Source organism: Arthrobacter sp. UYNi723, assembly GCF_054057635.1.
This window is the reverse complement of sequence record NZ_JBSRZM010000024.1, coordinates 1-56,319: the sequence shown is the minus strand read 5'-3', so window position 1 is coordinate 56,319 and position 56,319 is coordinate 1. Positions and strand designations below refer to the sequence as shown.

54 protein-coding genes and 2 pseudogenes (1 of these 56 only partly in view) are annotated in these 56,319 nt (G+C 66.0%); 16 read left to right on the top strand and 40 right to left on the bottom strand.

The genetic code is table 11. The features are described from left to right. The 3 genes from ACVWY0_RS17145 to ACVWY0_RS17135 all read left to right on the top strand — a co-directional run. Positions 1-471, top strand: the 3' portion of a protein-coding gene (locus ACVWY0_RS17145; RefSeq protein ID WP_485837738.1) for a quinone oxidoreductase family protein. It extends 492 nt beyond the left edge of the window; only the last 471 of its 963 coding nucleotides appear in the window; its start codon lies beyond the left edge, outside the window; its stop codon occupies positions 469-471. Between the two features lie 186 nt (positions 472-657). Continuing rightward, a complete protein-coding gene (locus ACVWY0_RS17140) occupies positions 658-4,518 on the top strand; it encodes a Pls/PosA family non-ribosomal peptide synthetase (protein WP_485837751.1) in 3,861 nt (1,286 codons plus the stop codon). A gap of 52 nt (positions 4,519-4,570) precedes the next feature. Then, entirely contained in the window at positions 4,571-5,950 is a 1,380-nt protein-coding gene (locus ACVWY0_RS17135; protein ID WP_485837737.1) for a M1 family metallopeptidase, read from the top strand. Positions 5,951-5,977: 27 nt separating this feature from the next. On the opposite strand, the gene ACVWY0_RS17130 is transcribed toward ACVWY0_RS17135, so the two are convergent. Genes ACVWY0_RS17130 through pheS form a run of 3 tightly spaced genes read right to left on the bottom strand, consistent with a single transcriptional unit; the run spans position 5,978 to position 10,299 of the window. Beyond that, the gene (locus tag ACVWY0_RS17130; RefSeq protein WP_485837736.1) at positions 5,978-6,679 is read right to left on the bottom strand and encodes a 4'-phosphopantetheinyl transferase family protein; all 702 of its coding nucleotides are present in this window, start codon (positions 6,677-6,679) and stop codon (positions 5,978-5,980) included. Between the two features lie 12 nt (positions 6,680-6,691). Beyond that, the gene (gene pheT / locus ACVWY0_RS17125; protein ID WP_485837735.1) at positions 6,692-9,235 is read right to left on the bottom strand and encodes a phenylalanine--tRNA ligase subunit beta; all 2,544 of its coding nucleotides are present in this window, start codon (positions 9,233-9,235) and stop codon (positions 6,692-6,694) included. 2 nt (positions 9,236-9,237) lie between these two features. Further along, positions 9,238-10,299 carry a phenylalanine--tRNA ligase subunit alpha gene (pheS, locus tag ACVWY0_RS17120; RefSeq protein ID WP_104063385.1) on the bottom strand — a complete coding sequence of 354 codons (1,062 nt, stop codon included), beginning with the start codon at positions 10,297-10,299 and terminating at the stop codon, positions 9,238-9,240. A 200-nt stretch (positions 10,300-10,499) separates the two neighbouring features. Between pheS and ACVWY0_RS17115 the strand changes: the two genes are divergently transcribed. The 3 genes from ACVWY0_RS17115 to ACVWY0_RS17105 all read left to right on the top strand — a co-directional run bounded on the left by ACVWY0_RS17115 (position 10,500) and on the right by ACVWY0_RS17105 (position 12,903). Continuing rightward, positions 10,500-10,982 carry a hypothetical protein gene (locus tag ACVWY0_RS17115; protein WP_485837734.1) on the top strand — a complete coding sequence of 161 codons (483 nt, stop codon included), beginning with the start codon at positions 10,500-10,502 and terminating at the stop codon, positions 10,980-10,982. A gap of 2 nt (positions 10,983-10,984) precedes the next feature. Beyond that, complete coding sequence (locus tag ACVWY0_RS17110; RefSeq protein WP_485837733.1) at positions 10,985-11,641, top strand: SIMPL domain-containing protein; 657 nt, start codon at positions 10,985-10,987, stop codon at positions 11,639-11,641. Between the two features lie 146 nt (positions 11,642-11,787). Continuing rightward, positions 11,788-12,903 (top strand): Rv2578c family radical SAM protein, encoded by a 1,116-nt coding sequence (locus ACVWY0_RS17105; RefSeq protein ID WP_485837732.1) that lies wholly within the window; start codon positions 11,788-11,790, stop codon positions 12,901-12,903. A gap of 10 nt (positions 12,904-12,913) precedes the next feature. Here ACVWY0_RS17105 and ACVWY0_RS17100 read toward each other — a convergent pair whose 3' ends face one another. Then, positions 12,914-13,366 (bottom strand): (deoxy)nucleoside triphosphate pyrophosphohydrolase, encoded by a 453-nt coding sequence (locus ACVWY0_RS17100; protein WP_485837731.1) that lies wholly within the window; start codon positions 13,364-13,366, stop codon positions 12,914-12,916. A gap of 68 nt (positions 13,367-13,434) precedes the next feature. Between ACVWY0_RS17100 and ACVWY0_RS17095 the strand changes: the two genes are divergently transcribed. Continuing rightward, positions 13,435-14,643, top strand: coding sequence for an MFS transporter (locus tag ACVWY0_RS17095; RefSeq protein ID WP_485837730.1), 1,209 nt, complete (start codon positions 13,435-13,437; stop codon positions 14,641-14,643). A gap of 59 nt (positions 14,644-14,702) precedes the next feature. Here the strand turns inward: ACVWY0_RS17095 and ACVWY0_RS17090 are convergent, their stop codons facing one another. After that, complete coding sequence (locus ACVWY0_RS17090; protein WP_485837729.1) at positions 14,703-15,707, bottom strand: cation diffusion facilitator family transporter; 1,005 nt, start codon at positions 15,705-15,707, stop codon at positions 14,703-14,705. 203 nt (positions 15,708-15,910) lie between these two features. On the opposite strand from ACVWY0_RS17090, the gene ACVWY0_RS17085 reads away from it, so the two are divergent. Beyond that, a complete protein-coding gene (locus ACVWY0_RS17085; protein WP_056342958.1) occupies positions 15,911-16,186 on the top strand; it encodes a GlsB/YeaQ/YmgE family stress response membrane protein in 276 nt (91 codons plus the stop codon). Between the two features lie 78 nt (positions 16,187-16,264). Here the strand turns inward: ACVWY0_RS17085 and ACVWY0_RS17080 are convergent, their stop codons facing one another. From ACVWY0_RS17080 to rpmI, 3 genes are all read right to left on the bottom strand, one after another. Then, the gene (locus ACVWY0_RS17080) at positions 16,265-17,158 is read right to left on the bottom strand and encodes a TrmH family RNA methyltransferase (RefSeq protein WP_058929456.1); all 894 of its coding nucleotides are present in this window, start codon (positions 17,156-17,158) and stop codon (positions 16,265-16,267) included. 49 nt (positions 17,159-17,207) lie between these two features. Beyond that, positions 17,208-17,663 (bottom strand): 50S ribosomal protein L20, encoded by a 456-nt coding sequence (gene rplT, locus ACVWY0_RS17075; RefSeq protein ID WP_056342954.1) that lies wholly within the window; start codon positions 17,661-17,663, stop codon positions 17,208-17,210. 119 nt (positions 17,664-17,782) lie between these two features. After that, entirely contained in the window at positions 17,783-17,977 is a 195-nt protein-coding gene (gene rpmI / locus ACVWY0_RS17070) for a 50S ribosomal protein L35 (RefSeq protein WP_009358635.1), read from the bottom strand. A 129-nt stretch (positions 17,978-18,106) separates the two neighbouring features. Between rpmI and ACVWY0_RS17065 the strand changes: the two are divergent. Beyond that, positions 18,107-18,391 (top strand): annotated as a pseudogene (locus tag ACVWY0_RS17065) (hypothetical protein); the annotation flags it as partial. A 332-nt stretch (positions 18,392-18,723) separates the two neighbouring features. Here ACVWY0_RS17065 and infC read toward each other — a convergent pair. Continuing rightward, positions 18,724-19,416: pseudogene (infC, locus tag ACVWY0_RS17060) on the bottom strand (translation initiation factor IF-3); the annotation flags it as partial. 96 nt (positions 19,417-19,512) lie between these two features. Between infC and ACVWY0_RS17055 the strand changes: the two are divergent. After that, a complete protein-coding gene (locus ACVWY0_RS17055) occupies positions 19,513-19,899 on the top strand; it encodes a DUF1844 domain-containing protein (protein WP_485837728.1) in 387 nt (128 codons plus the stop codon). A gap of 156 nt (positions 19,900-20,055) precedes the next feature. Here ACVWY0_RS17055 and ACVWY0_RS17050 read toward each other — a convergent pair whose 3' ends face one another. From ACVWY0_RS17050 to ACVWY0_RS17015, 8 genes are all read right to left on the bottom strand, one after another. Next, entirely contained in the window at positions 20,056-21,381 is a 1,326-nt protein-coding gene (locus ACVWY0_RS17050; RefSeq protein ID WP_485837727.1) for an MFS transporter, read from the bottom strand. 55 nt (positions 21,382-21,436) lie between these two features. Then, positions 21,437-22,330 carry an SseB family protein gene (locus tag ACVWY0_RS17045; RefSeq protein ID WP_485837726.1) on the bottom strand — a complete coding sequence of 298 codons (894 nt, stop codon included), beginning with the start codon at positions 22,328-22,330 and terminating at the stop codon, positions 21,437-21,439. A gap of 9 nt (positions 22,331-22,339) precedes the next feature. Next, complete coding sequence (gene priA, locus ACVWY0_RS17040; RefSeq protein ID WP_485837725.1) at positions 22,340-23,086, bottom strand: bifunctional 1-(5-phosphoribosyl)-5-((5-phosphoribosylamino)methylideneamino)imidazole-4-carboxamide isomerase/phosphoribosylanthranilate isomerase PriA; 747 nt, start codon at positions 23,084-23,086, stop codon at positions 22,340-22,342. Between the two features lie 57 nt (positions 23,087-23,143). Continuing rightward, on the bottom strand, positions 23,144-23,302 hold the full coding sequence (locus tag ACVWY0_RS17035; protein ID WP_167349814.1) for a hypothetical protein: 159 nt from the start codon (positions 23,300-23,302) through the stop codon (positions 23,144-23,146). Beyond that, positions 23,303-24,034, bottom strand: a complete 732-nt coding sequence (gene hisH / locus ACVWY0_RS17030) for an imidazole glycerol phosphate synthase subunit HisH (protein ID WP_485837724.1) — start codon at positions 24,032-24,034, stop codon at positions 23,303-23,305. Continuing rightward, entirely contained in the window at positions 24,031-24,657 is a 627-nt protein-coding gene (gene hisB / locus ACVWY0_RS17025; protein WP_058932709.1) for an imidazoleglycerol-phosphate dehydratase HisB, read from the bottom strand. Before hisB ends, hisH begins: the two co-directional genes overlap by 4 nt. A gap of 81 nt (positions 24,658-24,738) precedes the next feature. Further along, positions 24,739-25,857, bottom strand: coding sequence for a histidinol-phosphate transaminase (locus tag ACVWY0_RS17020; RefSeq protein WP_485837723.1), 1,119 nt, complete (start codon positions 25,855-25,857; stop codon positions 24,739-24,741). Positions 25,858-25,935: 78 nt separating this feature from the next. Continuing rightward, positions 25,936-26,376 (bottom strand): LysM peptidoglycan-binding domain-containing protein, encoded by a 441-nt coding sequence (locus ACVWY0_RS17015; protein ID WP_485837722.1) that lies wholly within the window; start codon positions 26,374-26,376, stop codon positions 25,936-25,938. A gap of 349 nt (positions 26,377-26,725) precedes the next feature. On the opposite strand from ACVWY0_RS17015, the gene lexA reads away from it, so the two are divergent. Then, the gene (lexA, locus tag ACVWY0_RS17010; protein WP_248761748.1) at positions 26,726-27,472 is read left to right on the top strand and encodes a transcriptional repressor LexA; all 747 of its coding nucleotides are present in this window, start codon (positions 26,726-26,728) and stop codon (positions 27,470-27,472) included. A gap of 90 nt (positions 27,473-27,562) precedes the next feature. Here the strand turns inward: lexA and ACVWY0_RS17005 are convergent, their stop codons facing one another. Together ACVWY0_RS17005 and hflX are read right to left on the bottom strand one after the other, a co-directional pair. Continuing rightward, positions 27,563-29,620, bottom strand: coding sequence for an ATP-dependent DNA helicase (locus ACVWY0_RS17005; RefSeq protein WP_485837721.1), 2,058 nt, complete (start codon positions 29,618-29,620; stop codon positions 27,563-27,565). Then, a complete protein-coding gene (gene hflX, locus ACVWY0_RS17000) occupies positions 29,613-31,178 on the bottom strand; it encodes a GTPase HflX (protein ID WP_141140032.1) in 1,566 nt (521 codons plus the stop codon). The genes ACVWY0_RS17005 and hflX overlap by 8 nt, the downstream gene beginning before the upstream one ends. Before the next feature lie 440 nt (positions 31,179-31,618). On the opposite strand from hflX, the gene ACVWY0_RS16995 reads away from it, so the two are divergent. After that, complete coding sequence (locus tag ACVWY0_RS16995; RefSeq protein WP_485837720.1) at positions 31,619-32,233, top strand: class I SAM-dependent methyltransferase; 615 nt, start codon at positions 31,619-31,621, stop codon at positions 32,231-32,233. On the opposite strand, the gene dapF is transcribed toward ACVWY0_RS16995, so the two are convergent. The 6 genes from dapF to ACVWY0_RS16965 form a co-directional block, all read right to left on the bottom strand. After that, complete coding sequence (gene dapF, locus ACVWY0_RS16990) at positions 32,214-33,158, bottom strand: diaminopimelate epimerase (RefSeq protein ID WP_485837719.1); 945 nt, start codon at positions 33,156-33,158, stop codon at positions 32,214-32,216. The genes ACVWY0_RS16995 and dapF overlap by 20 nt on opposite strands. A gap of 9 nt (positions 33,159-33,167) precedes the next feature. Beyond that, on the bottom strand, positions 33,168-34,064 hold the full coding sequence (miaA, locus tag ACVWY0_RS16985) for a tRNA (adenosine(37)-N6)-dimethylallyltransferase MiaA (RefSeq protein ID WP_485837718.1): 897 nt from the start codon (positions 34,062-34,064) through the stop codon (positions 33,168-33,170). Between the two features lie 3 nt (positions 34,065-34,067). Then, complete coding sequence (gene miaB, locus ACVWY0_RS16980; RefSeq protein ID WP_485837717.1) at positions 34,068-35,615, bottom strand: tRNA (N6-isopentenyl adenosine(37)-C2)-methylthiotransferase MiaB; 1,548 nt, start codon at positions 35,613-35,615, stop codon at positions 34,068-34,070. Between the two features lie 61 nt (positions 35,616-35,676). After that, on the bottom strand, positions 35,677-36,180 hold the full coding sequence (locus ACVWY0_RS16975; protein ID WP_485837750.1) for a regulatory protein RecX: 504 nt from the start codon (positions 36,178-36,180) through the stop codon (positions 35,677-35,679). A 187-nt stretch (positions 36,181-36,367) separates the two neighbouring features. Further along, a complete protein-coding gene (gene recA / locus ACVWY0_RS16970) occupies positions 36,368-37,426 on the bottom strand; it encodes a recombinase RecA (RefSeq protein ID WP_485837716.1) in 1,059 nt (352 codons plus the stop codon). A 233-nt stretch (positions 37,427-37,659) separates the two neighbouring features. Next, entirely contained in the window at positions 37,660-37,884 is a 225-nt protein-coding gene (locus ACVWY0_RS16965) for a DUF3046 domain-containing protein (RefSeq protein ID WP_485837715.1), read from the bottom strand. 41 nt (positions 37,885-37,925) lie between these two features. On the opposite strand from ACVWY0_RS16965, the gene ACVWY0_RS16960 reads away from it, so the two are divergent. Beyond that, positions 37,926-38,495: a MarR family winged helix-turn-helix transcriptional regulator gene (locus tag ACVWY0_RS16960; protein ID WP_056342907.1), complete on the top strand. Its 570-nt coding sequence runs from the start codon at positions 37,926-37,928 to the stop codon at positions 38,493-38,495. A gap of 75 nt (positions 38,496-38,570) precedes the next feature. On the opposite strand, the gene ACVWY0_RS16955 is transcribed toward ACVWY0_RS16960, so the two are convergent. The 8 genes from ACVWY0_RS16955 to ACVWY0_RS16920 form a co-directional block, all read right to left on the bottom strand. Beyond that, positions 38,571-39,023 (bottom strand): helix-turn-helix domain-containing protein, encoded by a 453-nt coding sequence (locus ACVWY0_RS16955; protein WP_111906474.1) that lies wholly within the window; start codon positions 39,021-39,023, stop codon positions 38,571-38,573. Between the two features lie 152 nt (positions 39,024-39,175). Beyond that, positions 39,176-39,655: a CinA family protein gene (locus ACVWY0_RS16950; RefSeq protein WP_485837714.1), complete on the bottom strand. Its 480-nt coding sequence runs from the start codon at positions 39,653-39,655 to the stop codon at positions 39,176-39,178. A 9-nt stretch (positions 39,656-39,664) separates the two neighbouring features. After that, positions 39,665-40,300 (bottom strand): CDP-diacylglycerol--glycerol-3-phosphate 3-phosphatidyltransferase, encoded by a 636-nt coding sequence (pgsA, locus tag ACVWY0_RS16945; RefSeq protein ID WP_485837713.1) that lies wholly within the window; start codon positions 40,298-40,300, stop codon positions 39,665-39,667. A 9-nt stretch (positions 40,301-40,309) separates the two neighbouring features. Beyond that, positions 40,310-43,231 (bottom strand): FtsK/SpoIIIE family DNA translocase, encoded by a 2,922-nt coding sequence (locus ACVWY0_RS16940; protein WP_485837712.1) that lies wholly within the window; start codon positions 43,229-43,231, stop codon positions 40,310-40,312. A gap of 130 nt (positions 43,232-43,361) precedes the next feature. After that, positions 43,362-45,053, bottom strand: coding sequence for a ribonuclease J (locus ACVWY0_RS16935; RefSeq protein ID WP_058929474.1), 1,692 nt, complete (start codon positions 45,051-45,053; stop codon positions 43,362-43,364). Between the two features lie 41 nt (positions 45,054-45,094). Then, positions 45,095-46,003 (bottom strand): 4-hydroxy-tetrahydrodipicolinate synthase, encoded by a 909-nt coding sequence (gene dapA / locus ACVWY0_RS16930; protein ID WP_058929475.1) that lies wholly within the window; start codon positions 46,001-46,003, stop codon positions 45,095-45,097. Between the two features lie 126 nt (positions 46,004-46,129). Then, positions 46,130-46,876: a carbon-nitrogen hydrolase family protein gene (locus ACVWY0_RS16925; RefSeq protein ID WP_485837711.1), complete on the bottom strand. Its 747-nt coding sequence runs from the start codon at positions 46,874-46,876 to the stop codon at positions 46,130-46,132. A 4-nt stretch (positions 46,877-46,880) separates the two neighbouring features. Next, positions 46,881-47,189 carry a hypothetical protein gene (locus tag ACVWY0_RS16920; RefSeq protein ID WP_374209890.1) on the bottom strand — a complete coding sequence of 103 codons (309 nt, stop codon included), beginning with the start codon at positions 47,187-47,189 and terminating at the stop codon, positions 46,881-46,883. A 226-nt stretch (positions 47,190-47,415) separates the two neighbouring features. Here ACVWY0_RS16920 and ACVWY0_RS16915 point away from each other — a divergent pair, with 226 nt between their 5' ends. Next, positions 47,416-48,651: a heparan-alpha-glucosaminide N-acetyltransferase domain-containing protein gene (locus tag ACVWY0_RS16915; protein WP_485837710.1), complete on the top strand. Its 1,236-nt coding sequence runs from the start codon at positions 47,416-47,418 to the stop codon at positions 48,649-48,651. Positions 48,652-48,702: 51 nt separating this feature from the next. Here the strand turns inward: ACVWY0_RS16915 and ACVWY0_RS16910 are convergent, their stop codons facing one another. The 7 genes from ACVWY0_RS16910 to ACVWY0_RS16880 form a co-directional block, all read right to left on the bottom strand. Continuing rightward, the gene (locus tag ACVWY0_RS16910) at positions 48,703-49,182 is read right to left on the bottom strand and encodes a hypothetical protein (RefSeq protein WP_485837709.1); all 480 of its coding nucleotides are present in this window, start codon (positions 49,180-49,182) and stop codon (positions 48,703-48,705) included. Between the two features lie 3 nt (positions 49,183-49,185). Continuing rightward, on the bottom strand, positions 49,186-49,956 hold the full coding sequence (gene dapB, locus ACVWY0_RS16905; protein WP_485837708.1) for a 4-hydroxy-tetrahydrodipicolinate reductase: 771 nt from the start codon (positions 49,954-49,956) through the stop codon (positions 49,186-49,188). A gap of 94 nt (positions 49,957-50,050) precedes the next feature. Then, positions 50,051-50,512 carry a molybdenum cofactor biosynthesis protein MoaE gene (locus ACVWY0_RS16900; protein WP_485837707.1) on the bottom strand — a complete coding sequence of 154 codons (462 nt, stop codon included), beginning with the start codon at positions 50,510-50,512 and terminating at the stop codon, positions 50,051-50,053. Then, on the bottom strand, positions 50,502-51,071 hold the full coding sequence (locus tag ACVWY0_RS16895; protein ID WP_485837706.1) for a MogA/MoaB family molybdenum cofactor biosynthesis protein: 570 nt from the start codon (positions 51,069-51,071) through the stop codon (positions 50,502-50,504). Before ACVWY0_RS16895 ends, ACVWY0_RS16900 begins: the two co-directional genes overlap by 11 nt. Beyond that, positions 51,068-51,562, bottom strand: a complete 495-nt coding sequence (gene moaC / locus ACVWY0_RS16890; RefSeq protein WP_058929482.1) for a cyclic pyranopterin monophosphate synthase MoaC — start codon at positions 51,560-51,562, stop codon at positions 51,068-51,070. Before moaC ends, ACVWY0_RS16895 begins: the two co-directional genes overlap by 4 nt. Further along, complete coding sequence (locus ACVWY0_RS16885) at positions 51,550-52,878, bottom strand: molybdopterin molybdotransferase MoeA (protein WP_485837705.1); 1,329 nt, start codon at positions 52,876-52,878, stop codon at positions 51,550-51,552. The genes moaC and ACVWY0_RS16885 overlap by 13 nt, the downstream gene beginning before the upstream one ends. Continuing rightward, a complete protein-coding gene (locus ACVWY0_RS16880) occupies positions 52,875-54,533 on the bottom strand; it encodes a molybdopterin-dependent oxidoreductase (protein WP_485837704.1) in 1,659 nt (552 codons plus the stop codon). Before ACVWY0_RS16880 ends, ACVWY0_RS16885 begins: the two co-directional genes overlap by 4 nt. Positions 54,534-54,665: 132 nt before the next feature. On the opposite strand from ACVWY0_RS16880, the gene moaA reads away from it, so the two are divergent. After that, complete coding sequence (moaA, locus tag ACVWY0_RS16875) at positions 54,666-55,868, top strand: GTP 3',8-cyclase MoaA (RefSeq protein WP_485837703.1); 1,203 nt, start codon at positions 54,666-54,668, stop codon at positions 55,866-55,868. Between the two features lie 4 nt (positions 55,869-55,872). Continuing rightward, positions 55,873-56,139 (top strand): MoaD/ThiS family protein, encoded by a 267-nt coding sequence (locus ACVWY0_RS16870; protein ID WP_485837702.1) that lies wholly within the window; start codon positions 55,873-55,875, stop codon positions 56,137-56,139. Positions 56,140-56,319 lie beyond the last annotated feature (180 nt).

The following is a 56,319-nucleotide window of genomic DNA, read 5'->3' as shown; positions in this document are numbered from 1 at the left end:
GTCATCACCACGGTTTCCTCGGAGGCCAAGGGAGAACTTGCCCGCGACGCCGGGGCCGACCATGTGCTGCGGTACGAGGGCTTCCCCCACCATGTCCGCGAACTCACCAACGGGAAGGGCGTGGACGTGGTGTACGACGGCGTCGGCCGGAACACCTTTGACGGGTCCCTCTCCTGCCTCCGCACGCGAGGCATGCTGGTCCTGTTCGGGGCAGCCTCCGGGGCCGTTCCCCCGGTGGATCCGCAGCGTCTCAATGCGGGCGGGTCGCTGACGTTGACCCGCCCGTCCCTGGCCCACTTCCTTCTCAATGAGCAGGAGCGCCGCTGGCGGTCGGCGGAGATCTTCGCCGCCGCAGACAACGGTCACCTGAAGGTCCGGATCGGTGCCACCTACCCCCTGGCCGAGGCGCGACGCGCCCACGAGGACCTCGAAGGCCGGCGTACCACGGGCAAGGTCCTGCTGGTTCCCTGATGCTATCCGGGGCCTGCGTGAACAGAACATGAACCTTCAACGAACCAGCGACACCTTCCGTTCACTTTACTCAGGCAGAATCCGTCCGTGAGTGAGCATCAGTCAACGGTCGCCGCATCCCTGCCGGAGGATCCCTACCGCCCCCAGCTGGCCGGTTTGCCCCTGGCCCCGCCCGAGCGGACCCTCATGGCCATCCTGGCGGACTCGGCCGCACGTTTCCCGGAGGCCTCAGCGCTCGACGACGGCCGGCGTTCCCTGAGCTACGCCGACCTGATGGCCGCTGTCTTGGCCAAAGGACGGGAGCTCCAGGCCACCGGGCTGGGCGCCGGCGACAGGATCGGTGTGCGGATTCCGTCCGGGACCAGCGAGCTCTATATCTCGATTCTCGCTGTCCTGCACATCGGTGCCGCCTACGTTCCCGTGGACGCCGACGACCCCGAAGAACGTGCTCGGCTCGTCTTCGGCGAGGCTGGCGTAGCCGCAGTGCTCACCGGCGGGGCCGCGGTCTCCGTGCCTGACTCCCCGGAACCCGCTGAACGCACTCAGGCCGAGCGCTGTGCTGCCGAGCCCGGCGATGACGCGTGGGTGATCTTTACGTCCGGTTCCACCGGCACGCCCAAGGGCGTAGCGGTACAGCACCGCTCCGCCGCCGCCTTTGTTGACGCCGAAGCCCGGATCTTCCTGCAGGCGGAGCCCCTCGGCCCGCAGGACAGGGTACTGGCAGGGCTTTCCGTCGCCTTTGATGCCTCGTGTGAGGAAATGTGGCTTGCCTGGCGTCATGGCGCCTGCCTGGTGCCCGCACCGCGGGCCCTGGTCAGGACCGGAACGGACCTCGGCCCGTGGCTCATCAGCCACGGCATCACCGCAGTGTCCACCGTTCCTACGCTGGCTGCCCTCTGGCCGGCCGAGTCCCTGGAGAGCGTCCGGCTCCTGATTTTCGGCGGCGAGGCCTGCCCGCCTGAGTTGGCCGAGCGGCTTGCCGTCCCGGGCCGTGAAGTCTGGAACACCTACGGCCCCACGGAGGCCACTGTTGTGGCCTGCGCGGCTCCCCTGGGTGGTCCCGGTCCGGTCCGGATCGGACTGCCACTGGACGGCTGGGACCTGGCCGTGGTGAATGCTGAAGGACTGCCCGTCGGCGAAGGGGAGATCGGCGAACTGATTATCGGCGGCGTCGGACTGGCCCGTTACCTTGACCCGGACAAGGACCGGGAGAAGTACGCGCCCATGCCGTCCTTCGGCTGGGATCGCGCCTACCGTTCGGGCGACCTGGTCCGCTACGAAGCCGCCGGACTGATCTTTATGGGCCGCGCCGACGAACAGGTCAAGCTTGGTGGACGCCGGATCGAACTGGGCGAAATTGACGCCGCCCTACAGGCCCTCCCGCACGTTGCCGGAGCTGCTGCGGCAGTACGAACAACCGCTGCTGGCAACCAGATCCTGGTGGGCTACCTGGCCGCCGCCGACCCTGACCTGGATCTGGCGGCCGCCCGCGAACTCCTGGCGGCGAGCCTCCCCGCGCCCCTTATTCCGTTGCTGACCGTCGTCGACTCCCTGCCTACCAAGACCAGCGGCAAGGTGGACCGCCATGCCCTGCCTTGGCCGCTGACCGGGGCCGGTGCGGCGGAGGCCGACGCTGCCCCCTTGAACCTGCCCGAAGATGCCTCCTGGGTGGCCGAACAGTGGACTGCAGTCCTTGGCAGCCGTGTAACAAGTCTCGACGCCGACTTCTTCGCCTATGGCGGCGGCTCCCTGTCCGCTGCCCAGCTGGTCTCCGCCCTCAGGGTCCGGTACCCGACTATCACGGTCGCCGACATTTATGCCACGCCCAGGATCGGGGCCCTGATTGATGCGGCCCGCCAGACCCTTCCCGACGGAGTGGCCACCGGACCTGCGCCGTCCCGGACTGTACGCCCCACCGCGTTTAAGTCCCAGGTCTTCCAGACGCTGATGGGCATTCCCTTGCACATCCTGGTGGGGATGCGCTGGCTGACCTACCTCATGGCGGCTAACAACGTGCTGGCCGCGTTGGCCGGCTTCAGCGCTTCCCCCACTGTTTCCTGGTGGTGGGTGGCCGCCTCATGGCTCGTCTTCGTCTCCCCAGCCGGCCGGATGCTAATTTCCGTGGCCGCGGCCCGGATGCTGCTCCGGAAGGTGGGACCGGGAACGTACCCGCGCTCCGGACAGGTGCACCTGCGCCTCTGGCTGGCCGAACAGATCCAGGACCTCGCCGGGGCCATCAGCCTCGCCAGCGCACCATGGGTGCCTTACTACGCCCGTGCGTTGGGCGCCAAGATCGGCAACAACGTCCAACTGCACTCGCTGCCGCCTGTCACCGGGATGCTTTCCCTCGGCAGTGGCTCCAACATCGAGCCTGAGGTGGATCTTTCCGGTTGGTGGATCGACGGGGACATCGTCCACATCGGGGCCGTCCGTATCGGGGCAGCAGCCAGCGTCGGGGCACGCAGCACGCTGATGCCCGGCGCTTCCATCGGCGCCGGAGCCCAGGTGGAGCCCGGCTCGGCCGTCCTCGGCAAGGTGAAGGCCGGCCACCACGTGGCCGGGTCCCCGGCTGAGCGCCGGGGCAAGGCCAAGCACTCGCTGCCGGACACTCCTGCAGAACATCGGCTGATTGGCCGGCTCTGGTTCGCCGGATTCGCCGTGGCTTCAGCCGTGCTGGCCCTGATCCCTTACGTCTCCGCCGCCGCCGCGGCCCTGGTGGTCTTTGCCTTCATCCAAGGCAGTGAATCGCTCTCCGCAGCCGTCCCGCAACTCCTGCTGGCCCTCGCACCCGCGGCCCTCGTGTGGTTCGTCGTCAACCTCCTGCTGATTTTGGTCACCACCCGGTTGCTCGGCATCGGCCTGGCGGAGGGCTACTACCGCGTCCGCAGCCGGATCGGCTGGCAGGTCTGGGCCACGGAACGTGTGCTGGACCTGGCCCGCGACCTGCTCTTCCCCGTTTATGCCAGTCTCTTCACGCCGGTCTGGCTGCGCCTGCTGGGCGCCAAGATCGGCAAGAACGTCGAAGCCTCCACGGTCCTGCTCATCCCCAAGATGACCACCGTGGGCGAGGGCGCCTTCCTGGCCGACGACACCATGGTGGCCTCCTACGAGCTCGACGGCGGGTGGCTGCGGATTGCGCCCGCGAAGATCGGCAAGCGCTCCTTCCTGGGCAACTCGGGCATGACCGCTGCCGGCCGGAATGTCCCCAAGAACTCACTCGTCGCCGTCCTGTCGGCCACACCGGCCAAGGCCAAGTCCGGGACGTCCTGGCTGGGCAGCCCGCCTGTGCGGCTCCGGCGCACCGCCATCGCCTCGGACGACACCCGCACCTATCAGCCGCCGCTGCGGCTCAAGTTTGCCCGCTGCCTCTGGGAACTGGGCCGCTTCATCCCCGTGGTGGTAACGGTGGCGATCGCCGCCGGCGTGATGCTTGCTTTTGACTGGCTGGCTGCCGCCTACAACTACGGGATTGCCGCAGCCCTGGGCGGCGTCGTGATGCTGCTGGCGGGCGCGGTGGCCGCGGGCAGCGCCGTCGTCGCCAAATGGGTCCTCGTGGGCCGGATCCGGGCGGGCGAGCACCCGCTCTGGAGCTCCTTCATTTGGCGCAACGAGGTGGTCGATACGTTTATCGAAATGGTCAGCGCCCCCTGGTTCGCGCGGGCAGCCACCGGGACCCCGGCCCTGGTCTGGTGGCTCCGGGCGCTCGGCGCCCGGATCGGCCGCGGCACGTGGTGCGAAAGCTACTGGCTTCCCGAAGCGGACCTGGTCACCCTCGGGCGGAACTCCACCGTCAACCGTGGCTGTGTGGTCCAGACCCACCTGTTCCATGACCGGGTCATGAGCCTGGACACTGTTACCCTCGAAGACGGAGCAACTATGGGCCCCCACGGCGTCATCCTGCCGCAGGCGAGCATTGGCAGCGGTGGAACTGTAGGACCGGCCTCGCTGGTGATGCGGGGCGAATCGGTTCCCGCCGCGACCTATTGGATGGGCAACCCGGTGAGCCCCTGGAGCGGTCCCGCAGCGTCCGCTCCCAAACCACGCTAGCCCCGCAGTACCAGCTGTCCTGCCGCCCTACGCTGATCGGAAAGACCGTCTTATGAGTTCCCCCGCACCGAGCCCCACGGCCGCCAGTAACGGCCCTGCACGCACCTCGGAGCACGGCGCATCTTCGCCCGACCCCTATATGCCCGGCCATGGCACGAACGCGTACAAGGTCAGCCGCTACGAACTGGACCTTGACTACAAGCTCAGCAGTAACCGCCTGAACGGGCGCGCGGTCCTGAACGCCGTCACCCAGTACGCGACGGCGGCCCTTGTGCTGGACCTGACCGGGCTCCGGGCCACGAAGATCCAGCTCAGCGGGCGTCGGGTAAAAAAGTTCAGCCAGCGCGCCGGGCAGTTGGTCATTGTGCCCGAGGCCGCGCTGCCGGCGGGCGAGGAATTTACCCTCGACATCCGCTACGATGGCAACCCTGGTCCCCGGCGCGGGTTCTGGGGCGAGGTGGGCTGGGAGGAACTCACCGACGGCGTCCTTGTGGCCGGCCAGCCGAACGGCGCCGCCTCCTGGTTCCCGTGCAACGACCACCCCGGTGACAAGGCCAGCTACCAGATCAGTGTGACCACCGACGCCAATTACCGGGCCGTGTGTAACGGCACCCTGATCTCCCACACCAGCAGGGCCAGCCGCGAGACCTGGGTCTACGAACAGGCCGAGCCCATGGCCACCTACCTGGCCACGGTCCAGATCGGCCGCTATGAGTTCCTCGCCCTGACTCCCTTCCCCGTGGACGGGCAGGTTCCGCAGTTCGCCGCCGTCCCGGCACTGTTGGTCGACACGGCCCGCGAAGGCCTGGCGAGGCAGCCTGAGATGATGCGCACCTTTGCCAGCTGTTTCGGGCCCTACCCTTTCCCGGAATACTCCGTGGTGGTGACCGAAGACGAGCTGGAAATACCGCTTGAAGCGCAGACGCTCTCCATTCTGGGCCGGAACCACCTGACGCAGGAGTGGGAATCCCAGCGGCTCATCGCCCACGAGCTCGCGCACCAGTGGTTCGGGAACTCCCTCACTGCCGCATCATGGTCGGACATCTGGCTCCACGAGGGCTTCGCCTGCTATGCGGAGTGGATCTGGTCGGAGGAGGCGGGCGTCCTGCCTGTCGCGAACCGGGCCGCCGCAGCCTGGCGGAAACTGGCCGCCGGCAGCCAGGACATTATCGTGGGCGACCCCGGGCCGGAGCTTATGTTTGATGACCGCGTCTACAAGCGGGGAGCCTTGGCCCTGCATGCCCTGCGGGTCCGGTGCGGCGACCTGGCATTCTTTGCGTTGCTGCACGACTGGACGGATGCCCACCGTCATGGTTCAGTGTCCACGGCGGCCTTTATTCTCGCCGCGGACCGGGCCACCGGCCTGGACACCGAGGCGCTGCTGCACCCGTGGCTGCTTGAGGCCGCCCTTCCGCCGCTGCCCGTGCGCTGACGAGCAAGTGCGCTGACAACAACGTCGCTAGCTGCCGGTGTGCGAAACCGCGACGGCGGCGCGAAAGTTGAGCGGGAGGCCCGCCTCGCCGGCGGCCAGGTCCCGGATTTCCGGGCGCGACAAAACGTCGAGGGTGTCGGGCGCCGTGGCGAGACCGTCGCCCGTCATCTTGAGCCAGGCTTCCTTGCGTGCCCAGAGCCTTGCCCGCTCCTGCAGCAGCAGAGGCCCGGCCAGCCCGGTTAGGGCCGCGCGCTCCGCGGTGGTGAGGGCCACGCCGTCGAACCCCTCAAAGGCCATGCCGGACGGGTCCGCCAGGTCCAGGCCCATCGTGACTCCGGCCGGTGGATCCACCACGGCGCCCAACAGGATCCACCCGGAACTCCGGGACAGGCTCAGCGCGAGCGGCACCGGCTCTCCCCTGAGCGTATAGCCCGGCCTGCCGTGCGATAGCTCGGGGCCGGAGCCGCACCGGGGGCAGCTGAAGTGAGTGGTGAGGTCCGACGCCGGGACGTCCAGCAGTTCTGCTGCGAACCTTCGCAGGGCACGCCGGCCAGCGACAAAAACGGCCCGCGGGCCGGGTGCCAGGGCAGCTGCGCGGGCCAGCTCGGCGGGCCCCAGCACTATTAACTGGTGGCCCGCCGTCGGGTCCTGCCCTTCGGATACGCCGGGAGGGCAGGAACGCAGGACCGGCACTGGCGCCACCGGCCCCGCCCCCACCAGCCCTGCCATCCGGATCCGCGTTTAGCGCTGGACGGCGCCGAAGCGCTCTGCAGCCAGGGCAACCGCGCTTTCGCGCGCAGCCGAGGCCTCATCGGCCGTCAGCGTCCGGTCCCTTGCCCGGAATCGCAAGCCGAAGGCGAGCGATTTCTTCCCTTCTTCAATACCCTTGCCGGCGTAGACGTCGAACAGCGCCACGTCCTCCAGCAGCTCGCCGGCGCCTTCGCGGAGCGCTTCGAGGACCTGGTCCGCGGGAATCTCCTGCGGCACCACCAGGGCAACGTCCTGGGTGGCCACCGGGAACGTGGAGATGTGGCGGGCCACAATCACATCCGCGGCTGCCTCGAACAGGGCATCCGCGTTGAACTCCAGCGCCACCGAACGGGCCGGCATGTCGTGCGCGGCCAGGAGCTTCGGGTGCAGCTCGCCGGCGTAACCCACTACTTCGCCGGTCCGCAGCGAGAGCTGCGCGGCACGGCCCGGGTGGAACGCCTGGTGCGCACCCTGGCTGACCACAACCTCCACACCCAGGACATCCCCGGCGAGCCGGGCAATGTCAAGCGCGTCGGACCAGTCCCACAAGCGCGGCGTGTGGCCGGCGGCAGCGGGTGAATCGTGGCCCGTGAGGACAGCGGCGACATACAGCGGCTGGTCCGGAACGCCGTCGTACAGTGCATCCAGTACCTCGTCGGAAGGCTTGACGCCCAGCGGCGGGATGGACGGCGTACCCACGGTCTCGCCCGGTAGGAAAACGAGGCCCGACTCGAAGAGCGCCAGGTCGCGGAACCCGCGGGAATAGTTCCGCTTGGCCACCTCGATCAGCCCGGGGAGGACGGACGTCCGCAGGAAGCCGTGTTCCTCGCTGATCGGGTTCGCCAGCTTGACCGCGCTCCGGGCCGCACCCTGCTCGGCGACGCCGAACGTGTCGTTGGCCGCCTTGGAGACGAACGGGTAGGCCAGGACTTCGGTCAGACCGGCGTCAGCCAGTGACTGGATTAGCCGACGGCGCTGCTGCTGCACGCGGGTCAGGCCACGTCCCGGAGGGGCCACCGGAAGGGTGGCCGGGATGTTGTCGTAGCCCACCAGCCGCGCGATTTCCTCCGAGAGGTCTTCCTTGGTTTCCAGGTCGTTGCGCCAGCTGGGGGCGGTAACGGTCCAGCCGCCGTCGACTTTTTCCACCACGGCACCGAGGTCCACCAGCGAGGTGGTGATCTGCTCTTCGGTGAAATCGATGCCGATCCGCTGGGCGGCGAAGGCTGCCGGCAGCGCGATGGTCACAGCGTCCGGTGCGGTCCCGACGTCGGTCCCCGCCTGGTCGGCAACCCCGCCGGCGAGCTCCACCAGGAGGTCAACAACACGCTGGGCAGCGATGTCCGCCACGTGCCAGTCGACGCCGCGCTCGAAGCGCTTGGACGCCTCGGACGGCAGCTTGTGCCGGCGGCGGGAACGGCCAATGGACACCTCGTCGAAGTGCGCAGCTTCCACCAGGACGTTCGACGTCGAATCGCTCACCTCGGTGGCTGCGCCGCCCATCACGCCGGCAATGCCGATCGCGCCGGAACTGTCGGTGATGAGGAGGTCCTCGACGTCGAGCGTGCGCTCCTTGTCGTCCAGGGTGGTGATCTTCTCCCCCGCCACGGCCCGGCGGACCACGATGTCGCCGGACAGCTTGTCCAGGTCATAGCAGTGCGTGGGCTGGCCAAGCTCGAGCATCACGTAGTTGGAGATGTCCACCGGCAGGGAGATGGAGCGGATCCCGGCAAGCCGCAGCCGCGAGGTCATCCACGGGGGCGTCGGCTTGGTCGCGTCGACGCCGCTGACGGTGCGGGCCACAAAACGGTCGCAACCGGGCTTGCCGTAGATCGGCGCATCGTCGTTGAGCTTCACGCCGTAGCCGCCGGAAAGCTCCGCCGGGGCCAGGACCTTGGTAGCGGGGTCCGTGAATCCCGTGCCGGTGGCGTGGGCGTATTCACGGGCCACACCACGGATGGAGAACGCGTAGCCGCGGTCCGGGGTCACGTTGATCTCGGCTGCCTGGTCATAAAGGCCGAGCAGTTCCATGGCGTCCGTGCCGATTTCCGGATCAAGCCCGATGCGGGACAGGACCAGGATGCCGTCGTGGTCCTCGCCGATGCCAAGCTCACGCACGGAGGCGATCATGCCGGCGGACAGGTGGCCGTAGGTCTTCCGCGCGGAGATGTGGAAGTCGCCGGGCAGGACCGCGCCGGGCAGCGTGACTACTACCTTGTCGCCCTCCACGAAGTTGTGGGCGCCGCAGATGATCCCCTGCACCCCGGACGGGTCGATGCCGTCGCCGGTGAGGGTCTGTTCCTGGCCTTCGGGGACAACCCGGACCTGGCACCAGTTGATGGTTTTGCCGTTGGTCTGGGGTTCCTTGACGATGCTCAGGACCTGGCCCACCACAACCGGACCCTGCAGGGCGTCCGTGGGACGGTGGACGTCCTCTTCTTCAAAACCGACCTTGACCAGTTCGGCCATCACGTCTTCGGCCGTTGCCCCGGCCGGTACTGCTGCGAATTCACGCAGCCAGGAAAGTGGGATACGCACTGTTAGATCTCCATCCCGAAGTGCTCGCTGAAACGTACGTCGCCTTCGATCATGTCGCGCATGTCGCCGACGTCATTGCGGAACATGAGCGCGCGCTCGATGCCCATGCCAAATGCGAAACCGGAGTAGATATCCGGGTCGATGCCCGCGGCGCGGAGGACGTTGGGGTTGATCATGCCGCAGCCGCCCCATTCGATCCAGCGCGGGCCGCCCTTGGCGCCCGGGTGCCAGATGTCCAGTTCCGCGGAGGGTTCGGTGAAGGGGAAATAGTTCGGGCGCAGCCGAACGGACGCCTCGTCGCCGAACAACTGCCGGGTGAAGTGCTCCAGCGTGCCCAGGAGGTCGGCCATGCTCAAGTTCTTGTCGATGGCCAGGCCCTCGAACTGGTGGAACACCGGGGTGTGCGTCGCGTCCAGTTCATCGGTGCGGAACACCTTGCCGGGGCAGAGGACGTAGATGGGCAGTTCGCGTTCCAGCATGGACCGGACCTGCACCGGGGAGGTGTGCGTACGCATCACCAGGTGGGCCTCCGGCGGCTCCACGAAAAACGTGTCCTGCATTTCGCGGGCGGGGTGGTCCGGCTTGAAGTTCAGGGCGTCGAAGTTGAACCATTCGGATTCCACCTCGGGGCCTTCGGCGATTTCCCAGCCCATGCCCACAAAGATGTCCGCCACGCGGTCCTGCAGCGTGGAGAGCGGGTGACGCGCTCCTGCCCGACGACGGCGGGGTGCGGCAGTGACGTCCACTGTCTCTTCCAGCAGGATCCGGGCGTCGTTTTGTGCTTCCAGCTCGGCGGTGCGGTCCGCGAGCGCCTTGTTGACCCGGCCCCGTGAGGAACCCATGAGTTTGCCGGCTACCGCTTTCTGGTCTTTCGGCAGTCCGCCGATCTCCCGGTTGGCCAGGCTGAGCGGTGACTTCTCACCGGTGTGCGCCAGCCTCACCGCCTTGAGTTCGTCAAGGGTGCCTGCGCCGGCAATGGCGGCGATGGCCTGGTCTACAGCGGCAGTGATGGCGGCTTCATCCGTTGGGTTCGGGATGGCGGCGCCCGGCAAAGTTTCAGTCATCTACTGTTCTTAGCTACGAGTCGGGGCTGCCGGTGAGGGGTGCAGCCGTGCGCGGTTTCCCGGCAGCGCATCCGTCACTGGCAAGTCATGTTGTGGATTCACCCAAGGTGAAGGCACTCGATGACCAGGTCCGGGCACACCGGTCAAACTGGCGGCCACTATCCTCCAGTCTAAGTGAAGGCTCCGGTTACCATGGCCTCATGACACAAGGGCAGGGCCCGTCAGCCGCGCAGCTGTTGACGCCGGGGCAGCGCGTACGACAGCTCGCCAACCTGGCCAACGGCACTACCCTGCTGGGCCTGGCCGTTGCCGCGGCTGCGGGAACCGCCGTCAGCAAAGGCCCCCGCGGGCTGGTCATAGCGTCCGGCTACCGGTGGCGCATTCCGTATGCGGGAGCCTTCACCCTGGGCAACGTTGTCATCTGCCGGATCCGGACTGAGAACCTGACGTCCAATCCGGCGCTCCTGGGGCATGAGGAAAAGCACTGCAGCCAGTACGCCTACTGCCTGGGGTTGCCCTTCCTTCCGCTGTATTTTTTGGCCGCCGGCTGGTCACTGCTCCGGACGGGCGATCCGGCGTCGGCAAATTTCTTCGAGCTGCAGGCCGGCCTGGCAGCCGGCGGTTACGTTGACATCAGGACACCAATGCCGGCGCCCCATGGGGCCGGCGGAATCGAGGTCTGACAATGACGGGCGAACCCAACACCACGACCAACAACAGGACCATCACCGTGACCGGAACGGGGACGGCGGAGGCGCCACCTGACCTGCTGACGATTTCTGTGGGCGTCGAGTGCCGGCGGGACAGCGTCGGCGCCGCCTATGCGGATGCAGGAACAGCGTCCGCAGCTGTATCCGGTGCGCTCCGCCGGCACGGCGTGGCTGACGCGGACATACGGACCTCCGGGCTGAACGTCCGGCCGGAGTTCGTCTGGCGCGACGGCTGGGGCCAGCAGGTGACCGGGTACGTGACCTCCAGTGTGCTCACCGTGCGCCTGCGGCAGGTGAGCGCGGCGTCCGCTGTCATAGCGGCCGCTGTAGATGCCGGCGGCGATGACGTGCGCCTGAACGGACTGGAACTTGGCTTCTCGGATGAGTCAGCCGTCGCTTCCCTCGCCCGGGAAGCTGCATGGCAGGATGCCACTGCCAGGGCCGAGCAGTTTGCATCCCTGGCGTCCGCGCGGCTCGGACCCGTGATGTCCGTTGCCGAGCACCCGGATGTACCCGGGCCGGTTCCGGTGGCCCGGATCCAGCGCGCCGCCGCCAGCGAAGCCATCAGCGTGGAGGCGGGGCACGCGAGCATTGGCGCCAGCGTCACCGTGGTGTGGGAATTGCTGGCCTGACGGTTCCCGGGGGAAGTACACGGTGACGGGTTCGACAGGAACTGCAGGAGCCAGCAGTTCCCGCCAGCCGGAGGTGAGCCCGGCGCGCGTACTTCCGCAGCGTCCGGTCCTTGACTTAAGTTCGAACATATATTCGAATGGAAGACATGAGATGGGATGCACAAGCGCTGACGCCCCCGCCCGCCGATGACCTCGGAAGTGGCCCATCAACCGCCCTGCTCCCCCTTGCCGGGTTGGTCCGTTCTGTGACCACCCCCGAATTCGCCGGCATCACCTTCCATGAGGTCACCGCCAAATCGGTGCTCAATAAGGTGGTGGCCGGGTCGCGGATGCCGTTTGAGTGGACCGTGAACCCATACCGCGGCTGCAGCCATGCCTGTGTCTACTGTTTTGCGCGCAAGAGCCACACGTATCTCGACTTTGACGCCGGACTGGATTTCGACAGCCAGGTGGTGGTCAAGGTCAATGCGGCCGAGGTCCTCCGCAAGGAGCTGGCCAAACCGTCCTGGGGCCGTCACCAGGTGGCGCTTGGCACCAACACGGACCCCTACCAGCGGGCCGAGGGCCGTTACCAGCTGATGCCGGGAATCATCACGGCGCTGGCTGACTCAGGCACGCCGTTGTCCATCCTCACCAAGGGGACGCTGCTCGCCCGGGACATTCCGCTCCTGAAGCGTGCTGCCGCCCAGGTGCCGGTAGGGGTGGGCATTTCCCTGGCCATGACGGATGAGGCGCTCTCGGAAGCCGTGGAACCAGGCACGCCAGGGCCTCGGGCGCGGCTGAAGCTGGTCTCCCGCTTACGCGATGCCGGGCTCCCCTGCGGTGTTATGGCGATGCCTATCCTGCCGTGGCTGTCCGACAGTGACGAAGCCCTTGATTCCCTGTTCGCTTCGTTGGCCGCGGCCGGTGCCACGGGCGTCACCGCCGGCGCCCTCTACCTGAAGCCGGGAACACGCGAGTGGTTTATGCAGTGGATTGCCAAGAACCATCCGGAACTGGCTGGCCGCTATCGGCGCCTCTATGGCACAGGGTCCTACGCGTCCAAGGAATACCGCACGTGGCTAGCCGCAAAGGTGCGCTATTTCAAGCACCGGCACGGCTTCACGAGCGGCCACGGCTTCAGCCACCGTGACCTCGAAGACGATCCCCGTGGCGAGGAAGCCCAGTATCCGGAAGGAATCCTGCCTGTCCCCGGGACAGCAGGCGCTGACTTTCGGAACGCCGACGAAGCAACAGCGCTCCGTCAACCTACCCTGTTCTGACGTCAGGATTTCAACGCGCGTGCGTGTCTGGCTGCTGCGCGCTGAGTGAGTGCAGGAGGGCTTCGACAATGGGGAAATCGGCCGGGATCCAGGGCAGGTCCAGCACTTCCCGGTGGTCCGTCAGCGCGACCCAGCGTAATGCGTCGTGGTCCTCGAGGGGTTGCGGCTCGCCCTGGATAATTTCGGCCAGCCAGACCCGCATGCTTGCCCGGCCGTTCAGCCGCCATCCGGTGGCCGCCGCTGCCGGGAGCTCGAGCCCCAGCCGGACACGCACGCCGAGCTCCTCACTCAGTTCCCGGTGCAATGCGGCCTCGCATTCCTCACCGGCATCCACTTTTCCACCGGGAAATTCCCAAAGTCCGGCGAACTGCTCGGGAGCAGTCCGCCTGGCCACCAGCATGCGCGCAGGGTTCGCCAACGAGTCCACTATTGCTCCGCCAACTACCTGTATCAGTCCACTCACCGCCCCAGTCTATGAGGGAGAATGGTTTGGGGGCCTTCCCCCCAGCATCCCCTTTGAAAAGCAGGCACATGAGCAGCGTCGTCCAAACCTCCACCGCTTCCAAGGCGAAGACTCCGCACGTTGGCGCAGCAATTTTCGCGCTGGCTATGGGCGGCGTCGGCATCGGTGTCACGGAGTTCACCATGATGGGCCTGTTGAAAGAGGTGGAACAAGGACTCCGCATCAGCACCCCGGAGGCCGGGCACCTCATTTCCGCCTACGCCCTCGGAGTTGTGGTGGGCGCGCCGCTGCTCGCCGCAGTCGGTGCCAAACTGCCACGCAAATACCTCGCACTCGGCCTCATGCTGTTCTTCACGCTGGCCAACCTGACCTCCTATCTTGCTCCCGATTACGGGAGCATGCTGGTTTCCCGGTTTGCGGCCGGGCTGCCGCACGGCGCATTCTTCGGGGTCGCGGCTGTGATCGCTGCCTCTCTGGTTTCCCCCACGCGTCGGGGTTGGGCCATCTCCATGGTGATGGCGGGCCTCTCCGTTTCGAACGTTATCGGCGTGCCCGCGGCCACCTGGGTGGGCCAGACCTTCGGCTGGAGGCTGCTGTTCCTCCTCGTAGGAGGCATTGGCTTGCTGACGCTGGTACTGCTGTGGCGCTATGTCCCATACCAGGCCCCCCATCCTGACGCGAGCATCCGCCGCGAACTCGGTGCGCTCAAGCGGCTTCAGGTGTGGCTGGCCATCCTGATCGGCATCGTGGGTTTTGGTGGCTTCTTCGCGACCTACACCTACATTGCGCACACCATGACCCTGGTGGCCGGGATTCCGGGATCGCTGTTGCCCATTGTGGTGGCCCTCTACGGACTGGGCATGGTGGCCGGAACAGTCGTCGGCGGCAGGCTGGCCGACAAGTCAGTGATGGGGACGCTGTACTGGGTCCTGCCCGGGATCGCCGTCGCACTGGTGGTCTACGCGGTGGCTGTGCACTGGCCTTGGTCAGCCCTGGTGATGGTCCTTGTGGTGGGAGCGTCCGGCTCCATGCTGATCCCGGCCCTGCAGACCCGTTTGTTGGATGCGTCGCCGGACGCCCCCTCCCTGGCTTCTTCGCTCAACCACGCCGCGCTAAACGTTGCCAATGCCCTGGGCGCCTTCCTGGGCGGCCTAGTGATCGCCTGGGGCTGGGGCTTCGTGGCACCCGCGCTCGTGGGCGCCGTGTTGGCAGTCTTGGGCTTTGGCATCGCGCTGACCAGCGGCGTCCTGGAACGCAAAAAGCCGCTGGCCGCCTGATCCTGGGAACGGGCGGGCAGCGGCTTCGCCGAAGCATTCGGTGCGCTGAGGAAGGAACGTCAGGCCTGCGGGTCCTGAGCCCCGGCCTCCGCGGCTATCTGGCCGGCACTGGGAACCTGACCGGCGCCTGAGACTTCGTCCGTGCGACTGTCCTCGCGGTGCAGATCCGGTTCGAGGTAGATCACCCGGGCCATCGGAACGGCCGTGCGGATTCGGGACTCGGCACCATCAATCGCGGCGGCGATGCCCCGGCCGGTTTCTGCGGCACCCACGGAGATCTTGGCGGCCACCAGCAGCTCCTCCGGTCCGAGGTGAAGGGTCTTGAGGTGGATGATCCGGTTGTGTCCCCCGGCCTCGATGGCCTCACTTATGCGGGCCACGTCATCCCGGGTGGCGGACTCGCCCAGCAGCAGGGACTTGGTTTCGATAGCCAGCACCACAGCGATGGCCACGAGCAGCAGGCCGATCATGCCGGTACCCGCGGCGTCCCAGATCCCGTTGCCGGTGACGAGGGTCATGCTCACACCCACGAGCGCGAACACAAGGCCAAGAAGCGCCCCGAGGTCTTCCAGCAGGATGACCGGCAGCTCCGGCTGCTTGGCCGTGCGCACAAAGCTCACCCAGCCCTGCTTGCCGCGGACGTGGTTGGATTCGATGATGGCGGTCCGGAACGAGAAGGACTCAGCAACAATGGCACCGATCAGCACCGCCAGAGGAACCCACCAGAAGTCCCCTTCGATGGCGTGCGGGTTCTGCAGCTTCTCCCACGCTTCGAACAGTGCGAAAAGCCCGCCCACGCTGAAGAGCACGATCGAGACGATAAAGGCGTAAATGTAGCGTTCCCGGCCATACCCGAACGGGTGCTCTGGGCTGGCAGCCTTCCTGGCGCGCTTGCCGCCGATCAGGAGCAGCAGTTGGTTGCCCGAGTCGGCCACGGAGTGGATGGCTTCGGCCAGCATTGACGAGGATGCCGTCAGAAAAAAGGCCACGAATTTCAGGACGGCGATGGTCAGGTTTGCGGCTAGGGCCGCGACGATCGCCTTGGTACCGCCATTTGCAGCCACGGAGGCTTCTCCTCTTCACAGGTTTCAAGAACAAGCAGGGATATTCGCGGCGCCGCAGTCGGCTCCGCCCACGAACACCGTACCTTTTTGGGTGCAGAAGACGCATCTCTGACATGCACTAAGCCTGCTGACATTAGAAGGGCCGTATGTTAGCTTGAACACTAATCGGGACGTTTAATCCCGACGAATATGAAGGAGGAGACATGGGTTTTCTTGCTTGGATTATTCTCGGCCTCATCGTAGGGGCCATCGTTAAAGCCGTTATGCCGGGCAAAGTCGGCGGCGGCTGGGTGACGAGTCTCGTGCTCGGCGTGGTCGGCGCGATTGTAGGCGGCTGGATTGGCAGCCTCCTGTTCGGCAAGGGTGACCTTGCCTTCTTTGATCTGGGTACCTGGATCCTGGCTATCGTAGGCGGCCTGGTAGTTGCCGGCGTCTACGGCGCCATCACAGGACGCAGCAAGAGCACACGGGCGCCCTGATACCCCTACCTCATCTGATTCATACAGCAAGGGCCCCGGAGAACTTCCGGGGCCCTGCCTCTTAAGTCACGTATTCAGTCACGCTTTCTGGGACCTGGCACTCGCGTAGAGGCACACCGTTGCCGCCGTGCCGAGGTTCAAGCTTTCGGCTGCGCCGTAAACGGGCACGGCCACCCGGTGATCGGCCAGGGCCAGTTCATCTTCGGCGAGCCCCTGCGCTTCGTTTCCGAACAGCCACGCTGTGGGACCCTCCAGGGCGAACAGCGATTCGACGCCAGGGCCTGCGATCCGGCGGGCGGCGTTTTCGTCCTGGAGCGTATCCAGGTTGACGTCACCGTCACCGTCGGCGGCCAGGATGCCAATCCCCCGCGCACGGCAGGCGGCTGCCACTTCCGCGATATCGGCGCCCAGGACCACGGGCAGATGGAACAGGGAACCTGCGGTGGAACGGACCGCCTTGGGGTTATAGATGTCAACGCTGGACGAGGTCAGGATGACGGCGTCCGCCCCGGCCGCGTCAGCAGCCCGGAGTACAGTGCCGGCGTTGCCGGGGTCCCGGACCTGACACAGCACTGCAAGCAGCCGCGGGCCGGCGTCGAGGACCTGCTCAAGGCTCACGTCCAGGAAACCGCAGACCGCGAGAATGCCCTGCGGGGTAACCGTGTCCGCCATCGCGGCCAGCACTTCGTCGGTAGTGAGGTATGCGTCAATGCCCTCCGCGAGAGCCTCCAGGTCCGGGTGCCGGTCGAGGCAGGCCTCGCTCGCGTACACCTCATAGACGACGCCGGGCTCGCCCGCTGCAATCCTTTTCTGGTGCAGGGTGAGGGCCTCACGGACAGCTTGGGGACCCTCTGCCAGAAACTCGCTGCGCTTTAAACGGGCCGGGCGCCCGGCAAGCTGTGCCACCTTCCTCACCCGATCAGCTCGGGGGTTGGAGAGTGGAAAGTCTTGCGGGCGCCCGGTTTCGTTCATATAAGAACCTTAGTGGCTTCAGCCACCAGTCCTCGAACTGGCGTGGGTGCTACTTGGCAGCCACGTCAGCGGCAGGCTTTGCAGCCTTGGCCTTGGGTGCCTTGGCAGCCTTGGGGGCTGCGGCTTCGACGGCCGGAGCGGACGTGTCGGCAGGCAGGGAATCCTTGGCGATCTTCACCAGCGCGGCGAATGCGTTCGCATCCGAAACGGCCAGCTCAGCAAGCATACGGCGGTCAACCTCAACCTCAGCGGCCTTCAGGCCCTGGATCAGACGGTTGTAAGTCAGGCCGTTGGCGCGGGATGCAGCATTGATGCGCTGGATCCACAGGCGGCGGAAGTCGCCCTTCTTCTTCTTGCGGTCGCCGTAGCTGTACACAAACGAGTGCAGCAGCTGCTCTTTGGCCTTGCGGTACAGGCGTGAACGCTGTCCACGGTAGCCCTTTGCGCGTTCAAGGATAACCCGGCGCTTCTTGTGGGCGTTGACCGCCCTCTTCACACGTGCCACGTGCGTACTCCTTCGAAAATTCTGATCCCAAGCATCTACTGCCGGAACAACCGGCTGGCCTGAGAAGCCTTTTTGGTAGTTGACTGCTGCCAGGTGGCATCAGTCAGAGAACTTGGAACTTAGATGCCGAGCATCTTCCGGATGACCTTAGCGTCACCTTTGAAGACAATCTTGTCGCCGGCGAGGCGACGAGTCAGCCTGGAGGACTTGTGCTCAAGGTAGTGGCGGCGGTTGGCCTGCTGGCGGCGCAGCTTGCCGCTGCCGGTCAGCTTGAAGCGCTTCTTAGCACCACTGTGGGTCTTCATCTTCGGCATGGGAACCGATCTCCTTACGTGTCCACAGACATTGTCTGCAGTTCTTTCGAGCAGCCGCCCCTGCAGGCGGCATGCTGGTTGCGTACTGCAGGAGGATAACCTCCCGCAGCTTTGAACTAGGTAGTCTTCTTGCCAGTCGGCTTCGGAGCTGCCTTGGGGGCAGGCCTTGCAGCAGGCTTCGGCGCTGCCGGCCGGGCGATCGGCTTAGGCATCGGCACCGGCGGCCTCGGAGCTGCCGGAGCCGCAGCTTCGGCGGGCTTGGCAGCGACAGGAGCCTTGACGGGTGCCGGGGCTGCCTTGGGAGCCTCACGCTTGGGAGCAGCGGCCCTCGGGGCAGCCTGCTTGGGCGCCTCCTGGACGGCGGCTTCCTTCACGGGTGCTGCCTTGGCGGCGGCTTCCTTGACGGGAGCTTCCTTCGCCGGCGCTTCCTTGACAGGGGCTTCGGCTTCCGGAGCGGCTTCAGCAGGCGCCTCAGGTGCTTCAGGCTGTGCCGGAGCTTCGGTTTCCGGCTCCGTGGTGATGGCGAAACCTTCCGGAAGAAGGTCAGCCAGCGACTGCGTGAGCGGTGCCTGGTCGTCGCCGGAGACGTCGATGCGGCCGCCACCCGTAGCTTTCGCTTCGTTCTGCGCCTTGGCCTCTGCACGCTGCGATGCGCGGCGTGCCTCAGCCTTGGCTTCGGCCTTGTTCTTCAACGGGCCCACAACCATGACCATGTTGCGGCCATCGATACGGGGACTGGACTCCACAACGCCCACTTCGGCGACATCGTCAGCGAAGCGCTGGAGCAGGCGGATGCCCATTTCCGGACGCTGCTGCTCACGGCCGCGGAACTGGATCATGGCCTTGACCTTGTCACCGGCACCGAGGAAGCGCAGTGCATGGCCGCGCTTGGTCTCGTAGTCGTGGGTGTCAATCTTGAGGCGGAAGCGGATTTCCTTCAGAACAGTGTTGGTCTGGTTCTTCCGTGCTTCACGTGCCTTGACGGCGGCCTCGTACTTGTACTTGCCAAAGTCCATCAGCTTGCACACCGGAGGCTTGGCCTGCGGTGCAACTTCAACGAGATCAAGATCGGACTCGGCAGCCAAACGCAGGGCATCGTCAATACGGACGATTCCTACCTGTTCACCTGCAGGACCGACCAACCGCACCTCGGGGACGCGGATACGCTCATTGATTCTTGGCTCGCTAATGTTAAAGCTCCTGTGATTGATGTGGTATTCCCCGGCAAATAGAGAAGGCCCCCAATTGCCGGAGCAATCGAAGGCCTCGATGATCGGATGCACCGACCTCAGCAGAGGCAGTGCGCACTTCCCCAGGCTCAACGCCTGAAAGAACTGTCCGACCGGTACCCGGCAACCTTGCTTCCTGGCGGAATTGCTTCCGGCGGGAAAACGGCTGACGCGGGTGGGAGAGTACTCCGCTTGCAAACTGCATGTCATTCTACAGAACAAATCCCGCCTAACGCAGCTAAGCGTTGGTGGGACCTTCCACAGCAAAATAACGACATCCAGTCGGTCTGTGACAAGCTTACCAGTATGAGCACCCCAGACAGTAATTCACACGTTTTCGAGGCCCCGGCCGCCAAGGCTGACGTGACCCAGCAAATCCGCGATATCTCGGAGGTGCCGGCCATCGAGGTCATCACCACGGCCGCAGTGCACCTGATGAGCGCAGCCGCGGTCAAGCTGGGCCTCGCCGCCGAGGACAATGCGGAGGAACTCAAGGACCTGGACGAGGCCCGCAAGCTCATCACCGCCCTTGCCGGACTGGTGACCTCAGCGGCCCCCGAAATCGGATCCCAGCACGCCGGCCCGTTGCGCGACGGCCTGCGTTCCCTGCAGCTCGCGTTCCGCGAGGAGTCCATCATCCCGGATGCCCCGGGCAAGGGCCCGGGCGAGAATTACACGGGCGCCGTCAACTAGACCCAAAACAGCAAACTTCACAAAGTACGACGGCGGCGGCGGACGGTCCACACGGACCCTCCGCCGCCGTCGTGTTTCACTTAGTTTTTGTCCAGATAACGGGACTTCCGCACCTGAAAAGGCGGAATATCTGGACAAAAACTCTGGAGGCCGGCGTCAGACCGCAGCGCGGCGGCGTCTGTGGGCCTGGAGCAGCAGTCCCACGACGCAGAGCAGAACGCCGGCCACGCCCACGGAGACAAACCCGCCGGACGGCCCCATCCCGTCGATGAAAATCCCGGCAAGTGGCGCCCCGAGCGCCACGCCGGCAGTCAGCGCAGAGCCGTACCAGCCCATTGCCTCGCCGCGGCGGTCCTCCGCCACCAGGTCTGCCACATGTTCGGAGGCGGCCGACAGGACAGGGGCGCACAACAGGCCCGGAAGGATCGAGACGAAGGCCAGCGTCCAGGTGTCCTGGGCGAAGCCCATCGGGATAGTCAGGGCCGCCATCCCCAGCAGCAGCAGGATCGGCGAAACTGGACGGTGCATGGCCCCGTAGACCAGTCCGCCGACCACCGATGCGGCGCACCAAAAGAGGAAAACAATGCCGATTTCGCCCTGGTGCCCGCCTGTTTCCAGGGCAGCAACAATGCCAACGTCCGTGCCGCTGAGCACCATGCCGGTTCCAGCTGCCACTGCGAATACGGCCGCTACAGTGGCCGTGAGCCAGGCGAAGTTGTGGGCCACCTTGCCCCGCAGCCCCGCCGACCCGCTGCGGGTGCGTTCTGCCCCGGCCGGGACGAGGTCTGCCGCTGCTTCCTGGAGGTGTGCCGGTGCTTCCTGGAGGTGTGCCGGTGCGGCGGAAACCACAGCCACTTCCGCGGCGTGGCGCTGGTCTGCCTGGCACTCCTCAGTCTGCGTGGCACTTCGAGTAGGCGGGTTAAACCACATGAGGAACAACCCGGCCAGTGACGTGGAAACGCCCACCACGGTGAGTCCCAGAACGGTGAAGCCGCTGGTGGCCACAACGGCTCCGGCGGCAGGCCCGATCATAAACACCATCTCCGTGGCGATCGAGTCCAGCGCAAAAGCGGTCCGCCGCTGGTCGCCGTCCGCGAGAACGCCTAGGGACTGGCGGATCACACTGAAAATCGGCAACGTCAGCAGGCCGCCGACGAACACCAGCGGAAGCAGCCACTGGTAGGACACGTGCGGCACCATGGACCAGATGAGGGCCTCTGACACCACCGACGGAATCAGCGCCCGGCGCAGGCCAACAGTGTCCACGCGCCGGCCGCGCCATGGTGCGCCAACGGCAATGCCGATGGTCATAACAGCCGCTGCGGCACCGGCCGCTGCGTAGCCCTGGTCCAGGGTCAGCACGATGTGCAGGGTCAGCAGCATGCCTGCCGCGGAGTGGGGGATGCGGGCGATCATGCCGACCAGCAGCAGCCGCCGGATGGGCCGGTGGGCCAGCAGCTCCCGGTAAAGAGCGAAGTTCACGGAAAATCCTTTGGGTCTGCCCGCGGCAGCCCGGGATCTCCGCGCCAACCGTCAGCTATTGTGCTGCGCGCCGCAACTTGATTTCGATCGAGTCAACACGCTCTCCAAACAATACATTCCGGGACCATGCCTGTTGGAGGCCGGACACCAGGTCCCGGACTGCCGGAGCGTCCAACCCATCCTCAAGGTGGAGCAGCACCTGAAGTTCCGGCCCGGCACCGCCCCCGGAGAGCGTGGCACCGGTACCGGTGCGGGCAGCGACGCCGGAACCCTTGAGGAGGGCAAGCTTGCGTACCGCAGGGAAGGCGTCCGTTGCCTCAGCCATCTCGGCTACCAGCGCTGCATCAGCATAGGACGGGATCCAGTCCCGTTGTTGGGCCAGCGCCCAGACGGCGGGCCGCCGGACCACAAACGTAACCTCCGAGCCTGGATCGAGCACCAGTAACTCGGCCCCCTCGGCCACGGCTGAGAGGGCAGCCCGGGCAGCGTATACCGCCACCGGCCGGGCTTCTGGATGCCAGGCAGCCAAGGCCTCAGCCGAGGTAAAGGCCGGCATGGCCGTCCGGCCGTCGGCGGCCTTCAGGGTGACCATCGCCATGTCCGCTTGCTTGTCCGACGTCAGGCCTTCGACCCCTTCCGTTGCCTCGCCAAGCTGCGCGATGATCGGGACAAAGACGCGGGCGGTGGCCAGCGAGGCCACCACAGCCGCTTCCTCGCCGTTGCCGTCAACCAGGGCCGCGACGGCGGCGAGGTAGCCGGCGTCGGCCGTGCCGTCGTCGTCCTCGAAGTTGTGGATCCTGCCGTCGTCCCCGGCGAGGCTCCGGCCTTCCCATGGCTGGCCGGCCGAGTCAGTACGGCCACCCGCGCCCGCCAATGCCGCGGCAATGTGTCCGGGCAGATGGCGCGGCGGCGATTCCGCTGCCGGATCGGCGTTATGCGTGCTGTCCACGGAAACTGCCTAGCGGCGGCCGGCGACGTCGAGTGCTTCGGGGAGTGTGAAGGCACCGGCGTACAGCGCCTTGCCCACGATCGCGCCTTCCACACCCAGCGGCACCAGGGAGCGCAGCACTTTCAAGTCGTCAAGGCTGGAGATGCCGCCGGAGGCGACCACCGGTTTGCCGGTCTTCTCCACCATCTGGCGCAGGAGTTCAACGTTGGGACCCTGCAGTGTGCCGTCTTTCGTCACGTCAGTGACAACGTACCGGGAGCACCCGGCTTCTTCGAGCCGGCCCAGGACCTCCCAGAGGTCGCCGCCTTCTTTGGTCCAGCCGCGGCCTGCCAGCGTGGTTCCGCGGACGTCGAGGCCGACGGCGATCCTGTCGCCAAAGCGGTCGATGGCACTGCGGGTCCACTCGGGGTTTTCCAGCGCCGCTGTGCCGAGGTTGACGCGGGCAACGCCGAGGGCCAGCGCCGCCTCGAGGGATTCGTCGTCCCTGAGTCCGCCGGACAGCTCCACCTTGATGTCGAGCCGGCCCACCACTTCACGGAGCAGCTCGGCGTTCGAGCCCCGGCCGAACGCGGCGTCGAGGTCCACCAGGTGTACCCATTCGGCGCCCTGCCGCTGCCAGTTGAGGGCTGCCTCCAGCGGTGTGCCGTAGCTCGTCTCGCTGCCGGCCTCGCCTTGGACCAGCCGCACGGCCTGTCCGTTTACGACATCGACGGCGGGCAGCAGTTCAAGAACCGGCAGATCGGTTGCGGTGGTCATCTCAAATCCTTATGGGTGTTGGGTTGCTCGTGGAAGCGGAACTGGGGGTTGCGTGGGCTAGGTTCCAGGAAGCGTCAGCAGGTACGCGGCCAGCAGCGCCATGCCGGCCAGGACGTAGAAGCCCACCTGGGTCCAGAGCGGTTTGTGCTGCTGCCTGAAGGACAGTGCGCCGCCCACCAAAAGGCCGGCCAGGCCCATCAGGACAATCGACCACATCTAGGCGGCGTCCGTGGCAGCTGGCTTGCGAAGGCCGTCCACCCAGTTGCGCAGTAGCCGTGCACCGGCGTCGCCGGATTTTTCCGGGTGGAACTGGGTAGCGCAGAGCGGTCCGTTCTCCACTGCGGCAATAAAGCGCGAGCCATGCTCTGACCAAGTCACCAGCGGCGCAGTCATCCGCGGCTGGATCACGTCGAAGTTCCAGTCCTGGACGCCATAGGAGTGGACGAAGTAGAAGCGCTGATCCGCGACGCCGGCGAAGAGTTTGGATCCTTCCGGAACGTCAACCGTGTTCCAGCCCATGTGTGGCACCACCTCGGCGGGAAGGAGTTCCACTTTGCCCGGCCACTCCCCCATGCCTTCAGCTTCTGTCCCGTGCTCCACTCCGGCCTCGAACAGGACCTGCAGGCCCACGCAGATTGCCAGGACCGGCCTGCCACCGGCCACGCGCCGGCCAATCAGCCGGATGCCGTCCACGGCCTTGAGCTCGCGCATCACAGTCTCGAACGCGCCGACGCCGGGTACTACCAAGCCGTCGGCATTAAGCACGTCCTCCGGCTTGGAGCCGAGGATGACCTCGGCTCCTGCCCGCTCCAGGGCGCGCACGGCGGACCGGACGTTTCCCGAACCGTAATCCAGGACAGTGACCGTGGGCTTACCTTCGGGCGACACAGGCTTCTTGCCGGTGGCCGGATCGATGACGGCGCCGTCCCGGAGAATTTGGCCGCTCACAGGGCACCCTTGGTGGAGGGGATTCCCTCCACGCGCGGATCGGGCTCGACCGCAGCACGCAGGGCGCGGGCGAAGGCCTTGAACTGCGCTTCCACAATGTGGTGCGGGTCGCGGCCCGCGATGACGTTCATGTGGAGGCAGATGCCGGCATGAAGCGTGATGGCCTCAAAGACGTGGCGGGTCAATGACCCCGTGAAGTGGCCGCCGATCAAGTGGTACTCCTGCCCGGCAGGCTCTCCGCCGTGCACCAGGTAGGGGCGGCCGGAGACGTCGACGACGGCGTGCGCCAGGGCTTCGTCGAGGGGCACGGTGGCCTCGCCGAACCTGCGGATCCCGGCCTTGTTTCCCAAGGCAGTGCGCAGAACTTCACCGAACGTGATGGCGACGTCCTCCACCGTGTGGTGGACGTCAATGTGGGTGTCGCCGGTGGCTTTGACCGTCATGTCAATGAGCGAGTGCTTGCAGAGCGCCGTCAGCATGTGGTCGTAGAACGGGACAGACGTGTCGATGTCGGATACGCCCGTGCCGTCGAGGTTAATCTCCACGAGCACTGACGATTCACTGGTGGCACGCTCCATGCGTGCGGTCCGGGGCGCGGCAGCGTTCGATCCGGTGAAGCTCATGGTCATATGTCCTTTAGGCGAAGTCAGTGGTGCGAAAGCGAAGGAGAAGTGCCGGCGCGCGGCGGCGCCGATACTTCAAGTTTAGGCGGGCAGCCTGGCCTGGCTGGCCAGGATGCGTTCCAGCGACGTCAGGAAGGCTGTGGTCTCCGTCTCAGTTCCCGCCGTGACACGCAGGTGGCCGGGGATGCCGACGTCGCGGATGAGCACGCCGTCGTCCAGCAGCTGCTGCCAGACGTCATGGGGGCTGTCGAGGCCGCCGAAGAAGACATAGTTCGAATCGGAGGCGGCAGGTTTGAGTCCCAGTCGGGTGAGTTCCGAGACGATGCGGTCGCGCTGCTCCTTGATGTCCTCGACATCGGCCATCAGCGCAGTGCGGTGCTTCAGGGCGGCGAGGGCCGTTGCCTGGGTGATGGCCGAAAGGTGGTACGGCAGCCGGACCAGGCGTAGTGCGTCCGTGACTTCAGGAGCGGCGGCCATGTAGCCCAGGCGGGCGCCCGCGAGGGCGAACGCCTTGCTCATGGTGCGGGACACAATGAGGCGCTCCCGGCCGGGCAGCAACGTAAGGGCGCTCGGCGTTCCGTCGTGGGCGAACTCGTGGTAGGCCTCGTCAACGATGACGATGGTCTGGCTGGCCTCGCCGGCCTCGTACACGGCCTCCACAACGTCCAGGCCCAGGCCCGTGCCGGTGGGATTGTTCGGCGAGCAGAGGAAAACGATGTTGGGCTGAAGCTCTTTGACCTGCAACGCGGCCGACTCGGCACTGAGCCCGTAATCGTCGGCCCGCTGGCCGACGATGTACCCGGTGTCCGTGCCGCTGGCCAGGAGCGGGTACATGGAGTACGTGGGCGGGAATCCCAGGGCCGTGCGCCCGGGTCCGCCGAATGCCTGGAGAATCTGCTGGAGGACCTCGTTGGACCCGTTGGCCGCCCAGATGTTGGTTGCATCCAGACCGTGGCCGAGATATTCGGCCAGCGCTTCCCGGAGTTCGGTGAACTCACGGTCCGGGTAGCGGTTGAGGCCTGCCGCGGCTTCCGTCACGGCCACGCTGATCGCGGCTCGTACGTCCGCCGGGACGCCATGGGTGTTTTCGTTGACGTTCAGCAGGATAGGTACATCCAGCTGCGGGGCACCGTACGGGGTCAGTCCGCGGAGGTTGGTCCGGAGGGGAAGTCTGTTCAGACGCTCTAGCTGGTCATTCACCTGAACAGTTTAGGTCCGAAGCAGACGGCCGGAAAATGTGACGGCCTGCGGCGGCACACGCCCGAGCCTGCAGGCTCTTTACCTGGTGGGGACGAAGAGTTGCTGTCCGGGGACAACGCCCCCGGCGGAAAGGTTGTTCAACTGGGCAATATCCGCGATGACATCACGGGGATCACGCTCGGGCGCCACCGCACTGGCAATGGCCCAGAGTGACTGGCCGGCCTGCACCGTGACCGAGACTGTTGGCGTCAGTGACAGGTCGGCGGCAGAATCGGCGGCCTTTGCCGGGGCGTTGAGGAAACCCGCCAGGGAAAGCAGGATTGCGGCAAGGATCACCAGCGGGATGCCGATGAGGACAATCCGGCCCCTGCGGGTCAGGCGCAGCGGCGGCAACGATTCCCTGCGCTGCCTTGGCGCCGAACCCGACGTCGAAACGGGTGCGGACCACTGCCGCGAGGTGAGGTCCTGCACGGAAATGAGCTGCGGACGCGAGTCCTGCGAAGCAGATATAGCTGACATGAAATGAGCCCTCCTGGACCATACTGTGCTGCCCGGCGCGCCCTCCGCGTCCACTTGCCGGTACCGGCCTGAGCCGTCCATAAATTCGAATATTCGAATCCGCAAGCAACGAGTAGAACACATGTTCGAACTTTGCTTCTTCATTTTTAGCACTTATCAACGAATATTGTCGAGACTCGCTAGAACAAATGTTTGAAAAAGGCCTGTGGCTGGCCTACGTTTGGATCAAAGAACAACCACCTCTGTAGTTGATCAGCAGGGTCTGACAATCAACTCCGACACCAGCCCCGGGGCGTTCCAGGCACCAGCGGCCGGAGCGGAGCCGGACAACCGAAAGGCATTGGCGAACATGGCAGCACCAGCCGCCGAGGGCAAGGCGACACCGCAGCGCCGCCAGCCCCAACGGACCCCCAAGGGGCTCACCGCCCGCCAAAAGAAGATCCTTGAAACCATCCAGCGCTCGGTGAATGACAACGGCTATCCGCCGTCGATGCGTGAAATCGGTGACACCGTGGGCCTGGCGAGTTTGTCGAGCGTGACCCACCAGCTCTCACAACTGGAGAAGCTGGGATACCTTCGCCGGGACCCCAAGCGTCCGCGCGCCATGGAAGTCCTGATGCCGTTGACGCTGGACGGCGGGTCCACAAAGTCCAACGGGACAACCAAGCCCTCAGTGCTGCACGGCATCGGCGGAACGGTCACCGAACTGCCCTCTGCCATGGACACCGCCATGGTGCCTTTGGTGGGCCGGATCGCGGCTGGCGGGCCCATCCTTGCTGATCAGGTGGTGGAAGACGTGATGCCCCTGCCCCGGCAGCTCGTGGGCCAGGGTGAGCTGTTTATGCTGCGCGTGGCCGGCGACTCCATGGTGGACGCTGCCATCTGCGACGGCGACTGGGTAGTGGTCCGCCGGCAGGCAGACGCCTCCAACGGCGATATTGTCGCGGCCCTGCTGGACGACGAAGCCACCGTCAAGACCTTCCGCCAGCGCGATGGCCACACGTGGCTGTTGCCGCAGAACACCCAGTACGAGCCCATCCTGGGCGATCACGCCACAATCATGGGCAAGGTCGTCTCGGTCCTGCGGTCGCTATAGGACGCCAGCCGGCGCTGCACGCGCTGGCTAGGAAGCGCCCTGGTTAGGACGGGCCCTGGCTTGTAGGACCCTCGCAGGATCCGCGTTCAGTCAGGCGCCCTTCCCGGCCAGCCTTTCCAGGGCGGCGAACGCCGTTTTGCGGTCCGTGGTGGGCCAGAACGGTGGCAGCGCGGCGCGGAGGAATCCGGCGTAGCGCTCGGTGGCAAGCCGGGAATCAAGCACGGCCACCACGCCTTTGTCTCCGGTGGAACGGATCAGCCTGCCAGCGCCCTGGGCCAGGCGGATGGCCGCGTAGGTCGCCGATACCGCCATAAAGCCGTTTCCGCCGGCCTGCGCAACGGCGCGGGACCGTGCGGTCATCAGCGGGTCATCCGGCCGCGGGAACGGAATGCGGTCGATCACCACCAGCCGGCATGATCCACCCGGAACATCTACGCCCTGCCACAGGGACATGGTGCCGAACAGGCAGGTATCGGGCTCGTCGGCGAACTGCTTCACGAGGGCCGTCATGGTGGAGTCGCCCTGGCAGAGAATGCTGAGGCCAAGCCGGGGACGCATCGCCTCAGCGGCCTCCTCGGCCGCACGCCGGGACGAAAACAGGCACAGGGCACCGCCGCCGGACGCCCGGATCAGCGCCTCAAGTTCATCGAGGGCCTCCGGCGACGCCCCGCGGCCTGGCTTGGGGAGGTGCCCTGCGACGTAAAGGATCCCCTGCTTGGGATAGTCAAAGGGCGATCCGACGTCGATCCCGGTCCAGCTGGGCGCGCCCTCCCCCACCAGTCCCAAGCCGCCGGCAGCCGGTTCAAAGGCTGAGCCGATGGCAAGCGTTGCAGAGGTCAGCACCACGGTGTGGCCGGCGAAAAGCCCCTCGCGGAGCTTGCCGGCAACGCTGAGCGGCGCGATGTTGACCAGGGCCGGCGCGGACTCGTCGGGCTGCGCATAGCCATGCTGCGGATCGAAGGAACTTGCGCGGGAGAACCACACCACTTCCCGGTTTTCCCGGGCAACAATCAGCCGTTCGCAAAGTTCGAGGATCAGCATCAGGCGTGAGCGCGCGAGCTGCCGGCCGCCGTCGGCCGTTTGGCTGCCGTCACCCTTGGAATCGGACAGGGCAGCGCGGCAGGCCTCACGCAACTGGTCCACGCAGTCCAGCTGTTCGTCGTTGAGGCCGTTGGGGAGCAGCCCGTTGGGCACTCCGGCAAGGGCGAGTTCCAGGTTGGCGGCAGCGGCGTTGAGCGCATCCACGGTGATGGCCGTGTGTTTCCGTGCGCCCGACGCCGCAGCGTGGACCATTGCCACGGAGAGTTGACCCGACACCGCCCCGGTGACGCGGTCCTGCAGTTCGTGGGCCTCGTCCACCACCACAACGTCGTATTCGGGAAGCACTGCCAGGCCTTCAAAGGCGCTGACGGCGAGCATGGCATGGTTGGTCACCACGACGTCGGCCTCGGCGGCGTCGTGGCGCGCCAGTTCGCTGAAGCATTCGGCTGCCATGGGGCATTTTTGGGCCCCCAGGCATTCCATGGACGTCACCGAAACCTGCCGCCAGGCCCGGTCAGTAACGCCGGGCAGGAGTTCGTCACGGTCGCCCGTGGTGGTCTTCTCCGCCCACTCGCGCAGGCGCACCACTTCCTTGCCCAGCTGGGACGACGGCCCGCCCAATGCGGCGGCGAAATGCGGGACGCTGGTGTCTTCGCCGAGGGAGAACAGCTGGCCCTCGGCGGGTTCCTCGGAGGGGAACCCGCCTTCGAGCTTGTGCTGGCAGACATAGTTGGAGCGGCCCTTGACCAGGGCCACCTTGACCGGGCGGTCCAGGGCAGGGGTGATCGTCTTCAGCAGCCGGGGAAGGTCGCGGCCCACAATCTGGGTCTGCAGCGCAAGCGTGGCTGTGGACACCAGGGTGGGTTTGTTGCTCACGAGCGAGTGCGCAATGAGCGGAATCAGGTAGGCCAGGGACTTTCCGGTCCCCGTTCCGGCCTGAACCAGGAGGTGGTCGCCGGTTTCGATGGCCCTGGCCACCTGCCTGGCCATCTCGTGCTGCCCGCTGCGGCTTTGACCGCCCATGCCAGCCACGGCGCGGTCGAGCAATTCGATCACGAACTGTTCGCCGGCCGTACCTTTGACTTCCCTCGCCACAACTTCAGTCATGGTTGATGAAGGATTCCAGTTCAGCCGCAAGGCCCTCACGCACCATCACCAAAGCGCGGGTACCGTGCTCGCCGTGATCCAGGCTCAGGATCTCGGCATCGGTCTCGTGCAGTTTGCTGATCAGGTCACCGCGATCGTAAGGAATCAGGAGCTCCAGCTTTACGCCGGGCCGCGGAATCCCGTCACTGATGGCCCGAAGCAGTTCGGCGATCCCCTGGCCGGTGCGGGCCGAGACCACTACGTGGCGCGGCTCGCGCTGCTTGAGGCGCTCCACCACAAACGGATCAGCGGCATCGGCCTTGTTCAGGACAATGATCTCTGGCACCTTGCGGGCATCCACTTCGCTGAAGACCTTGCGGACAGCAGCAATCTGGCCCTCGGGGTCCGGGTGGGACACATCCACCACGTGCAGGATCAGATCCGCGTCAGCCACTTCCTCCAACGTGGAGCGGAAAGCCTCCACCAACTGCGTGGGCAGCGACCGGACAAAACCCACGGTGTCCGCGAGGGTGTACCCGAGGCCATCAGAGGTCTCGGCCTTTCGCACGGTGGGATCCAGTGTGGCGAACAGTGCGTTCTCCACCAGCACGCCGGCGTCGGTCAGCCTGTTCAGCAGCGATGACTTCCCGGCGTTGGTGTACCCGGCAATCGCAACCGAAGGCACTGAATTACGACGGCGGTTGGCCCGCTTGGTTTCCCGTGCCGGCTTCATTGCCGCGATCTCGCGCCGTAGCTTGGCCATGCGGGTCCGGATCCGGCGACGGTCCAGTTCGATTTTTGTTTCACCCGGTCCGCGCGAACCCATGCCTGCGCCAGCGCCGCCCACCTGGCCACCGGCCTGGCGGGACATCGATTCACCCCAGCCACGCAGGCGTGGCAGGAGGTATTCGAGCTGCGCCAGTTCCACTTGGGCCTTGCCTTCACGGCTCTTGGCGTGCTGGGCAAAGATGTCCAGGATCAGGGCCGTGCGGTCAATGACTTTGACCTTGACAATGTCCTCGAGGCTACGCCTCTGGGACGGTGCCAGTTCGGCATCAACCACAACGGTGTCAGCCCCGGTGGCCATCACGATTTCCTTGAGCTCAAGGGCCTTTCCGGAACCCAGGAACGTGCCCGGGTCCGGTTTGGCACGGCGCTGCACCATCCCGTCCAGGACTTCCGAGCCTGCTGTTTCAGCGAGGGCGGCGAGCTCACGCAGGGAATTTTCCGCGTCCGCCAAGGTGCCTTCGGACCATAGCCCGGCCAGGACCACACGTTCGAGCCGCAGTTGCCGGTATTCGACTTCGGTGACGTCTTCGAGTTCCGTGGACAGCCCGGCCACGCGCTTCAGTGCCCGGCGTTCCTCCCGGTCCTGCTGGTCGCCGTCGTAGCTGGTGTGTTCGTCGTCCAAGCGGGAGATCGCCTGAGCCCTGCCGAACACGCCCTTGTCACCGTCTGCGGCGGTGACGTTCCTGGCCGGTACGTCCTTGGCGAGAATCCGGTCGATGACAGCTTGGATCTCCTCGGGACTCATGTCCTGGGCTGCTGGATCTGAACCGGTGTTGGGCTGGCTGGTCATGGTCTCCTTTGAAGTTTCGGCATTTTCAGAATAGTGCCGATCGTTGTTCAGTGGTGAAGTATTCGCGCTGGGCTGACGGCTTGCAGTCATCCGGGCCTCCTGGTCTGCTGCGCGCCGGTCAGGACCGGGCCGCGCAGGGAGTCTTCGCATCCGGGGATGCGTGGAGTGGTGGAAAGCGCGGGCAAAACAGCAAGGACCGGCGGCGGCAGATCGCTCGAGTATTGCCCGGCGGCATACCAGATACGTAAGACCTGGTATGTGGCGCACTTGCGGAAGGTTAATACCTGCATCGCTGCGGGGCACAGCTTCGGAACAGGCGGCGTCCGGGAGGGACACCGGCCATGCCGACTACTCGAAGATCAAGAACATGGGTTCAAGATTAGCAGAAGCGCTGCCCGCGGTTTCGCATTGTCCACCCCGGCCAACTAATCTGGCCAGTTATGGAGTCCGCACACTATTTCAGCGCATCGCCCGCTGGGCCGTTCACCCGCAAGCCGCTCACCGTGGAACTGGCCGGCGAGACGCGCACGCTGCAGACGTCCGGCGGCATCTTCAGCCCCGACGGCATCGACAAGGGGACGGCGGTGCTCCTGGCCGAGGTGCCGGCCCCGGACCCCACAGGCAACCTCCTTGACATCGGCTGCGGCTGGGGGCCCATTGCCCTGACCCTCGCATTGCGGGCGCCACACGCCAAGGTCTACGCCGTGGACGTCAATGAACGCTGCATCACGCTGACCAACGAGAATGCGGCCCTGCTGGGCCTGGGCAGCGTGCTGGCCAGCACGCCGGAGGCGGTGGACCCGGACCTGCGCTTTGACACGATCTGGTCCAATCCGCCAATCCGGATCGGCAAGGATGAACTCCACAGCCTCCTGAAGCTGTGGCTGCCCCGGCTGGCGCCGGGAGGCTCCGCGTGGCTGGTGGTCCAAAAAAACCTGGGCTCGGATTCGCTTCAGCGCTGGCTCGCGACGGAACTGGATGCATCCTTCGCCGTGAGCCGGGAGTCCACGTCCAAGTCCTTCCGCATCCTTCGGGTCAGGAAAGCGTCCCAGTAGCCACAATTACGGCGGGCCCGCTGAGCTCGACGTGCTCGTGCCCGCCCGCCCCGGCGAAGAACTTGACCCCGACGACGCCGCCCGGCACGTTGACCTGCCAGGAGTCCGGCGCTTCCGCCCCGGCCCAGTGCCGGATGGCCACTGCGGCGGCGCACGCCCCTGTTCCACAGGACTGGGTCTCGCCCACACCCCGCTCATGGACGCGCATGGTGATGGTGCCGATCCCGTTGTGGACCAGCGGTTCGGCAGGCACGACGAATTCAACGTTGGTTCCATTGGCCGGCACCGGATCGACCTTCGGAGCAGTGTAGAGCCTGGTGGCTTCCAATTCGGACAGTTCAGCCAGTGCCACCACGGTGTGCGGGTTGCCCATGCTCACTGACAGGGCCGGGCGGGGCACTTCCAGGCCGTCTGCGGTTACCAGCGAGTCCATGGCTTTCGCCGTCGCGTCGCCGGGGAAAATGAATTCCCACGGCCCCATGTCCACCGCATAGCTGTCCCCTGTCCGGACCACGGTCTTGACGCCGCCGCGAGTCCCGATGGTGAGCGCGCCGCCGTCGGGCAGGTCAACCAAGCCCTCGGCACGCAGGAAGTGCACAAATACGCGGACCCCGTTGCCGCACATTTCCGAGAGCGACCCGTCGCCGTTGCGGTAGTCCATGAACCATTCGGCCTCGGGGCTGCTCAGCAACAGCTCGCGGCCTTCGGAGAGGTACCGGGACGGGACGGCCCGGATCAGCCCGTCGCCGCCGATCCCGCGGTGGCGGTCGCAGAGCGCGGCTACCTGGCCAGCGTCGATCGTGTGGACGCCGTCGGGGTCGGCGACCAGCACAAAGTCGTTGCCGGTGCCGTGTCCCTTGGAGAAGCGGAGTCCGCCCAAGGTGCGGAAGACGGGCTCTGTGGTCTCTGCGGGAGTTGCGTCCATGGTCCTAGATTACCGGCTGAGAGCCACGGCCTGGGCCGCAAGATCCGGCGCCTGCCAGTCCAGCCAAGTGATGCGGGGATCGGCGCGGAACCACGTGAGCTGGCGCCTGGCGAACTGCCGGGTGGCCACAATGGTGTCCTCGGCTGCCTCGGCAACTGTTGAGCCGCCGTCGAGCACTCTCAGGAACTGTGCATAGCCCAGGGCCCGCGACGCAGTTTTGCCGCCGCGGAGACCCGCCGCGTCCAGCCGACGCACTTCCCCCAACAGCCCCTGGTCAACCATGTTGTGGACGCGCTGGGCCAGCCGTTCACGGAGGACGTCGCGGTCCACGGCCAGTCCGATCTGGACGGCAGGCTGTAAATACTCCCGCTGGGGCATAAAGGAACTGAAAGGCCGGCCGGTGAGCTCATGGACTTCGAGCGCCCTGATGATCCGGCGCGCATCGGAGACTCGGCCCGCGGACACCGGGTCCACCTCCCGGAGCCGTGCGAGGAGGGCATCCTGGCCGGCTTCAGCGAGCTCAGCCTCGAGCCGCTGCCGGAGGACAGGATCCGTGCCGGGGAATTCGAGGACGTCGAGGGCGGCCCGCACGTAGAGACCCGAACCGCCCGCCAGAATGGCGCGCTTGCCGCGCGCATGGATATCGCTGACGATGCTCCGGGCATGCTCCTGGAAGTCTGAAACGCTGGCCTCCTCCGTGACGTCCAGGATGTCCAGAAGGTGGTGGGGAACGCCCTTGCGCTCTGCCGGCGTGATCTTGGCGGTGCCTATGTCCATCCCGCGATAGAACTGCATGGCGTCGGCATTGATGACCTCGCCGTCCAGCTCCAGGGCAAGGTTCACGGCTAGATCGGACTTACCTGACCCGGTGGGACCAACAACAGCAATAACCGGAGGCTGGACCACCGGTCAGCGGCTCCGTACCGGCAGCGTGGGTATCCCCAGCGAGACTCCGGTGCGGCCGGCGCCGCCTGCGGCAGCCGGCACGGGAGCGCCGCACGAATCTGCCTGGGACCTGTCCCAGGCGTCCCCCGCGCGGGAACGCCGCAGGCTGTAGTCCTGCAACGACGGGTCGGCCACGAGGTGGAAGGCTGCGGCTTCGGTGATTGTGACGGTGACCAGGTCCCCCGGACGCGGCACCTCTGCCCCCTCGGGAACGGAGAAGTGCACCAGCCGCTGGTCCTGGGACCGGCCCGACAGCCTGTGGGTTTCTTCGGACTTGCGCCCTGAGTGGGCGGTGACCATCACCTCTACCCGGCGGCCAAGCTGCGTGGCGTTTTCCTCGGCGGCGATCCTGTCCTGCAGTGCGGTCAGGCGTTCAAATCGCTCCTGGACCACGGCCTTGGGAAGCTGGTCCGGCAAGTCTGCGGCGGGAGTACCCGGACGCTTCGAGTACTGGAAGGTGAAAGCCGTGGCGAAGCGCGACTGCTCCACAACGTCAAGGGTGGCCTGGAAGTCTTCCTCGGTTTCGCCGGGGAAGCCGACAATGATGTCAGTGGAGATGGCGGCGTGCGGGATCTTCTCGCGGACCTTGTCCAGGATGCCTAAAAACTTGGTGGAGCGGTAGGACCGTTTCATGTCCTTCAGGACTTTGTCGGACCCGGACTGCAGCGGCATGTGCAGCTGCGGCATCACGTTGGGGGTTTCGGCCATGGCGTCAATGACGTCCTCGGTGAAGGCGGCGGGGTGGGGGCTGGTGAAGCGGACCCGTTCCAGGCCTTTGATTTCGCCGCACGCGCGCAGGAGTTTGGAGAACGCCTGCCGGTCGCCGAACTCCACACCGTAAGAGTTCACGTTCTGACCCAGCAGGGTGACTTCGATGGCGCCGTCATCCACCAGGGCCTGGATTTCAGCCAGGATGTCGCCCGGGCGGCGGTCCTTTTCCTTCCCGCGCAGGGCCGGGACGATGCAGAACGTGCAGGTGTTGTTGCAGCCGACCGAGATGGAAACCCAGCCGGAATAGACCGAGTCACGCTTGGTGGGCAGCGTGGAGGGGAAGACGTCCAGGGATTCGAGGATCTCCAGCTGGGCTTCGTTGTTGTGCCGGGCCCGGTCCAACAGTGCAGGGAGGGCTCCGACGTTGTGGGTGCCGAAGACAGCGTCCACCCAGGGAGCCTTCTTGAGGATGGTCTCGCGGTCCTTCTGGGCCAGGCAGCCGCCCACGGCGATCTGCATCCCGGGGTTGGCGGCCTTGACGGACGCCAGCATGCCCAGGTTGCCGTAGAGCTTGTTGTCCGCATTTTCCCGGACGGCGCAGGTGTTGAACACCACGACGTCGGCCTGCTCACCGCTGGCCGGTACGTAGCCCGCGTCTTCGAGCATGCCGGCCATCCGCTCCGAATCATGCACGTTCATCTGGCAGCCGAACGTTCGCACCTGATAGGTACGGGGCTGCTGGAGGGCTGGGTCGGGTGACGGGGCGGTACCGGATGCGGGGGAAGGAATGGTCAAACTCACCTGTTAAGGGTACCGGGTCGCCACGGTTACCGGTTTGGCGGGAGGGGCCGCTTCACCGGGCCTACAGATCCGGCAGGCTCTCTGCTGACTCTGCCTGGCTGTCCGCACGTGCGTCGAGTACCTCTCCGACGATCCGGAACGCCTGCGACGGCTGATAGCCCTTGCGGGCCAGCATCGACGCCAGCCGCCGGGTGATCTTGTCCCGCTCGGCGCGGTCGGACAAATCCGTGCCTGCCCGGAGCTTCCGCTCCACCAGGAGCCGGGCCGACACTTCCTCGTCCGCGTCGGAAAGTTGTTCCAGCGCGGCGGCAGCGGTCTCCGGGTCAATCCCCTTGTCCGCCAGCTCGCGCCGGAGGGCCCCTTTGGCGAGCTTCCGAGACTGCGACCGGCTGCGCACCCACATGTCGGCGAACTCGGCGTCGTCAATGAGGCGGACCTCCTGGAAGCGGTCCAGGACGGCTTCCGCCACATCTTCCGGAATGTTCCGCTCGGCCAGTTTCCGTGCCAGCTGCAGCCGGCTCTTGGCCGAACTGGTCAGCTGCCGGAGCACGATGGCCCGCGCCACGGACGCGGGATCCGGTTCGGTGTCTGCGTTTGCGTCGGCGTCTCCGGCGATGGCAGCATCCGGATCGGGTCCGTCCGGTTCGAAGCCGGGGCGTCCGCCCCGTCTCCGCTGCCGTCGCCCCGATCCGGCGTCCTGCCCGGCCGCACGCCATCCGGCGCTCTGCCCGGCCGTCACGTCAGGGGCGTCCCTAGAAGCCGTCAACAGCCTTCAGCTTCGGTGTCTCTTTGGCATCAGCTTCGGCGGGCTTAACTACCCCGACACCAAGCTTCTCCTTGATCAGGCGCTCCAGTTCGGTCGCCAGCTCGGGGTTGTCGCGCAGGAACCGGCGGGAGTTCTCCATGCCCTGGCCCAGCTGGTCGCCGTCGTACGTGAACCACGAGCCCGACTTCTTGATGATGCCGTGCTCAACGCCCATGTCGATGATGCCGCCCTCGCGGGAAATGCCCTGGCCATAGATGATGTCGAATTCGGCGATCTTGAAGGGCGGGGCCATCTTGTTCTTGACGATCTTGGCCTTGGTACGGTTACCGACGGAGTCGGCACCTTCCTTGAGCGTCTGGATCCGACGGACGTCGATGCGGATGGACGCGTAGAACTTCAGGGCCTTACCGCCGGTGGTGGTCTCCGGGGAACCGAAGAACACGCCGATCTTTTCACGGAGCTGGTTGATGAAGATGGCGGTGGTTTTGGTCTGACTCAGGCGGCCGGTGATCTTACGCAGCGCCTGGCTCATGAGGCGTGCCTGCAGACCCACGTGGCTGTCGCCCATGTCGCCCTCGATTTCCGCACGCGGCACCAGGGCAGCAACAGAGTCGATGACGATGACGTCCAGCGAGCCGGAGCCGATCAGCATGTCCATGATTTCCAGGGCCTGCTCGCCTGTATCCGGCTGCGAGACCAGGAGGGCGTCCGTATCCACGCCCAGCCTGGCGGCGTATTCGGGGTCCAGGGCGTGCTCGGCATCGATGAAGGCGGCAATGCCACCCAGGCGCTGCGCGTTGGCAACGGCATGCAGTGCCACGGTGGTCTTACCCGAAGATTCCGGGCCGTAGATCTCCACGACGCGGCCGCGGGGCAGGCCGCCAATTCCCAAGGCCACGTCCAACGCGATGGATCCGGTGGGGATGACTTCGATGGGGGCACGGACTTCATCGCCCAGCCGCATGACCGAGCCCTTGCCGAACTGCTTGTCAATCTGTGCCAGCGCTGCGTCGAGCGCCTTTTGACGATCCGGGGCTGCCGCCATGGTTCACACCTCTAATGCTTTCTCGCTTTGGAGTGGCCTCAGCGGCCATTTCTTGGTCATCTCTGACGCTAATGGCACCCGCTGACATTCTGGCCGGATGACATCGCCTATGTGGATAACCCACTACGAAAAGCATAGCTTTACCCGAACAGATATTCGAACAGATCCGGCGGCGTGTCAGCGCAGAAAGGGCGCACGTGAGCCTGGGGAACGCTGTCTGGTTGGTGGCGGCGTCAGCCGCGCAGGGGTTTGACGTCGCGTCCCAGGCGCCGCTCCGGCGGCACATCCTGGACATCGCAGATGGCCAGCCACACCTGCCGGGGGCTTATTCCGGCCGCGAGGGCCTGGTCGGCGGTCCGCCCGCCGGCCCCGGCCAGGACCAGGGTGCTGCTCAAGACCCGTGAGTAGCCAGCCCCGAATTCGTCGTCCATAAGCCGCCAATAGTCACTGATCCGCACCAATAGAGTCTCTCACGGTCCCGGACCCTAGAATTGTTGCCATGAGCAACCCTGCCGACGGCCCTCCTGCGACAGGCCTTCCCGAAACCGGCCTTCCGGCGACGTCCCCTGCGGCGACAGGTACCGACAAGGACACCGTCGATGAGGCCCTGAACACCGTGGAACACCAAATCAGTCTCTTTTGGCGGCGCGCCCGGTCGGTGTCCCATCAGCTCTCGCGGCAGGTGCACCCGGACATGGAACCGGCGGCCTACGGCCTGCTTTCGGTCATCCGGCGCGAGGGACCCATCCGGTTGACAGACCTTGCCCTGAACATCGGAGTGGGCAAGCCATCCGTCAGCCGCCAGATCGCTTTCCTGGAAAGCATCGGGCTGGTGTTCAAGGAAGCTGACCCCCTGGACGGAAGGGCGCAGTCGATCCGCCTCACCGAAAAGGGCGAGGAAAAGATGCATCAGGTCCAGGATGCGCGCCGCCAGGATTTCCGTGAGCGGCTCGGTGAGTGGCCGGTCGGGGAACTGCAGACCCTCGCCGAATACATGGCAAAGCTCAACTCCCTCTTTGAACTCGACGGTTTCGCGAAGGACCCGTCCGCCGGCGACACTGCAAAATAGCCGCCACACGCAACAAAGCCTCCGACCCACGGCCGGAGGCTTTGCTGTACGTCCTGTCTGGCTCCTGCGGACGGCTTACCGTGCGCCGGAAAGCAGGCCCTTGGACAGTTCGTTGTTGAGTTCAGCGCTCAAATCGCGATCAAGGTCGCGGCCGTAGCGCTGTGAGAATTCCTGGGGAACGGTGTCCGGAACGGCAACGCCCTCGGCGACGGCGACACGGTCGCTGACTTCCCTGAGCATGCTGGACAGCGGCACGTCCAGGGCTGAGCAGATTGAGGAGAGGAGCTCTGATGAAGCTTCCTTCTGGCCGCGCTCTACTTCGCTGAGGTAGCCCAAGGAAACACGGGCACTGTGCGAAACTTCGCGGAGCGTGCGTCCCTGGCGCTGGCGTACATCGCGCAGGACATCACCGATTTCGTGACGAAGTACAACCATCTTGCGCTCCTTCTGTTCGCTCTTGGCCTGATCGGCGAGGCCCACATCCTTCCAGCGGACAACGCCGTTTATGGATACGGGCTGCTTTACCATCTGTATCGCCTTGCTCCCTCATAAGTTCGGTCCGCCGTGGAGCGAACCGTGGTGGTTTATTCATCCTAGGCGCCTCCGCTCTCCGGAAGCGACACAATGTAATAACTAATGGACACCGGGATTTGTTCCCGGCAACTTTACGCCCGGTAGCTTCAGGAAGATAGGGCCGCGATCAGACTTTCGAGTGCAGCGCCGCAAGCCTGTCCGCGGATCTCTGCGCGGTTCCCGGTGAAGGCGTATTCGAGATATGACGCACCGTCCGCTGTGGCAACCCCGATGAACACCGCCCCCACCGCTTTGCCGTCATGTTCCTCCGGGCCGGCTACTCCTGTGGTGGCAACGCCGATGTCAGCACCTAGCGCAGTCCTGGCCCCGGCCGCCATGGCCGCTGCGATGGCGCCGTCAACGGATCCGGCGGCGGCCAGCAGCTCTGCCGGAACGCTGAGAACGTCCACTTTGACGGAGTTCTGGTAGGCCACCACGCCGCCTTGGAGCATGCCTGAGGCTCCGGCTGTGTCGGCGAGGACGGCACTGACCATTCCTGCAGTGAGCGACTCCGCGGTCGCGACGGTGCGGCCCGTTTCCAAGGCCATTTTGACTGTCTGTTCTGCCAGATGGTGAAGGTTGGTCACGTCGGCTCCCTAGTTGCCAGCTGTAGTTTTTCCGGCCTGTTTGCCCTGTGACCGGATGCGCAGGGCTTCAATGACGTATTCGACGCCGGTCCATACCGTGATCAGTACGGCCACCATCATGACGGCGAAAGCCACCCACACAAGCCACGGTGCCAGCGCGCCGAGTGGCAGGAGGTACAGGAAGATCGCGGCCGTCTGAACGACGGTCTTGAGCTTGCCCCCGCGCGAGGCCGGGATGACACCGTAACGGATAACAAAGAAACGAAGGGCGGTGATGCCCCATTCCCTGACGAGGATGACGATGGTGACCCACCACGGCAGTTCATTCAGGATGGAGAGCATCACCAGGGCTGAGCCGATGAGGAGCTTGTCGGCGATGGGGTCGGCAATTTTGCCGAAATTGGTGACGAGGCCGCGGCTCCTGGCGATGTCGCCGTCGAGCTTGTCGGTGTAGATGGCGACGGCGAACGCCACCACCGCGGACCAGCGCCACGGCCCGGACTCGCTGTCCAGCCCGGGGGCATCGGCGAGGAGGAACCAGACGAAGAACGGCACCAGGGCGATGCGCAGCATGGTCAGGATGTTGGGAAGATTCCAGATTCCTGGGCTGCTGGAGCCGGCGGCAGTTGCTTCGGTGCTAGTCACACTCCTAGGCTACCGTCCGGTGAGTGACCAAGCGTCTTCGGAACCGTCCTCGTCGTCGCCCGAGGTGCCGTCGGCGCCGTCGAAGTACTCAACCTTCTGGCTGCGCTGGTCCAAGTCCGCCTGCACGAGGTCCTCCGCATAACCGCCCTGGGCAATGTTCGCGTTGGCGTTGTCGCTTAGCGCTGCCGTCTGTGAATCAGCAACGGCCGGCGCGTCCTGGCCCTTCATGGCTGCCAGCACCGACGCGAGGTCGTCCGGCTTCACCAGGACGTCGCGTGCCTTGGACCCTTCGGAGGGGCCAACCACTCCCCTGGACTCCAGGAGGTCCATTAGCCGTCCGGCCTTGGCGAAGCCCACCCGGAGCTTGCGCTGGAGCATCGACGTCGAACCGAACTGTGTGGTGACCACCAGTTCGGTGGCCGAAAGCAGCACTTCGAGGTCGTCCCCGATGTCGTCGTCGATCTGCTTTTTTGGCGCTTCGGGGGCGACATCGTGGCGGTAGTCGACCTTGAGCTGGCCCTTGACGTGTTCCACCACCTTGTGGATTTCAGACTCCGTGACCCAGGCGCCCTGGACACGCATGGCCTTGGAGGCACCCATCGGCAGGAACAGCGCATCGCCCTGGCCGATGAGTTTTTCGGCCCCGGGCTGGTCAAGGACCACGCGGGAGTCCGTGACGGAGGACGTGGCGAAGGCCATCCGGGAAGGCACGTTGGCCTTGATCAGGCCGGTGACGACGTCCACGGAGGGCCGCTGGGTGGCAAGGACCAGGTGGATGCCGGCGGCACGGGCCAGCTGGGTGATGCGGACGATGGAGTCTTCGACGTCGCGCGGGGCCACCATCATCAGGTCGGCGAGCTCGTCAACAATCACCAGCAGGTACGGGTAGGGCCGGATGACGCGCTTGGAGTCCACGGGAGGCTGGACCTTGCCGGCGCGGACTGCCTTGTTGAAGTCATCGATGTGCTTGAACCCGTAGTTGGCGAGGTCGTCGTACCGCGCATCCATTTCGCGGACGACCCACTGCAGGGCCTCCGCAGCCTTCTTGGGGTTGGTGATGATGGGTGTGATCAGGTGCGGGACGCCTTCGTAGGCGGTGAGTTCCACCCGCTTCGGGTCCACCATGACCATGCGGACCTCATCCGGGGTGGCCCGCATCAGGATCGAGGTGATCATGGAGTTCACAAAGGAGGACTTACCGGCGCCCGTGGCGCCGGCGACGAGCAGGTGGGGCATCTTCGCGAGGTTCGCCACAACATACCCGCCTTCGACGTCCTTGCCGACGCCCATCACCATGGGGTGGTCGGTCCGGCGCGCGTTCTGGCTGCGGAGGACGTCGCCGAGGGAGACAGTTTCGCGGTCCGTGTTGGGGATCTCGATGCCGATGGCGGACTTGCCCGGGATGGGGCTGAGGATCCGGACGTCGCTGGAAGCCACGGCGTAGGAGATGTTCTTGGAGAGGGCGGTGACGCGCTCCACTTTGGTGCCCGGCGACAGTTCGATCTCGTACCGCGTGACGGTGGGTCCGCGGCTGAAGCCGGTGACCTGCGCTTCCACATTGAACTGGTTGAGGGTCTCGGTCAAGGACGCCACAATCGCGTCGTTGGCTTCGGTGCGCTCCTTGGGGATGGAGCCCGGGGTCAGAACGTCCGACGGCGGCAGGGTGTAGGTGACGTCACCCGCCAGTGAGAGTTGCTCGGTCCGCTGCGGAATAGGAGCCGGAAGGGGCATGGGCGTGACGGGCTTGGCCGGCACCTGCGCAACGGCGGCGGGTGCAGCGTTGAGTGAGCCGGCGGCCACCATCCCGGGTGTGACCAGCGGGATGGCCTCGGTGGCGTTGTCCTCTGCCGGAGCCCTCCCTGCAGCGCCGAGGCCCTGGGCCGCTTTGATTTTTTCGACGGCGATTTCCGCCTGGGTGGGGCGGCGCACGCCGGGAGCGGGGCGCGGTCCGCGGCCCGACTTTGCGTCGGTCTCGTCGTCGTCGATGACGGCGTGCTCAAAGGCTTCGTCGCCCACGTAGCCTTCCAGCCCGGCGTCGGACTCGTCGTCCTTGCCGAAGAAGCGCCGCTTCTTCTTCCGCGGCGCAGATGCTGCCCGGGTTTCCTCGAGGTAGCTGCGGTCGTGGCTGTCCCCGTCAGCGCCGGGTTCCTGCAGGTCCAGGCCCATCAGGTGCTCATAGGCTGCCCGAAGGCGGCGTGGAATGGCTCCGAAGGGAGTTGCGGTAATGATGAGCGTTGAGATGAAGGCCAGCAGGCCGTAGACCACAACGGGCACCGCCGCGTGGATGGCCGCGAGGGGTGAGGCCGCCAGGAAGCCGAGCATCCCGCCGGCCTGGCGGAGGCCGTCGAAGCCTTCGGCAACAGTGGGCTGCCCGCCCACAACGTGGGCAACGCCGCAGCCCGCAAAGGTCATGATGAGGAAGCCGATCCCCACGCGGTTGTTTCCGCGGCCGTCGTCGGGCTGCCGGAAGAGCCGGAAGGCACACACAAAAAGCATCAGCGGCAAAAGCAGGGACATCCAGCCGAAGGTTCCGTTGACCACGCCGTAGACGGCGTCGGGGAACCAGCCGGTCATTCCCCACCAGGCGAAGGTGGCGATGAAGACGCCCAGGGCAAGGTTGAACAGGGCCGCGCCGTCGCGGCGTTCCTCTGCCGGCAGGTCGCTGACATCGGAGCCGATCCTACGGACTCCGCCGCCGACCAGATGGCCCACGCCCAGCCAGGCGCCGCCCACAACGCGCAGGAGCCAGGGCTGCCGCTGTTCGACGGCGGGAAGCTGGCGGGTGCGTGCGCTGCCCGCCGATGATCCGGCCCGGCTGCCGGTGCGGCTGGACGCTGTGGCGCCTCCACCGCGGCCCGCCGAGCTGCCGGATTTGGCGCTGGATTTGCCGCCAGCGGTGCCTCGGGGCGCGGGAGTGGTACGAGTGGCCATACGTGCCACGGTACCGGAACTGGGGCGGTTTTCCGCGGATTTCCGGCTGTTCCCGGCCTCATGTTGCGGATGGGAAAGGCCCGGTTCTACAAGAACCGGGCCTTTGCCATTCCGCTTGCCTTCGGGGCTGTTACGCCTCGAGGACCACCGGGATGATCATGGGCTTGCGGCGCAGCTTGCGGTTGACCCAGGTGCCGACAACTCGGCGGACAACCTGCTGGAGCTGGTGGGTGGTGTGGTCCGTGCGGTTGAGCACGGCTTCTTCCAGGGCGGCGTTGATCTTCGGGATGATCTCGTCGAAGACCGAATCGTCCTCGGCCACGCCGCGTGCGTGGATCTCGGGTCCGGAGACCACCTTGCCGGTGGTGCGGTTGATGACGGTGATGATGGAGATGAAGCCTTCATCGCCGAGCGTCTGGCGGTCCTTGAGGTCCGCTTCCGTGACTTCGCCGACGCTGGAGCCGTCCACGTAGACAAAGCCCACTTCAACCTGGCCCACGACGTCTGCGCGGTGGTCCTTGAGGTCGATGACGGTGCCGTTGTCGGCAAGGATGACGCTGGCGGTGGGGACGCCGGACTCGATGGCGATCTTGCCGTTGGCGATCAGGTGGCGGGTCTCGCCGTGCACGGGCATCGCGTTGAGCGGCTCAAGGATGTTGTAGCAGTAGAGCAGCTCGCCGGCGGCTGCGTGTCCGGAGACGTGCACCTTAGCGTTGCCTTTGTGGATGACGTCCGCGCCGAGCTTGAGCAGGCCGTTGATGATGCGGAAGACGGCGTTTTCGTTGCCCGGGATGAGGCTGGAGGCCAGGATCACGGTGTCGCCGTCGCCCACCACTACGCGGTGGTCGCCGTTGGCCATGCGGGACAGCGCGGCCATCGGTTCGCCCTGGGAACCTGTGGACATCAGGACCACGCGGTTGTCCGGCATGTTGTCGATGTTCTTGATGTCCACGAGGAGGCCGTCGGGAACGTCGAGGTAGCCGAGCTTGGCGGCGATGGCCATGTTCCGGACCATGGAGCGGCCCACGAAGGCCACCTTGCGGTTGTGCTTGGCGGCGGCGTCAAGCACCTGCTGGACGCGGTGGACATGCGATGAGAAGGACGCCACGATGATGCGCTTGGTGGCCTGGCCGAAGAGCCGTTCCAGCGTGGGGCCGATTTCCTTTTCGGCGGTGGTGAAGCCCGGGACGTCGGCGTTGGTGGAGTCAGACATAAAGAGGTCAACGCCCTCTTCACCCAGCTTGGCAAAGTGCCGGAGGTCGGTGATCCGGCCGTCCAGGGGCAGCTGGTCCATCTTGAAGTCGCCCGTGTGCAGGACAGTGCCGCCGGCCGTGCGGATGAACACTGCCAAAGCATCGGGGATGGAGTGGTTGACCGCGACAAACTCGCACTCGAAGGGGCCAAACTTTTCGACCTGGCCCTCTTCAACGGTCATCGTGTACGGACGGATCCGGTGTTCCTGCAGCTTGGCCTCGATGAGGGCAAGCGTCAGCTGCGAGCCCACCAGGGGGATGTCGGCGCGCAGCCGCAGGAGGTAGGGAACGGCGCCGATGTGGTCCTCGTGGCCGTGGGTCAGGACAACGGCCACGATGTCGTCGACACGGTTCTCGATGTAGGAGAAATCGGGCAGGATCAGGTCAACGCCGGGCTGGGTCTCCTCCGGGAAGAGGACACCACAGTCCACGATGAGCAGTTTGCCGTCGATTTCGAACACGGCCATGTTCCGGCCGATCTCCCCCAGTCCGCCCAGCGGAACGATCCGGAGGGTGCCTTGCGGCAGGCGTGGAGGCGTGACAAGGCCGGGAAGGGCGGTTTGGGTCATAGTGCACTACTTTCCAGGCGGAAGGGTGCTGGTCTTCGCCCTCAGGGAAAGACCAGCCCCGCTTCCGCCAAATCCTCGCGGATGGTTACGATCTCGGCTTCGTCCGGCTCCACGAGGGGCAAACGGACAATCGAGTTGGGCAGGACTCCCTGCCATTTAAGAATTTGTTTGGCTGCAACGGCTCCCTGGACGCGGGTCATCGTTGCCCTCACGACGGGCAGCAGCTCGAAGTTGATCTTACGCGCGGTTTCGAGGTCGTTCGCGTTGATGGCGTCGATCAGTTCGCGGAAGCGGCGCGTTGCGACGTGGGTTGTCACACCCACGAGCCCGACGGCGCCCAGGGACATCCACGGAAGGGTCAGTCCGTCGTCGCCGGAGTAGAAGTACAGGTCCGTCTCTGCCATCACGCGGCTGGCTGCCATGAAATCGGCTTTGGCATCCTTGACGGCGACGATGTTCGGGTGCTGCGCCAGGCTGATCATGGTTTCGGGTTCGATCGCGATGGAGGAGCGGCCCGGAATATCGTAGAGCATTACGGGCACATCGGTTGCGGACGCGACGGTCTCGAAGTGTGCGCGGACGCCGGCCTGGCTGGGCTTGTTGTAGTACGGCGTGACGAGCAGCAGGCCGTCGACGCCGAGAGCTGCGGCCTGCTGGGAGAGGTGCACCGAATGTGCGGTGTCGTTCGTCCCGGTGCCGGCGATGATGGCGGCGCGGTCTCCCACGGCCTCCTTGACAGCGCGGAACATGCCAAGGTTTTCTTCATCCGAGAGGGTGGACGTTTCGCCGGTGGTCCCGGTGACGACCAGGCCGTCGCAGCCATCGTCCACAAGTTTGGTGGCCAGTTCGGCTGCCTGCTTGTAGTCCACGGCGCCATCCTTGGTGAAGGGCGTGACCATGGCGGTCAGGAGCGTACCAAGGGCAGGAGCGGTGGCGGATTTGTGAGGCATGGAAAAAACGTTACCCTGTCGGCAGCTGGTTAGGACAATGGGGGCGGCGTGATACGCGTCAACTAGCGGGCCGCGATGCCCCCGGGACGGCGGTCATCACGCACTGGCAAATCGACTCCCGCGGGGTCAGCGGAATTTCCGCAATACACTCAGCTGCAGGATGGCGGTGACTACTTCAGTGCCGGTTCCGGCCGCCTTTTTCACTTCGAACCCGTCCGGTCCCCAGAACCCGCTGAGGCCGCAGGAGGGGCCCAGCGAGGTGGATCCGCCAAGGTTTGCCAGAATGGCGAACATCCGGTTGTCCATGGCCCTGGCTCCGAGATGCAGGGCAAGCCGCCGATCTTCCGCCTGCGTGTACAGGGCCGAAACGGCGTAGATATCCGCGCCGGCCTGGGCTGCCCCGGTGGAGTGGGCCGGAATCGCGGCATCAAAGCAGATGGCCAGCGCGATCTTCCAGCCATCCAGCTCGATCACGACGGCACCGTCGCCGGCGGCGAAGACCTCCCGCTCCTGGCCGTGGAGGTGGGTTTTGAAGCCGAATTCGGTGGTGCCGTCGGGGTGGATCACGAGGCTGGCGAGCCGCGGCGTGCCGTCAGGTTCCCGATAGGCAGCACCTGCCACCACAGTGATCCCGGTCCGGCGGCAGATTTCGTGGAGATCGGCCAGGCGCGGGTCATCGCATTGAAGCCACGAGTCGTCAGCAGCCAGTAGCGCCAGGTTGTACCCCGTCAACGACAGCTCAGGAAACACCACCAGCCGGGCACCGTGGGATTCGGCGTCCTCGACCAGCCGGACGTGTTCTTGCACGTTCGGGATAATCCCGCCTTCCAGCGCCTGGTACTGCACGGCAGAGACGGTCAGGGCATCAGTCACCCCTCTATCCTAGGGATGCGCGCCTTGCCGAGGGAACTACGCCATCCTGCGGCTTCCCTGGCTGGCAGTAACGGTCCACCGCAGCCTCCCGCAGCCCCTCAGCCCAGGCCGCGAGCCGCTGGGCCGCCCGGACGTAGTGGAACAGTTCCGTGGGCGTCAAGGCATCGAGGTCGGTTTCGTCCAACCTGCGGGCCAGCTCTGCCCCCGCAGGCTGGGCGGTGAGTGTGACGCCTTCGTCCTGCCACTGGATGTCCACAGGGGGCCGACCTGCCACGAGCTGGCGGAAGAGGAAGTCCACCACTCCCGGGCTCATCGCTTTCATCAGTCCAACAGGCTGTGCCGAGCCGGGGTCCTGGGCGTCCCGGGCGGGGCGCACCGATCCGCCGGCGGTTGGGGATTCCGGAAAGGGTCGCGGCTGGGATGGGGTTTGCATGGTGTCCATATTATTCGAACATATATTCGAACACAAGGTCTACAAGACCGTGTTTCCGGCCGGTTCTTGACTGCTGCCACAAAGGTTGGTGTGAGAACATCGCCTCATGACGTCCCGTGCCCCGGCAAGACCCTCGCGGGTGCCTCGAACCTCACAGGCCGTGGGCCGCCTCCGCGGTATTGACGCAGCCAGGGGGCTGGCGCTCCTTGGCATGATGGCCACACACCTGCTCCCCACCTTCGAGGCAAACGCCGACCTCACTCCCACGTGGATCGGCCTGACCTTCTCCGGCCGCGCGGCAGCCCTCTTCGCCGTGTTGGCGGGCGTGGGCCTGGCGCTGTCCACCGGAAAACAGGTACCTCCGGAAGGTGTTGCCCTGAACGCAGCCCGCCGCGGCATCGCACTGCGCGCCCTGGTGATTGCCGCCGTCGGGCTCTCATTGGGCGGGCTGGAAGTGAACCTTGCCATCATCCTGGTCCATTACGCGCTGCTGTTCCTGTGCATCCTGCCATTCCTGGGCCTGAAGCTGAAGGCCCTGTGCGCCTGGGCCGTCGGCTGGATCGTGGTTTCCCCGGTCCTCGCATATCTGCTCCGCCCCTGGCTTATGGCAGCCAATCCGCCCCTGAATCTGGGGCACAACCCGTCCTGGGAAGACCTCTCGACGCCCTTCCCTCTGCTGGGAGACCTGTTCCTGACCGGCTACTACCCGGTGTTCCAGTGGCTGTCGTACCTGCTGGCGGGCCTGGTCATTGGCCGGCTGGCCCTCACCAAGGCGATGGTTCCTGTCCTGCTGCTTGCCGGCGGGACTGCGGTGGCCGCACTGGCCAAGGCTTTGGGCACCGCCGCAATGGAGAACTGGGGCGGCCGTGCCGCGCTGGAGGCGGTCCTGAACGCCCCCGGATACCCGCTGGACAGTGTCCTCCAGGTCAACCTCACGGGAATCCCGCAGGAAGGATCCTGGTGGTGGCTGGCGGCCGCGGCACCGCATTCGGCCACCACGCTGGATCTGCTTCACACCTGCGGCGTGGCGGCCGCCGTTGTGGGTGTGTTCCTCCTGCTCGGCAGGCTGGCTGACTGGCTGGACCTGGACCTGTTGCTGCCGCTGCGCGGCGCGGGGGCAATAACGCTCACGCTCTACTCAGCGCATGTGTGGGTGGTTTCGGCGTTCTACCTGAAGCCGCTGCCCACCGGCTGGACCGAGGCGGGGATGTACTGGGCACATGCCGCGACGGCCATCGCCGTGGGCATCGTGTTTGTCCTCCTGAAATGGCGGGGTCCACTGGAACTAGTGGGCCATGCCGCCAACCAACTGGGGCGCGGCGGACCAGCCGGCCTGCGCTAGCATGCCGCCATTGACCTGCCGCCGCCGAGAGTAGTCGCGGAGAGCAGGCTCCTACGCCGGAACCCTACCGCGGAACAGCTTCACGGCGTCGCGCATGGACGCGCGGGCGCGCTTGCGGTCCCCGGCAGCGTCATAGGCGCAGCTGAGCCGGAACCACGAACGCCAGTCGCCGGGCGCCGCTTCCGCCTCGGCCTTGTACTTTTCGAATTCCAAATCCGCAGCGGAGCGGACGATCCGGCCGGCGGGTGTGCGCGGCAGTTCGTCTACCGGGAGCCCGCCTTCGGCCTCCAGCACCTTGGCCATCTGTTCCGTGCGCGCACCGAACAGCAGTTCACGGATCATGGCCCAGGCGCCGATGGCCGGGAGGACCAGGTAGGCAGCCCCGATGGCTTTGGCGGCGGGGTTGCTGTCCAGCAGCAGGAGCACGGAGCGCTGGAAGGACACCACCAGGTAGAAGACCAGCAGGAGCGTTACGGCACCCACCCAGATCTTGGTGCGGTTCTTCCGGAACGCAGCCAGGAACTCGCCCACGGCCTAGAGTCCCAAGTCCAGGTAGCCGTCCAGGCCCACCGTCAGTCCCGGATGCGCAGCGACGTTGCGCACGCCAAGCAGCACTCCGGGCATAAATGAAGCACGGTCAAAGGAATCGTGCCGGAAGGTCAGCTGCTCGCCCGGGCCGCCAAGCAGCACCTCCTGGTGGGCCACCAGCCCGCGCAGCCGGACGCTGTGAACGCGGACTCCCTCAACGCCGCAACCCCGCGCGCCGGCGAGTTCGCTGGTGGTCGCATCAGGACTGGGCGGAACGTCCGCAGCCTTGCGCTCGGCTGCGATGAGCTGGGCGGTGCGGACAGCGGTCCCGGACGGCGCATCAACCTTTTCCGGGTGGTGCAGTTCGATGATTTCCACGGACTCGAAATATTTGGAAGCCTTGGCAGCGAAGGCTGAGGCCAGCACGGAGCCGAGGGCAAAGTTGGGGGCGATCAGCACTCCGGTTTCGGGGTGCTCCGCGAGCAATGCTTCCAGGGCGGCGAGCCGTGTGGAATCCCAGCCGGTGGTCCCCACAACCGCGTGCATGCCATGCTCGACGGCGTAGCGCACGTTCGCTTCCGTGCTCTCGGGGACGGTTAGGTCCACCACGATGTCGGCACCCGAAGTGGCCAGCTGGTCCAGCGAGTCGCCGCGCCCCAGGGCGGCTACGAGCATCAGGTCGGAGGCAGCTTCAACGGCCTTTACGGCTTCGGCGCCCATGCGCCCGTTGGCGCCCAGTACAGCCACGCGGGTGGGCACGGAGAGTTGTTCGGTCATGCCGTTAACCCTACCGTCGGGCCGGGTGCGAGATTGAACCGGAGGCTGTGCGTTACCTCGCAACCACAGGCAGGCGAAGGGAAGCCAGTGGTGCTCAGCTGCCTGCGCCCACCCACTCCACCGTGCCGTCGGCGAAGAACTGTTCCTTCCAGATGGGAACCTGCTCCTTGATGCGGTCCACCAGTTCGGAACACACGGCAAAGGCCTGTCCGCGGTGCGCAGCGGAGACTGCACAGACCAGCGCCGGATCGCCGATGTCGAGCATGCCGATGCGGTGGGCAGCCCAGATCCGCACGGGCTGCGTGGCGGATCCCTCGCCGGCATGTTCGGCGGCCAGACGGGCGACGACGTCGGCCATGACCTGGTGAGCCGTGGGGTGCGCGCTGTAACTGAGCCGCTCCACTGCCTTGCCGCCGTCGTGATTCCTCACCACGCCGCTGAAGCTGACCACGGCCCCTGCGGTGTCAGATTCCACTGCAGCGATGGCCTGGTCTACGGAGATGGGTTCTGCGCTCAGCACCGCGTGGACCACTTCGAAAACCGATTCAGTGCCCATGGCCGCCCTCCAGCTGGTCGCACAGGTGCCCGATCAACGGGTCCAGCACCGACAGGCCGTCCATGACGCCCTTGGGTGAGCCGGGCAGGTTAATGATGAACGTCTGCCCGGCAGCTCCCGCATGGCCGCGGCTGAGGGCCGCCAGCGGCGTTTTGGTTGCGCCTTCGCGCCGGATGGCCTCCATGATGCCCGGGATTTCACGGTCCAGAAGGGGCAGGGTGACGTCGGGTGTGCGGTCGTCCGGGCTGAGCCCTGTACCGCCGCTGGTGATCACGACGGCGGGATGCTGGGTGAGGAGGGCCCGGATCGCCGCACCGACGGGCGCGCCGTCCGGCACCACCATGGCGGGGTACGCCTCGAAGCCGTGCTCGGTGAGCCAGTCGATGATGACGGGCCCGGTTTCGTCCTCATAGATGCCTGCGGCGGCCCGGGTGGACGCAATGACAACCCCGGCCTTCCGGCCCTGCACCTCGCCGTGAGTGTGCGGCTCCGGCAGGTGAGGTTGCGGCGTGTGCGGCTCCGTGCTTGGCTCAGCCGGGTAAGTGCTCTCGGTGCTCATAGTGTCCAGTCCCCGCTCTTGCCGCCGCTTTTCGCCAGCACTTTGATGTCGGTCAGCACGGCGTGCTTGTCGACGGCCTTGATCATGTCGTACACGCTGAGGGCAGCCACGGAGGCCGCCGTGAGCGCTTCCATCTCCACCCCGGTGACCCCGCGGGTCTTGACCGTGGCCAGGATCGCCACGGAATCGGTTCCGAGCTCGAAGTCCACGGTGACTTTCGAGAGCGGCAACGGATGGCAGAGCGGGATGAGTTCGGGGGTCTTTTTTGCCGCCATGATGCCGGCAACCCGCGCCACGGCCAGGGCATCACCCTTGGGCAGGCCGCCGGATCCGAGCAGGCCTAGCACTTCGTCAGTGGTGCGGACGGTGGCAGTGGCGGTGGCTTCCCGCGTGGTTTCGGTTTTACCTGACACGTCCACCATCTGGGCGCTTCCGTCCTGGCGCAGGTGGGTCAGCGCGGACGGGCTATGTTCTGGATTCACAGCATCCATACTTCCACCTCGTCACCCTCGGCGAGCGCCGAGACTCCAACGGGTACGTGCACCAGCGCGTTGGAGCCGGCGAGGGCGTGCATAAGGTGGGAGCTTTCGCCCCCTTCCAGGCGGACGGTTCCGTCCCCCTGGAGGGTTCCGCGCCGGACCTGATGCTTGTGTTCAGGCGAGGAAAGGCTGTGGCCCAGCCGTGCGCGGACAGGGATCCGTGGTGCCGGCGAGCCAAACAATTCGGTCAGCACAGGCCGCAGGAACATTTCGAAGGAAACCAGGCAGCTGACGGGATTTCCCGGGAATCCGAGGAAGGGCACACCGTCGAACGTCCCGATGCCCTGCGGGCCGCCGGGCTGCATGGCCACATGCAGGAACTCGGTAGCCTGGCCGTCCATGGCCTGGCGGACCACTTCGTAGGCTCCCTTGCTGACCCCGCCCGTAGTAACAATCAGGTCCACCGCACCAACATGGCTGCGCAGGAGTGCCCGGAATTCGTCAGGATGGTCCGAGGCGATGGCCGTGCGCACCACGGCCAGGCCCGCTTGCCGCATGGCGCTTTCGAGGAGGGTTCCGTTGGAATCGTAGATCTTGCCGGCCGGCAGGGGCTGGCCCGGTTCCATTACTTCGTCGCCGGTGGTGGCGAGCAAAACGGTCACCGGCCTGCGCACAGTAACTTCAGCGATCCCCAGGGCCGCCAGCAGCCCCAGCTGCGCCGGGCCAAGGAAGGTACCCGAGGCCAGCGCCCGCTCCCCCGCCGCAATATCACTGCCGGCCGACCGCACGAAGGTGCCTGCCGCCGTCGCCGGCAGCCACACAGTGGTTGTTTCCCCCGGGGAGGGGAACCGGTCCGGGACGGCACGTTCCACGGGCACGACGGCGTCAGCACCGGCGGGAATCATGGCTCCCGTCATGATGGGGGCGGCAGTGCCGCGGTCCAGTGCCGCCGGCACGGCACCTGCCGGAACGGGGACAACCACAGGCAGCTCCGCACCGCCGTCGGGCATGTCCAGGCTGTTGACGGCAAAACCGTCCATTTGGGAGTTGGCGAACGGCGGGAGGCTCAAGGGGGCCAACACGTCCTGGGCCAGGCCCTTGCCCAGCGCGTCGCGAAGTGCCAGCGTCTCCGTCCGTGCCTGGGCGAGCAGGGGCGCCAGCAGTTCGGTGACGGCGGCGCGGTGCGCGGCCACGGACCGTGCCTGGTGGGGCGTGTGGCTGTGCTCAGTATGGCTGCGCCCGGCCTGGACGTGCTCGCTGCTGTTCGCGGTGTGGCCGTGCTGGTGCGGAGGGCTGTGCATGGTCCTGCCTTCGGTCCGGGCCGTCATGGATTCACGTCAACTCTAATCGTGTGGAAGCCAGTGGCCCCGTCGGGAGCAACCGGCCGGCGTTCCTCCACCTGCGGCTTGCCGCTGACGTCCGTGGCGCGGACCTGGACCTCGTACTGGCCCGGCGTCAGCTCGATGCCAAGCTGCCACTGGTACCAGGTGTCCAGCGAAATCCCGGGTGCGAGGCGGGCCGCCTGCCACGGACCGCGGTTGACGCGGAGTTCCACCTTGCCGATCCCAGTGTGCTGGGCCCAGGCCACGCCGCCAAACATGACCGTTCCGGCACCCACCCGCCGGCCGGTGCGGGGCACGTCGATCCGTGAGGACGTCTTGATGGGGCCGCGGTCGGACCAGCCGCGCGGAGTCCAATAGCCGGCGTCGTCCGCGAACCTGGTGACGCGGAGTTCCGTCAGCCATTTGGTCGCGGAAACGTAGCCGTAGAGGCCGGGCACGATCATCCGGACCGGGAAGCCGTGTTCCAACGGCAACGGTTCGCCGTTCATCCCTACCGCGAGCAGGGCGTCCCGCTGATCTGTGAGGACTTCGAGCGGGGTGCCTGCCGTCCAGCCGTCGGAGCTTCGGGACAGCACCATGTCGGCACCGGATTGCGGCCGGGCCAGGGCCAGGAGTTCCCGCACGGGCCAGCCGAGCCAGCGGGCGTTGCCGATCAGGTCTCCGCCCACTTCGTTGGAGACGCAGGCGATGGTGACGTGCCGTTCGATCAGGGGTTTGGCCAGCAGATCGGCCAGGTTCAGTTCAATCTCCTGTTCCACCATCCCGGTGACGCGGAGTACCCAGGATTCGGGATCGAGGGAGGGGACGATCAGGGCGGTGTCGATCCGATAGAAGTCACGGTTCGGTGTGACCAGCGGCTGCATTCCGTCCAGTCCTACCTCGGCGCCGGCCGGGATGGCAGGCGCTTGCGAGGCTGCGGCAGGAAGTTGCAGTTTTTCGCGGGCGGTGCTGATTCCTGCTGCGGCACCTCGCCAGACTGCTGCCACAACCCCGCCCACGGCGGTGGCCCCGGCGCTCGCAGCCAAGACCTGCAGGAACGTGCGCCGCCCGGCGGTTGTTGCCGTCCTCGCGGGAACTTGCGTTTTTGCGGCACCTGTCCGGGCTGCTGTCCCCGCGGCGCCTGCCGGGAGTCCTTCGTGGAGGCGTCGGATCAGCCATCCCAGCAGGAGCGCACCGGCCAGGGCTGCGACCAGTGGCACTACGGCCGCGGCCGGGGTCATCTGGGCGCGGGTGAGGACCGCGCTAAGCCCGACGAGCCCAAAAACAGCAATCACCGCCACACCGGCAAACCGCCTGCGCTGTTCCAGGATCCCGGCCAACGACCCGACGGCTACGATAACCAGCAGCATCCCGCCCACGAACACCGCTTTGTCGGCAGTGCCGAACAGGGAGATGGCCCAGTCCTTCACACCCGGCGGAACAGCATCGATCATGGCCCCGCCTACCGCCGTCAGCGGCGAAAGCGACGGACTGAACAGTCCTGCCAGCAACTCCCCTATGACGACGGCGGCGCCGGCGGCCACCGCCCCCGAGGCGGCGGCCCAGCGGCGGCTGCCTTGAGCGGCACCGTCGGTTCCCGAGCGCCCGGGAGAGGTGGCGCCGTCGTCAGCCGTTTCCTGCAGGGGCTGGGAGCTGTTCACCTCTCCAGCATAGGTTCGCCGGGCCCCGGCAGCGCCGGACTTCGCCGTCCCCTGGAGAAGTGTACGACTTCCGTAAGATCATCCCGCGGCATCGGCGCCATGCCGCGGCCAAACGTGGCGTAGCCTGAATTCATGAGTGTTCAGCTTGGTATGCCGCAACCCCGCGAAGATGCTGGGCCGGGCCTGCCGCCTGCCCGCCCGGCCGGCACGGCGCCCGGACTGCTGGACCAGTACGGCCGCCGGGCCACGGACATGAGGCTGTCGCTGACGGACAAATGCAACCTGCGCTGCACTTACTGCATGCCGGCAGAGGGGCTTGAATGGCTGTCGAAGCAGGCCGTGATGTCCGCCGAGGAGATCGTGCGGATTGTCCGGATCGGCGTGGACCTGCTCGGTGTCCGCGAACTGCGTCTGACCGGCGGGGAGCCTCTGGTCCGGGCGGACCTGATTGACATCATTGCGGCCCTGCGCAGCAATCATCCGGACCTGCCGATCTCCATGACCACCAACGGCGTGGGCCTGGACAAAAAGGCGGGCGCGCTGAAGGCCGCGGGCCTGACCCGCATCAATGTCTCGCTCGATTCGCTGCACGAAGAGACCTTCACCAAGCTGACCCGGCGCCCGTTCCTTGACCGTGTCCTGGCCGGCGTCGATGCCGCCTGGGCGGCCGGGCTGGGCCCCGTCAAACTCAACGCCGTGCTGATGCGGGGCATCAACGACACCGAGTCGCCGTCCCTGCTCGCGTGGGCGCTGGACCGCGGCTACGAACTGCGCTTCATCGAGCAGATGCCCCTTGATGCGGACCACGGCTGGACTCGGCGGAACATGATCACGGCGGCCGAGATCCGTTCCCTGCTCTCGCGCGACTTCGTGTTGAGTCCCGATCCCCGCGCCCGCGATGGAGCCCCCGCAGAACGCTTTGAAGTACGACGCCGGACGGCCGGGACCGCGGGGCCGGATGGTCCAGTGCTGGGTACTGAGGGACTAGGGCCTGCCGCTGACCGGCATCGGCCCGAAGGCGTGGAGGCGGCGCCGGAAGCCCACGGGCCGGTGCTCGGCACCGTGGGCATCATCGCGTCCGTCACGGAGCCGTTCTGCTCCGACTGCCGTCGCACACGGATCACCGCCGAGGGCAAGATCATGAGCTGCCTGTTCTCCCGTGAGGAGTTTGATCTCTTGGGTCTTCTGCGGGACGGTGCCAGTGATCAGGCCCTGGCCGAACGCTGGCAGGACGCCATGTGGGTCAAGCCAAAGGCCCACGGCATGGACCACACAGGTCTCGGCGCAGCGGACTTTGTCCAGCCGGACCGCAGCATGAGCGCCATCGGAGGCTGAATTCTTGAACGTACGTTACTTCGCTGCCGCACGCGCCGCTGCGGGTGTAGAAGAGGAGTCCTTTGATCTCGCGTCGGGGACTACAGTGGCCGGCTTGCTGCAGGCAGTCCTGGCTGTGCACCGAGCCGAGCCTCCTGCCGGCACTCCTCCCCTGCAACGCATCCTGTCCCGGAGCAGTTTCCTGCTCAACGAGGTGGCCGTCCGGGACCGCACGACTTTGTTAAATCCGGGCGATGTGGTTGACGTGCTGCCCCCGTTCGCCGGCGGGTAGGGCACCCGCGGACGGCGCGAGGGGACACTTGAGGCCCCAGATCTTGGCGCGACGGACAGTAGAGGCCCACGATCCCAGGGCCCTAAGGGCTCGCGAAACAATAATGCCGGCCGGTCACGGCGTGTCGGGTGTGGTGAGCGTGTAGTTCCATTCGCCGTGGAATTCGTGGCGGGTGAGGGG

Bases quoted from the DNA above. Each gene is read 5' to 3' on its own strand.
- recA (WP_485837716.1), bottom strand. From the start codon at position 37,426: ATGGCGGCAGCCCCGGATCGTCAAAAGGCGCTCGACGCAGCGCTGGCA.
- ACVWY0_RS16955 (WP_111906474.1), bottom strand. From the start codon at position 39,023: ATGGTAAAGCAGCCCGTATCCATAAACGGCGTTGTCCGCTGGAAGGAT.
- lexA (WP_248761748.1), top strand. From the start codon at position 26,726: ATGGCAGCACCAGCCGCCGAGGGCAAGGCGACACCGCAGCGCCGCCAG.
- ACVWY0_RS17055 (WP_485837728.1), top strand. From the start codon at position 19,513: ATGAGCACCCCAGACAGTAATTCACACGTTTTCGAGGCCCCGGCCGCC.
- ACVWY0_RS17095 (WP_485837730.1), top strand. From the start codon at position 13,435: ATGAGCAGCGTCGTCCAAACCTCCACCGCTTCCAAGGCGAAGACTCCG.
- ACVWY0_RS16895 (WP_485837706.1), bottom strand. From the start codon at position 51,071: ATGAGCACCGAGAGCACTTACCCGGCTGAGCCAAGCACGGAGCCGCAC.
- hisB (WP_058932709.1), bottom strand. From the start codon at position 24,657: ATGAGCTTCACCGGATCGAACGCTGCCGCGCCCCGGACCGCACGCATG.
- ACVWY0_RS17080 (WP_058929456.1), bottom strand. From the start codon at position 17,158: ATGAACGAAACCGGGCGCCCGCAAGACTTTCCACTCTCCAACCCCCGA.
- ACVWY0_RS17105 (WP_485837732.1), top strand. From the start codon at position 11,788: ATGAGATGGGATGCACAAGCGCTGACGCCCCCGCCCGCCGATGACCTC.
- ACVWY0_RS17035 (WP_167349814.1), bottom strand. From the start codon at position 23,302: ATGTGGTCGATTGTCCTGATGGGCCTGGCCGGCCTTTTGGTGGGCGGC.
- dapA (WP_058929475.1), bottom strand. From the start codon at position 46,003: ATGCCTCACAAATCCGCCACCGCTCCTGCCCTTGGTACGCTCCTGACC.
- rpmI (WP_009358635.1), bottom strand. From the start codon at position 17,977: ATGCCGAAGATGAAGACCCACAGTGGTGCTAAGAAGCGCTTCAAGCTG.
- dapB (WP_485837708.1), bottom strand. From the start codon at position 49,956: ATGACCGAACAACTCTCCGTGCCCACCCGCGTGGCTGTACTGGGCGCC.
- ACVWY0_RS17110 (WP_485837733.1), top strand. From the start codon at position 10,985: ATGACGGGCGAACCCAACACCACGACCAACAACAGGACCATCACCGTG.
- ACVWY0_RS16885 (WP_485837705.1), bottom strand. From the start codon at position 52,878: ATGACGGCCCGGACCGAAGGCAGGACCATGCACAGCCCTCCGCACCAG.
- pheS (WP_104063385.1), bottom strand. From the start codon at position 10,299: ATGACTGAAACTTTGCCGGGCGCCGCCATCCCGAACCCAACGGATGAA.
- ACVWY0_RS16915 (WP_485837710.1), top strand. From the start codon at position 47,416: ATGACGTCCCGTGCCCCGGCAAGACCCTCGCGGGTGCCTCGAACCTCA.
- ACVWY0_RS17130 (WP_485837736.1), bottom strand. From the start codon at position 6,679: ATGGCAGGGCTGGTGGGGGCGGGGCCGGTGGCGCCAGTGCCGGTCCTG.
- ACVWY0_RS16995 (WP_485837720.1), top strand. From the start codon at position 31,619: ATGGAGTCCGCACACTATTTCAGCGCATCGCCCGCTGGGCCGTTCACC.
- ACVWY0_RS17085 (WP_056342958.1), top strand. From the start codon at position 15,911: ATGGGTTTTCTTGCTTGGATTATTCTCGGCCTCATCGTAGGGGCCATC.
- moaA (WP_485837703.1), top strand. From the start codon at position 54,666: ATGAGTGTTCAGCTTGGTATGCCGCAACCCCGCGAAGATGCTGGGCCG.
- ACVWY0_RS16920 (WP_374209890.1), bottom strand. From the start codon at position 47,189: ATGAGCCCGGGAGTGGTGGACTTCCTCTTCCGCCAGCTCGTGGCAGGT.
- priA (WP_485837725.1), bottom strand. From the start codon at position 23,086: ATGACCACCGCAACCGATCTGCCGGTTCTTGAACTGCTGCCCGCCGTC.
- ACVWY0_RS17135 (WP_485837737.1), top strand. From the start codon at position 4,571: ATGAGTTCCCCCGCACCGAGCCCCACGGCCGCCAGTAACGGCCCTGCA.
- ACVWY0_RS17140 (WP_485837751.1), top strand. From the start codon at position 658: ATGGCCATCCTGGCGGACTCGGCCGCACGTTTCCCGGAGGCCTCAGCG.
- ACVWY0_RS16960 (WP_056342907.1), top strand. From the start codon at position 37,926: ATGAGCAACCCTGCCGACGGCCCTCCTGCGACAGGCCTTCCCGAAACC.
- ACVWY0_RS17005 (WP_485837721.1), bottom strand. From the start codon at position 29,620: ATGACTGAAGTTGTGGCGAGGGAAGTCAAAGGTACGGCCGGCGAACAG.
- moaC (WP_058929482.1), bottom strand. From the start codon at position 51,562: ATGGATGCTGTGAATCCAGAACATAGCCCGTCCGCGCTGACCCACCTG.
- dapF (WP_485837719.1), bottom strand. From the start codon at position 33,158: ATGGACGCAACTCCCGCAGAGACCACAGAGCCCGTCTTCCGCACCTTG.
- ACVWY0_RS16900 (WP_485837707.1), bottom strand. From the start codon at position 50,512: ATGGGCACTGAATCGGTTTTCGAAGTGGTCCACGCGGTGCTGAGCGCA.
- hflX (WP_141140032.1), bottom strand. From the start codon at position 31,178: ATGACCAGCCAGCCCAACACCGGTTCAGATCCAGCAGCCCAGGACATG.
- ACVWY0_RS17015 (WP_485837722.1), bottom strand. From the start codon at position 26,376: ATGTCAGCTATATCTGCTTCGCAGGACTCGCGTCCGCAGCTCATTTCC.
- ACVWY0_RS16940 (WP_485837712.1), bottom strand. From the start codon at position 43,231: ATGGCCACTCGTACCACTCCCGCGCCCCGAGGCACCGCTGGCGGCAAA.
- ACVWY0_RS16935 (WP_058929474.1), bottom strand. From the start codon at position 45,053: ATGACCCAAACCGCCCTTCCCGGCCTTGTCACGCCTCCACGCCTGCCG.
- ACVWY0_RS17115 (WP_485837734.1), top strand. From the start codon at position 10,500: ATGACACAAGGGCAGGGCCCGTCAGCCGCGCAGCTGTTGACGCCGGGG.